This window comes from Micromonospora chalcea (genome assembly GCF_002926165.1).
In the GTDB taxonomy this organism is placed as follows: domain Bacteria; phylum Actinomycetota; class Actinomycetes; order Mycobacteriales; family Micromonosporaceae; genus Micromonospora; species Micromonospora chalcea.
The window spans coordinates 1-51,753 of sequence record NZ_MAGP01000126.1; the positions used below are offsets into that span (position 1 = coordinate 1).

34 protein-coding genes and 2 pseudogenes are annotated in these 51,753 nt (G+C 74.9%); 26 read left to right on the top strand and 10 right to left on the bottom strand.

Features of this window, described 5'->3' with window-relative positions; translation table 11 throughout:
• From BAW75_RS20170 to BAW75_RS20220, 11 genes are all read left to right on the top strand, one after another.
• Positions 1–490 (top strand): DUF2267 domain-containing protein (locus BAW75_RS20170; protein WP_244206184.1); only part of this gene is annotated, 490 nt, incomplete at its 5' end.
• A gap of 340 nt (positions 491–830) precedes the next feature.
• On the top strand, positions 831–4,280 hold the full coding sequence (locus tag BAW75_RS20175; RefSeq protein ID WP_244206185.1) for a beta-ketoacyl synthase N-terminal-like domain-containing protein: 3,450 nt from the start codon (positions 831–833) through the stop codon (positions 4,278–4,280).
• On the top strand, positions 4,277–7,387 hold the full coding sequence (locus tag BAW75_RS20180; RefSeq protein ID WP_104114541.1) for a thioesterase domain-containing protein: 3,111 nt from the start codon (positions 4,277–4,279) through the stop codon (positions 7,385–7,387). The genes BAW75_RS20175 and BAW75_RS20180 overlap by 4 nt, the downstream gene beginning before the upstream one ends.
• Positions 7,384–9,687, top strand: a complete 2,304-nt coding sequence (locus BAW75_RS20185) for a lantibiotic dehydratase (protein WP_104114542.1) — start codon at positions 7,384–7,386, stop codon at positions 9,685–9,687. Before BAW75_RS20180 ends, BAW75_RS20185 begins: the two co-directional genes overlap by 4 nt.
• A complete protein-coding gene (locus tag BAW75_RS20190) occupies positions 9,684–13,187 on the top strand; it encodes a non-ribosomal peptide synthetase (protein ID WP_104114543.1) in 3,504 nt (1,167 codons plus the stop codon). The genes BAW75_RS20185 and BAW75_RS20190 overlap by 4 nt, the downstream gene beginning before the upstream one ends.
• Positions 13,188–13,216: 29 nt before the next feature.
• Positions 13,217–18,664: a type I polyketide synthase gene (locus BAW75_RS20195; protein ID WP_104114544.1), complete on the top strand. Its 5,448-nt coding sequence runs from the start codon at positions 13,217–13,219 to the stop codon at positions 18,662–18,664.
• Positions 18,665–18,693: 29 nt separating this feature from the next.
• On the top strand, positions 18,694–19,647 hold the full coding sequence (locus tag BAW75_RS20200) for a TauD/TfdA family dioxygenase (protein WP_104114545.1): 954 nt from the start codon (positions 18,694–18,696) through the stop codon (positions 19,645–19,647).
• Between the two features lies 1 nt (position 19,648).
• Entirely contained in the window at positions 19,649–19,837 is a 189-nt protein-coding gene (locus BAW75_RS20205) for an MbtH family protein (protein ID WP_104114546.1), read from the top strand.
• Positions 19,834–22,953, top strand: coding sequence for a non-ribosomal peptide synthetase (locus tag BAW75_RS20210; protein ID WP_104114547.1), 3,120 nt, complete (start codon positions 19,834–19,836; stop codon positions 22,951–22,953). The genes BAW75_RS20205 and BAW75_RS20210 overlap by 4 nt, the downstream gene beginning before the upstream one ends.
• Positions 22,953–28,439: a non-ribosomal peptide synthetase/MFS transporter gene (locus BAW75_RS20215; protein WP_104114548.1), complete on the top strand. Its 5,487-nt coding sequence runs from the start codon at positions 22,953–22,955 to the stop codon at positions 28,437–28,439. Before BAW75_RS20210 ends, BAW75_RS20215 begins: the two co-directional genes overlap by 1 nt.
• 95 nt (positions 28,440–28,534) lie before the next feature.
• On the top strand, positions 28,535–30,184 hold the full coding sequence (locus tag BAW75_RS20220) for a DUF885 domain-containing protein (protein WP_104114549.1): 1,650 nt from the start codon (positions 28,535–28,537) through the stop codon (positions 30,182–30,184).
• Here the strand turns inward: BAW75_RS20220 and BAW75_RS20225 are convergent.
• Together BAW75_RS20225 and BAW75_RS20230 are read right to left on the bottom strand one after the other, a co-directional pair.
• Entirely contained in the window at positions 30,130–31,344 is a 1,215-nt protein-coding gene (locus BAW75_RS20225; protein ID WP_104114550.1) for a hypothetical protein, read from the bottom strand. The genes BAW75_RS20220 and BAW75_RS20225 overlap by 55 nt on opposite strands.
• Positions 31,345–31,387: 43 nt before the next feature.
• Positions 31,388–31,900, bottom strand: coding sequence for an NUDIX hydrolase (locus BAW75_RS20230; protein WP_104114551.1), 513 nt, complete (start codon positions 31,898–31,900; stop codon positions 31,388–31,390).
• 147 nt (positions 31,901–32,047) lie between these two features.
• Here BAW75_RS20230 and BAW75_RS20235 point away from each other — a divergent pair, with 147 nt between their 5' ends.
• Positions 32,048–32,542, top strand: a complete 495-nt coding sequence (locus BAW75_RS20235; protein ID WP_069088202.1) for a type II toxin-antitoxin system PemK/MazF family toxin — start codon at positions 32,048–32,050, stop codon at positions 32,540–32,542.
• 9 nt (positions 32,543–32,551) lie between these two features.
• On the opposite strand, the gene BAW75_RS20240 is transcribed toward BAW75_RS20235, so the two are convergent.
• A complete protein-coding gene (locus BAW75_RS20240; protein ID WP_043324610.1) occupies positions 32,552–33,187 on the bottom strand; it encodes a GGDEF domain-containing protein in 636 nt (211 codons plus the stop codon).
• A gap of 227 nt (positions 33,188–33,414) precedes the next feature.
• On the opposite strand from BAW75_RS20240, the gene BAW75_RS20245 reads away from it, so the two are divergent.
• From BAW75_RS20245 to BAW75_RS20260, 4 genes are all read left to right on the top strand, one after another.
• Positions 33,415–33,672 (top strand): DUF397 domain-containing protein, encoded by a 258-nt coding sequence (locus tag BAW75_RS20245; RefSeq protein ID WP_030502645.1) that lies wholly within the window; start codon positions 33,415–33,417, stop codon positions 33,670–33,672.
• A 102-nt stretch (positions 33,673–33,774) separates the two neighbouring features.
• Positions 33,775–34,662, top strand: coding sequence for a helix-turn-helix domain-containing protein (locus tag BAW75_RS20250; protein WP_043324606.1), 888 nt, complete (start codon positions 33,775–33,777; stop codon positions 34,660–34,662).
• A gap of 75 nt (positions 34,663–34,737) precedes the next feature.
• On the top strand, positions 34,738–35,586 hold the full coding sequence (locus tag BAW75_RS20255; RefSeq protein ID WP_104114560.1) for an SAM-dependent methyltransferase: 849 nt from the start codon (positions 34,738–34,740) through the stop codon (positions 35,584–35,586).
• Positions 35,587–35,670: 84 nt separating this feature from the next.
• Positions 35,671–37,110: a serine/threonine-protein kinase gene (locus BAW75_RS20260; RefSeq protein WP_104114552.1), complete on the top strand. Its 1,440-nt coding sequence runs from the start codon at positions 35,671–35,673 to the stop codon at positions 37,108–37,110.
• A gap of 3 nt (positions 37,111–37,113) precedes the next feature.
• Here BAW75_RS20260 and BAW75_RS20265 read toward each other — a convergent pair whose 3' ends face one another.
• On the bottom strand, positions 37,114–37,806 hold the full coding sequence (locus BAW75_RS20265; protein WP_104114561.1) for a carbon-nitrogen hydrolase family protein: 693 nt from the start codon (positions 37,804–37,806) through the stop codon (positions 37,114–37,116).
• 66 nt (positions 37,807–37,872) lie between these two features.
• Here BAW75_RS20265 and BAW75_RS20270 point away from each other — a divergent pair, with 66 nt between their 5' ends.
• Complete coding sequence (locus BAW75_RS20270) at positions 37,873–38,649, top strand: DedA family protein (RefSeq protein WP_104114553.1); 777 nt, start codon at positions 37,873–37,875, stop codon at positions 38,647–38,649.
• On the opposite strand, the gene BAW75_RS20275 is transcribed toward BAW75_RS20270, so the two are convergent.
• Together BAW75_RS20275 and gdhA are read right to left on the bottom strand one after the other, a co-directional pair.
• The gene (locus BAW75_RS20275; protein ID WP_104114554.1) at positions 38,613–40,010 is read right to left on the bottom strand and encodes an alpha/beta hydrolase family protein; all 1,398 of its coding nucleotides are present in this window, start codon (positions 40,008–40,010) and stop codon (positions 38,613–38,615) included. The genes BAW75_RS20270 and BAW75_RS20275 overlap by 37 nt on opposite strands.
• Positions 40,011–40,162: 152 nt before the next feature.
• Positions 40,163–41,494 carry an NADP-specific glutamate dehydrogenase gene (gdhA, locus tag BAW75_RS20280; RefSeq protein ID WP_043330196.1) on the bottom strand — a complete coding sequence of 444 codons (1,332 nt, stop codon included), beginning with the start codon at positions 41,492–41,494 and terminating at the stop codon, positions 40,163–40,165.
• 92 nt (positions 41,495–41,586) lie between these two features.
• Here gdhA and BAW75_RS20285 point away from each other — a divergent pair, with 92 nt between their 5' ends.
• The 4 genes from BAW75_RS20285 to BAW75_RS20300 are packed head-to-tail and all read left to right on the top strand — an operon-like array spanning position 41,587 to position 44,495.
• Positions 41,587–41,910, top strand: a complete 324-nt coding sequence (locus BAW75_RS20285) for a MazG-like family protein (protein ID WP_043324595.1) — start codon at positions 41,587–41,589, stop codon at positions 41,908–41,910.
• A gap of 56 nt (positions 41,911–41,966) precedes the next feature.
• Positions 41,967–42,794, top strand: coding sequence for a hypothetical protein (locus tag BAW75_RS20290; protein ID WP_104114562.1), 828 nt, complete (start codon positions 41,967–41,969; stop codon positions 42,792–42,794).
• A gap of 16 nt (positions 42,795–42,810) precedes the next feature.
• Complete coding sequence (locus tag BAW75_RS20295; protein WP_104114555.1) at positions 42,811–43,782, top strand: pirin family protein; 972 nt, start codon at positions 42,811–42,813, stop codon at positions 43,780–43,782.
• A 44-nt stretch (positions 43,783–43,826) separates the two neighbouring features.
• Positions 43,827–44,495 (top strand): hypothetical protein, encoded by a 669-nt coding sequence (locus tag BAW75_RS20300; RefSeq protein WP_104114556.1) that lies wholly within the window; start codon positions 43,827–43,829, stop codon positions 44,493–44,495.
• Positions 44,496–44,792: 297 nt separating this feature from the next.
• Here the strand turns inward: BAW75_RS20300 and BAW75_RS20305 are convergent, their stop codons facing one another.
• The gene (locus BAW75_RS20305) at positions 44,793–45,062 is read right to left on the bottom strand and encodes a DUF2795 domain-containing protein (RefSeq protein WP_030502657.1); all 270 of its coding nucleotides are present in this window, start codon (positions 45,060–45,062) and stop codon (positions 44,793–44,795) included.
• Between the two features lie 166 nt (positions 45,063–45,228).
• Here BAW75_RS20305 and BAW75_RS20310 point away from each other — a divergent pair, with 166 nt between their 5' ends.
• The gene (locus BAW75_RS20310; RefSeq protein ID WP_030502658.1) at positions 45,229–45,636 is read left to right on the top strand and encodes a DUF2267 domain-containing protein; all 408 of its coding nucleotides are present in this window, start codon (positions 45,229–45,231) and stop codon (positions 45,634–45,636) included.
• 10 nt (positions 45,637–45,646) lie between these two features.
• On the opposite strand, the gene BAW75_RS20315 is transcribed toward BAW75_RS20310, so the two are convergent.
• Positions 45,647–46,825 (bottom strand): CaiB/BaiF CoA transferase family protein, encoded by a 1,179-nt coding sequence (locus tag BAW75_RS20315; protein ID WP_104114557.1) that lies wholly within the window; start codon positions 46,823–46,825, stop codon positions 45,647–45,649.
• Positions 46,826–47,068: 243 nt separating this feature from the next.
• On the opposite strand from BAW75_RS20315, the gene BAW75_RS20320 reads away from it, so the two are divergent.
• The 4 genes and pseudogenes from BAW75_RS20320 to BAW75_RS33000 form a co-directional block, all read left to right on the top strand.
• Entirely contained in the window at positions 47,069–48,103 is a 1,035-nt protein-coding gene (locus tag BAW75_RS20320; protein ID WP_104114558.1) for a TerC/Alx family metal homeostasis membrane protein, read from the top strand.
• A 50-nt stretch (positions 48,104–48,153) separates the two neighbouring features.
• On the top strand, positions 48,154–48,753 hold the full coding sequence (locus BAW75_RS20325; RefSeq protein WP_043324587.1) for a sulfite oxidase-like oxidoreductase: 600 nt from the start codon (positions 48,154–48,156) through the stop codon (positions 48,751–48,753).
• Between the two features lie 40 nt (positions 48,754–48,793).
• Positions 48,794–49,513, top strand: coding sequence for a ferredoxin reductase (locus BAW75_RS20330; protein ID WP_176722796.1), 720 nt, complete (start codon positions 48,794–48,796; stop codon positions 49,511–49,513).
• A 47-nt stretch (positions 49,514–49,560) separates the two neighbouring features.
• Positions 49,561–49,731, top strand: a pseudogene (locus BAW75_RS33000) (DUF6510 family protein); the annotation flags it as partial.
• Here the strand turns inward: BAW75_RS33000 and BAW75_RS20335 are convergent.
• Positions 49,657–51,417 carry a glycosyltransferase family 2 protein gene (locus BAW75_RS20335; protein ID WP_104114559.1) on the bottom strand — a complete coding sequence of 587 codons (1,761 nt, stop codon included), beginning with the start codon at positions 51,415–51,417 and terminating at the stop codon, positions 49,657–49,659. The pseudogene BAW75_RS33000 and the gene BAW75_RS20335 overlap by 75 nt on opposite strands.
• Before the next feature lie 163 nt (positions 51,418–51,580).
• Positions 51,581–51,753, bottom strand: a pseudogene (locus BAW75_RS33005) (C39 family peptidase); the annotation flags it as partial.

Sequence of the window (51,753 nt, forward strand, 5' to 3'; positions counted from 1 at the left end):
GGCGGGCACCACGCCTGCACCAGTCGGCCCCGGCGGGTACCCGCCGGGGCCGACCGGTGCGGGCGTGGTGCCCGCCGGCGGCGAGGGGAGGGGTGGGATGCGGTTCCCCCTGTTCGTCGAGGCGGTGGCGCGGCGGTCCGAGTTGCCGTCCGACGAGGCCGCGACCATCTCCCGGGCGGTGTTGCAGACCCTCGCCGAGCGGGTCACCGCGGACGAGACGGCCGACCTGGCGGCGCAGTTGCCGGACGACGTCGGCGGCTATCTGGAGCCGGGTGGGATCGCCGTGACCGGCGGCGCGGTGGACTTCCTGTACCGGGTGGCCGAGCGTGCGGCGGTGGATCCGGCGGTCGCCGAGGTGGGCGCGGTGGCGGTGCTCGCCACGCTGCGCGACACGGTGACGGTGGGGGAGTTCCAGGACCTCGTCGCGCAGCTTCCGAAGGGCTTCGACGCGATGGTGGACCCGATCCCGCGGCCACCCTACGATGTCTGAGCAGGCTCCCCGCGATCCGGGTTGAGCTGCGGCACCGGGGCCGCTCCGACGAAGATTCGACTGCCAGAAAGTATTTTCACCGTAAAATAACTCGTCGGCGTTCGCGTACGCTGTAAAACGTCTACGCGCTAGAGGGATGATCGGACGGATTCCTCCGTCCGAGGTTCCAGGACGTCTTCCTCCCTTCGGCTCAAGCCGCATCGATGCTCTTCCGGCGCGGTGATTGAGCAATATTCTGCTTCCAATGTGAAGTCCTGGGGGGGATCAATGATCACATTCGTCGATTGCCGCGTGCCTGTCCTCTGTGGAGCGTATCCCGCTTCCTGACATGGCGGAGCCGATGATTATCAATCGTTTCGGCGCGATCACGGCAGTACACGGCGGACGTCCGGCACTTCTCGGTGAGACCCACGAGGTCACCTACACCGAACTGGCCGGGGCGGCCGGCGGGCACATGGCCGTGTTCGCCGCCGCGGGCCTGCGTCCCGGAGACCGGATCGCGCTGCTCACCGCGCACGGCGCACCGACCGTCGCGGCGCTGCTCGGCGCCCTGGCCGCCGGGTGCGCGTACGTGCCACTGGACCCGGGCTTCCCGGTCGCCCGGCTGCGCCACATGGTCGACGCCGCCGGCGTCACCGCCGTCGCGTGCGCCGCCGAGCACCGCGACCTGGCCTCGGCGCTGGCCGGCGAGCGTCCGGTCGTGCCGCTGGACGAGGTGCCGCCGGCGCCGCTGCGCCCGGTTCCGGCCGAGCCGGACGCGCTGGCGTACGTGCTGTTCACCTCCGGCTCCACCGGCGTGCCCAAGGCGGTCGGGCAGACCCACCGCAACCTGGCCCACGTCGTCGACAACCAGATCGCCGCGCTCGGCGTCGGACCGGACGACCGGCTCAGCCTGCTCGCGTCGTTCAGCTTCGACGCCGCCATCCCCGACCTCTACCCGGCGCTGCTCACCGGCGCCGCCGTCGTCCCGGTCGACCTGCGCCGCCAGGGACTCGCGTACGCCGTCGAGCAGCTCGACCGGCACCGCGCCACGGTGCTGCACTGCACGCCCACCGTCTACCGCTTCCTGCTCGACACGCTCGGCGCGCGCCGGCTGGCCACGGTGCGGGCGGTGCTGCTCGGCGGCGAACAGGCCACCTGGACCGACGCGGCCCGCGGCCGGGACCGGTTCACCCCCGAGTGCGTGCTGGTCAACGGCTACGGCGCCACCGAGATGACGTTCGCCGCCCGGCACGTGCAGCCGCTGTCCGAGGTGGACCCGGACGCCCGCGGGCCGCTGCCGGTCGGCACCGCGTTCCCCGGCTACCGGCTCGACCTCGCCCCGGACACCGGCGAGATCGTCGTCCACAGCCGGCACCTCGCCCCCGGCTACCTCAACCAGGACAGCGACCGGTTCGGCGTCGACGCCGACGGGGTGCCGTCGTACCGCACCGGTGACCTCGGCCGGCTGCTGCCCGGCGGGGAACTGGTCTGCCTCGGCCGGCTGGACCGGCAGGTCAAGGTGCGCGGGCACCGGGTCGAGCTGACCGAGATCGAAGCGGTGCTGTCCGCCCAGCCCGGCGTCGCCGGCGTCCGCGCCATCGTGCGCGACGGCGAACTGCTCGCGTACGCCCGCCCGGCCGGCGCCCGCCCCGACCCGGCGGCGTTGCGCGCCGCCCTGACCGCGGAGCTGCCCGACTACGCGGTGCCCCGCGCGGTGGTGGTGGTCGACGAGTTCCCGCTCACCGTCACCGGCAAGGTCGACGAGCGGGCGCTGCCCGACCCGGTGACCGAGGTGCCCGCCGACGCGGCGCCGGCCACCGAGACCGAGCGCGCCGTGCACGACATCTGGTGCGCGGTGCTCGGCCGCGACGCGGTCGGCCGCACCGACAGCTTCTTCGACGTGGGCGGGCAGTCGCTGCTGCTGGGCCAGGTTCAGCAGCGCCTCGCCGAGCGGTTCGGCGTCCGCCTGCCGATGCTGCGCCTGTTCGACCACCCGACCGTCGCCACCCAGGCGGCGCTGCTCGACGCCCCGCCCGAGGCGGTCCGCGCCCCGGTGCTGCCCGCGCCCGCCGCGCCGGTACGCGCCGCCCGCGAGTACACCGGCGACGAGATCGCCGTGGTCGGCCTCGCCGGCCGGTTCCCCGGCGCGCCCGACGTGGCCACGTACTGGTGGAACCTGTGCACCGGGGTCGACTCGGTGCACGACCACACCGACGAGGAACTGGCCGCGCTCGGCGTCGGGCCCGGCCTGCTCGCCGACCCCCGGCACGTGCGCGCCACCGGCCGGCTCGACGGGGTGGCCGACTTCGACGCCGAGTTCTTCGGCTTCGGCGCCGACGAGGCCGCCCGTACCGACCCGCAGCACCGGCTGTTCCTGGAGACCGCCTGGGAGGCGCTGGAGGACGCCGGGCACGACCCGGCCCGCTTCCCCGGGCTGGTCGGCGTCTACGCCGCCACCTCGGCAAACCGCTACTTCCTGTTCCACCTGATGGACAACCCGGCGGTGGTCGGCGACGTCGACCCGGACGACTGGGAGGCCCGGCTCGTCGGCCGCCAGCTCACCGACCACCTGCCCGGGCAGGTGGCCTACCGGCTCGGCCTGACCGGCCCGGCGATGGCCGTGCAGTCCGCCTGCTCCAGCTCGCTCGTCGCGGTGTGCGTGGCCGCGCAGAGCCTCGCCGACTACCAGTGCGACCTGGCCCTGGCCGGCGGCTCCACCGTGATGTGGCCCCGGCACCGGGCGGGCGGGCTCGTCTCGCCCGACGGCCGGTGCCGCGCCTTCGACGAGGCCGCCGCCGGCTCCGGCTTCGGCTCCGGCGCCGGCGTGGTCGCCCTGCGCCGGCTCGCCGACGCGCAGGCCGACGGCGACCGCATCTACGCGATCCTGCCCGGCTGGGCGGTCACCAACGACGGCCCGGACCGGGCCGGCTTCGCGGTGCCCGGCCCGGCCGGGCAGGCCGCCGCCGTCGCCGGCGCGCTCGCCACCGCCGAGGTCGCGCCGGGCGAGGTCCGCTTCGTCGAGGGCCACGGCAGCGGCACGCCGCTCGGTGACGCCATCGAGGTCGCGGCGCTGCACGAGGTGTACGCGGGCGCCGCGCCCGCCGAGTCCACGGCGCTCGGCTCGGTCAAGACGAACATCGGTCACCTCGACGCCGCCGCCGGCATCGCCGGGCTGATCAAGACGGTGCTCGCCGTCCGGCACGGGGTGATCCCGCCGAACCTGCACTTCACCCGCCCGCACCCGGAGATCGACCTGACGGCCGGACCGTTCTACGTGCCCACCAAGGCGCGGGACTGGCCGGACGGCGCGCGCCGGGTCGCGGGGGTCAGCGCGTTCGGCCTCGGCGGCACCAACGCGCACGTGGTGGTGGAACAGCCGCCACCGGCCGAGCCGGCCGACCCGCCCGGCGAGGGGCCGTGGCTGCTGCCGGTCTCCGCGCGTACCCCGGCGGCGCTGCGGGCCGCGCTGACCCGCCTGCGGACCCACCTGGCCGGCGCCGCCCCGGCACTGTCCGACGTGGCCGCCACGCTGGCGCTGGGCCGGCGGGCGTTCGCGCACCGGGCGGCGGTGGTCGCCGCCGACCTGCCGGCCGCACTGTCCGCCCTGGACGTGTTGCTGGACACCGACGCCCGGATCGGCGGCCTCGGCGGTCCGCTGCGCGAGACGGCCGCCGACTGGGTCGCCGGGCGTGACGTCGACTGGCACGAGCTGCACCCCGACGGCACGGTGCGTCGCACCGGACTGCCCACCTACCCGTTCCAGCGCCGCCGGCACTGGATCGACCCCGTGCAGAAAGGTCCGCGGTGAACTGGTTCGTCTCCGCCGGAAGCCGACCCGAGGCCCCGGTGCGATTGTTCTGCCTGCCCTACGCCGGTGCGGGCGCCAGCGCGTTCCGGCGCTGGGCGTCCGAGTTCGGCGAGAGCGTCGACGTGACGCCGGTGCAACTGCCCGGCCGGGAGAACCGGATCACCGAGGACCCGCGCTTCAGCGTCGCCGAGGTGGCCGACGCCATCGCCTCCCGGGCCGACCGCCCGTACGCGATCTACGGCCACTCGATGGGCGGACGGCTCGGCTTCGACGTGGTCCGCGAGCTGCGCCGCACTGGCCGCCCGCTGCCGCTGCGGCTCTACGTCGGCGGTGCCCGCGCCCCGCACGTACGCACCCCCGGCCCGTTCGACGGGCTGTCCCGGGCGAGCGACGACGAGCTGCTGCGCCGCCTCGGCGAGGGCGGCGGCCTCCCCGCCGAACTGCTCGACCACCCGGAGCTGGTGGAACTGCTGCTGCCGCTGCTGCGCGCCGACTTCGGCCGGGTCGACGACTACCGCCACGTGCCCGGCGAGCCGCTGCCGGTGCCGATCGTCGCGTTCGCCGGCCGCACCGACCGGGCGGTCACCCGGGACCAGAACGCGGCCTGGGCCGAGCACACCGCGGCCGGGTTCACCCTGCACGAGCTGGACGGCGGGCACTTCTTCCTGCACGACCGGCTGCCCGAGCTGGCCGCGCTGATCCGCGCCGACCTGACCGCCGCGCTCTCGGACCCCCGCGCCGGCACGCCGGACGCGGGTCCGGACCCGGTGCGCGCCGCCGGCCGCGGGACCGCCGGCGCCGCGCACCGGGTCCCCCTCGGCGACACCGGCTGGTCGGTGTGGCGCGACGCGGTGCTGCGTACCACCGGGTTCCCGGCCGACGGGCTGGAGCTGTTCAGCGCGCCCCGGGCCGCCACCGCCGCCGACGAGCTGCTCGCCACCGGCGCGGGCACGGACCGGTTCGACAAGGAGTTCGAGGAGGCGCTGCGCTCCGGCGCGCAGCGGTTCACCGCGCTGGCCGCCGATCCGCTGCTTCGCGAGGCGGTCACCTGGCAGAACCGGGGCGCGCTCGTCGCGTTCGACGGGCTGGTGCGCGGCGGCGCCGACGCGGCCCGCAACGTACGCCGCCGCGACCGGGAACGGGCGCTGCTGAAGTACTGGCAGCGCTACTGCGGCAAGAACGAGACGGTCGGCTTCTTCGGGCCCAGCTGCTGGGTCACAGTCGATCCGGCACAGCCGGAAGTTGCCCGGGTCAACCCCGGCGACCGGTTGACCCGCCGACGCTGGGTGTGGTTCGAGTCGTGGGCGCTGACCGCGTACGCCGACCGGATCGGCGCGGACCTGGCGGTCCGCCGCTGGTGGCCACCGATGCTCCGGCCACACCTGGCGGTCCGGGACCGGGCCGTGCTGCGCCCCGGACGTCCGCCGCTGACGCTGACCCCGGTCGAGGCCGGGCTGCTGCGCGCGGCCGACGGGCGGCGCCCCGCCGCCGACCTGGTCGCCGACCCGGCGATCGGGCTGCGCCGCCCCGAGGACGGCTACGCGCTGCTCGACCGCCTGGTGGAGCGCGAACTGATCACCTGGGACGCGGCCCTGCCGGTGAGCCCGGACGCCGAACGGGTGCTGGCCGACCGGATCGAGGCGATCGGTGACGAGCAGGCCCGCGCCGCCGCCCGCGCCGGGTTTGACCGGCTGCGCGCCGCGCGCGACGAGGTGGCCGCGGCGGCCGGGGACGCGGAGCGGCTGCGCGCCGCGCTGGACGCGCTCGACGCCACGTTCACCGAGCTGACCGGCGTGCCCGCGGTACGCCGGGCCGGACAGATGTACGCCGGGCGCACGGTCTGCTACGAGGACAGCGCCCGGGACCTGGACGTGGTCTTCGGCGCGCCGCTGCTGGCCGAGCTGGCCGCCCCGCTGGACGTGCTGCTGCGCGCCGCCCGCTGGCTGGCCAACGCGCTCGCCCGCGCCTACCTCGACGTGCTGCGCGGCCTGTACGAGGAACTGCGCGCCGAGTCCGGCGGCCCGGTGCCGCTGGCCGACCTGTGGTTCCTGGCCCAGGGCATGTTCTGGGGCGACGGCGAGCGGCCCGTCGACGCGGTGGCGGCGGAGTTCGCCGCCCGCTGGTCCGGGCTGTTCGGCCTGGACACGCTGCCCGCCGACACCACCGACGTACGGCTGCGCGCGGCCGACCTCGCCGACCGGATCGACGCGGAGTTCCCCGGCGCCGACCCGGAGTGGTCCAACGCCGCCATCCACAGCCCCGACCTGCAGATCTGCGCCACCGACGCGGACGCGCTGCGGCGCGGCGACTACACGGTGGTGCTCGGCGAGCTGCACGCCGCCTGGTCGTCGTTCGACTGCGCCGTGTTCACCCCGTCGCACCCGGACGTGGAGCGGCTGCGCGACGCGCTGGCGGCGGACCTCGGGCAGCGGCGCGTCCGGCTGCTGTTCCCGGCCGACTGGCCGCGCCGGACCAGCCGTACCGCCGAGTCGCTGACCGGCCCGACCGACCGGCACCTGGCGTTCCTCGACGCGCCCGGCGCCGACCCGGCCCGCGTGCTGCCCACAGTGGACCTGGTCGTCGACGACGTCGACGGCGAGCTGGTGGCGACCGCCTCGGACGGGCAGCGCTGGCCGCTCACCGAGATCTTCGCCGAGCCGTTCAGCGCGCACGCCGTGGACGGCTTCAAGCTGGTCGCCGCCGCGCCGTACACGCCCCGGATCACCGTGGACCGGCTGGTGCTGGCCCGGCAGACGTGGCGGACCACAGTGGGCGACAGCGGCCTGGCCGTCCCGAACGGGGAGCGCGAGCGCTTCCTCGCCGTCCGGGACTGGCGCCGCCGCCTCGGCCTGCCCGAACAGGTGTACGTCAAGTTCGGCACCGAGACCAAGCCCTGCTTCGTCGACCTGTCCGCGCCGGCGTTCGGGACCACGCTCTGCGCGATGGCGCGCGCCGCCCGGGTCGACGGCGGCGACGACGTCTCGTTCACGGTCAGCGAGATGCTGCCCGCCCCGGAGCAGGCGTGGGTGCCCGACGGACAGGGCCGCCGCTACTTCAGCGAGCTGCGCCTGCACATCACCGACGCCCGGCGGGAGGACCACCGGTGAGCCATCTGGTGCCCCTGGGCGACACCGGCTGGTCGGTGTGGCGTGACGTGGTCCTGCGGACCGCCGGTTTCCCGGCCGCCGGGCTGGACCGGTTCGCCGCGCCGGACTGCGCCGCCGTCGCGGACGCGCTGCTCGCCGGCGACACCGGCGCCGAGGTGTTCGACAAGACGCTGCGCGAGGCGTTCGCCGAGTCCTCCGCGGTGGCCGGCGAGCTGGCCGCCGACCCGCTGCTGCGCGAGGCGGTGACCTGGCAGAACCCGGACATGCTGATCGCGCTGGACGGGCTGCTGCGCACCGACCCGCAGGTCCGCAACGTGCGCCGCCGCAAGCGCGAGCTGAGCCTGCTGCGCTACTGGCAGCGCTACTGCGGCAAGGCCGAGACCATCGGCTTCTTCGGCCCGGTCTGCTGGGGCACGTTCGACACCACCCGGCCCGGCGTGCACACCGTGCCCGGTGCCGCGCTGGTGCACCGGCGGCGGGTGTACTTCGAGGCGTGGGCGCTCATCGCGAAGGCCGACCGGCTCGCCGACGACCTGGCGGTGCGCCGCTGGTGGGCGCCGGCCCTGCAACCGCACCTGACCGTCGCCGGCCGGGAGCTGCGCTGGCCGCTGCACCCGCCGATCGCGCTGACCCCGGTCGAGGCGCTGGTGCTCGGCGCCTGCGACGGGCGTACCCCCGCGGTGGAGCTGGCGCAGCGGCTGTGCGACGCCGGTGACGTGCACAGCGCCGACGACGTCTACCTGCTGCTGGACCGGTGGGTCGAGCGCGGCCAGCTCAGCTGGGGCGCGAACCTGCCGATCGCGCCCGACGCCGAACTGGTGCTCGAAGCGCGGATCGCCGCGATCGGCGACGAGCCGGTCCGCGCCGCCACAGCGGCCGAGTTCGGCCGGCTGCGCGCCGCCCGCGACGAGGTGGCCGCGTCGGCCGGCGACCCGGACCGGCTCGGCGCCGCGCTCGCCGCGCTCAACGCCGAGTTCACCGCCGTCACCGGCCGCCCGGCCACCCGGCACAGCGGGCAGATGTACGCCGCCCGCACCGTCTGCTACGAGGAGACCGCCCGCGACCTGGAGTTCCGCATCGGGTCGGCGGTCATCGACGCGCTCGCCGAGCCCCTCGCCGTGGTGCTGCGTACCGCCCGCTGGTTCACCGGCGAGGTGGCCGCCCGCTGCGGTGAGGTCTTCACCGAACTGCACGAGGAACTGGCCGCCGACGGCCCCGTGCGGCTGGCCGACCTGTGGCTGCTGGCCCAGGGCACGCTCGTCTCCCCGGACGGCCCGATCGGCCGGGCCGGCGCCACGCTCACCGCACGCTGGGCCGAGCTGTTCGGCCTGGCCGACCTGCCCGAGGGGCAGCCGGAGCTGCGGCTGCGCGCCGCGGACCTGACCGACCGGGTCCGGGAACTGTTCCCGGCGACCCGGCCCGGCTGGCCGTCGGCCCGGCTGCACAACCCGGACGTGCAGCTGTGCGCCGCCTCGCCGGAGGCCGTCGAACGCGGCGACTTCCTGCTCGTGCTCGGCGAGCTGCACCCGGCGTCGGTCGCGTTCGACAGCGCGGTGCTCAGCCCGTTCCACCCCGACCCGGCGGCGCTGCGCGCCGACCTCGACGCCGACCTGGGCCCGGTCCGGCTGCGGGTGCTGTGGCCGGACAGCTTCCCCCGCCGCACCACCCGCACCACGTACGCGCTGACCGGCCCGGCGGACCGCCAGCTCGGCATCGACACCGCGCACGGCGCCGACGTGGACCGCCTGGTCCCGGCCACCGCCGTGCTGGTCGAACGCACCGGCGACACGCTCACCGCGGTCTTCCCCGACGGCGCCCGCTGGCCGCTGATGGAGGTCTTCGCCACGCTGCTCGGCTCGCTGCTGCTCGACGCGTTCAAGCTGCTCGGCGCCGCGGCGTACACGCCCCGGATCACCATCGACCGGCTGGTGGTGGCACGGCGCACCTGGCGCACCACGGCCGGGGCGTGCGGGCTGGGCGGCCACCCCGACGAGACCTCCCGCTACCTGGCGGTACGCCGCTGGCGCGCCGAGACCGGCCTGCCCGAGCGGGTCTTCGTCAAGGTCGGCACCGAGATCAAACCCTGCTACGTGGACCTGACCGGGCCGCTGTACGCGCAGTCCCTGTGCGCCATGGTCGACGCCGCGCTGCGGACCGGCCCGGACGTGCCGGTGGTGGTCTCCGAACTGCTGCCCGCCCCCGCCGAGGCCTGGGTGCCCGACGCCCAGGGCCGCGGCTACGTCAGCGAACTGCGCCTCCAGATCACCGACCCGGCCGAGCACCTTGGAGCACTCCGGTGACCGACACCCTGACCGTCAGCGCCGTCCACGGCACCGACCTGCCCTGGCCGGACGCCACCCTCGCCGACCTGATCACCGCGCAGGCGGCCCGCACCCCGGACGCGGTGGCGGTGCGCCAGTGGGACACCCGGCTCACCTACCGGCAGCTCGTCGACCGGGCCGCCGGGGTGGCCGCCGCGCTGCGTGAGCACGGCGTCGGCCGGGGCGACCGGGTCGGCGTGTGCGGCGCGCGTACCCCCGACCTGGTGACGACTGTGGTCGGCGTGCTGCTCGCCGGCGCCGCGTACGTGCCGCTGGAGCCGGGCGGCCCCCGGGCCCGGCTGCGCGGCATCGTCCGCGACGCGGGCGTCCGGGTCGTCGTCGGCGACGCGGCGGCGGCCGAGTTCGGCGACGAACCCGGCGTGACGGCGCTCGGCCTGCCCGGCCCGGCCCCGCTCGCGCCCTGCCCGGCCCGCCCCGGCGACCCGGCGTACGTGCTGTTCACCTCCGGCTCCACCGGCCGCCCGAAGGGCGTGCTGACCACCCACCGCAACGCCGTCGAGTTCGTCACCGGAGTGAGCGCGCTGACCGGCGCCGACGCCTCGGTGCGCAGCCTCGGCATCGCCTCGCTCGGCTTCGACGCCGCCACCATGGACCTGTTCGTGCCGCTGACGCTCGGCGGCGCGGTGCAGCTGCTCGGCGCCGACGACCGGGCCGACCCGGTCCGGCTCGCCCGGTTCGTCGCCGAGCACGAGGTCACCTGGGGCTTCATCACCCCGACCGTGCTGTCGCTGCTGGACCCGGCCGGGTTCCCGTCATGGCGGGTGCTGCTCTGCGGCGGCGAGGCGGTCCCGGCCGAGCTGGTCGCCCGCTGGGCGCCGGGCCGCCGGTTCCTCAACGGCTACGGCCCCACCGAGACCACGGTGCTGGCCGTCACCTGCGACCTCACCCCGGCCGACACCGACCCGATGCCGATCGGCCGGCCGCTGCCCAACCACCGGGCGTACGTGGTCGACGCCGGACTGCGGCCGGTGCCGGCGGGCGAGACCGGCGAGCTGCTGATCGGCGGGCCCGGCCTGGCCGACGGCTACCTGAACCGGCCCGGCCTGACCGCCGAGCGGTTCGTGCCCGACCCGTTCGGCGACGTCCCCGGCGAGCGGCTCTACCGCACCGGCGACCTGGTCCGGCAGGGCCCGGACGGCCGGATCGTCTACCTGGGCCGCGCCGACCGGCAGGTCAAGGTGCGCGGCCAGCGCATCGAGCTGGGCGAGATCGAGGCGGTGCTGGCCGCCTGCCCCGGCGTCGAGCGCGTCGCGGTGGAGGCGGTGCCCGGCCCGGCCGGCGCCGAGCTGGTCGCGTTCCTCACCCCGGCCGGCGCGCCCGGCGACGACGAGCTGCGGGCGTACGCGCAGACGCGGCTGACCACCGCGATGCTGCCGGCCCGGACGGTGCGGCTGGACGCGCTGCCGGTCAGCCTGGTCACCGGCAAGCTGGACCGGCCGGCGCTGCGCGAACTGGCCGCGGCGACCCCGGCCGCAGTCGCCGACGCGTCCGCCGACGACGACCCGGTGACGGCGGCGGTCCGGCACGTCTGGACCCGGCTGCTCGGCGCCGCGCCCGCCCCGGACAGCGACTTCCTCGCCGCCGGCGGCAACTCCATCGCCGCGATGCGGCTGGTCGCCGCGCTGCGCGCGGAGCTGGGCCGGCAGGTGGACACCCGGGTGCTGTTCGCCGACCGCACGTTCGCCGCGCTGGTGGACCGGGTCCGCGCCGCCGACCCGGCCGACGCCGACGGGCTGACCACCGGCAACCCGCCGACGCTGTCCCCGCCGCAGCGGCGGCTGTGGTTCATGGACCAGCTCGCCCCGTCCAGCGCGCCGTACAACATCGCCGTCGCGCACCGGCTGCGCGGGCCGCTGGACGTCGCCGCGCTCGGCGCCGCGCTGCGCGCCGTCGCCGAACGGCACGACGTGCTGCGCTGGCGGATCCCGCAGAACGGCGGCGTGCCGTACGCGGTCCGCGAGGAACCCACCGACGTGGCGGTGCCGGTGGTCGACCTGACCGCCGCCGCCGACCCGGACACCGAACTGGCCGGCATGCTCGCGGCCGGCGCCGGGCACGCGTTCGACCTGGCCACCGGCCCGCCCTGGCAGGTGACCGTGTACCGGCTCGCCGCGCAGGAGCACGTGCTCGCGGTCACCGTGCACCACGCGGTCTTCGACGGCTGGTCCGAGGCGCTGCTCTACGACGAGCTGGCGCTCGCGTACGCCCGCGCGCTCGGCCGGTCCGTGCCGGGCCGCCCGCCGCTGCCCGCCACGTACGCCGACTACGCCGTGTGGCGCGCCGCCCGGGACCGGCGCCGCGGCGAGACCGACCTGGCCTGGTGGACCGCGCACCTGGCCGGCGCGCCGACGGTGCTGGACCTGCCCCGCGACCGGCCCCGCCCGGCCGCGCAGACGTACGCCGGCGCGGAGGCCGCGGTACGGCTGGACGAGGCCGCCGACCGGGACGTGCGCGACCTGGCCGCCCGGCGCGGCACCACAGTCGCCGCGGTGCTGCTGGCCGCGTTCGGCGAGCTGCTGCGCCGGGTCACCGGCGGCGACGAGCACGTGCTCGGCGCGATCGTCGCCGACCGGCGGCTGGCCGCGTTCGACGAGGTGATCGGCTTCTTCATCGACACCGTGCCGGTGCGGGTCCGCTCCGGTGGCGCGAGCTTCGCCGAGAAGGTCGACCGGGCCGCCGCCGAGCTGCACGAGGTCACCGCCCACCCGGGCGCGCCGCTGGAACGCATCGTGGAGGCGCTCGGCGTGGGCCGGGACACCTCCCGCGCCCCGCTGGTGCAGGTGCTGTTCAACGTGCTCAACTTCGCCCCGCCCCGGCTGGCGCTGACCGGCCTGGCGGCCGAGCCGGTGGCGGTGCCCAAGCCCGGCTCACCGTTCGACCTGACCGTCTACGTGGTGGAGCGTGACGGGCGGGCCGGCGTCGAGGTGGTGCACAACCCGGACCTGTTCACCGCCGAGCGGATCAGCGCGCTCCTGGCCGACCTGGCCGCCCTGGTCGGCGCGCTCGCCGCCGACCCGGACACGCCGGCCGCCGAGGTGGCGCCCGAGCTGCCCCGCCCGGCGGTGCGTGTGGCCGCGCTCGGCGCGATGACCGTCGCCACCGCCGAACCGGCCCGCGCGCCGCTGCCCACCGGCTCGGACGCGCTCACCGGCACCGAGGAGCTGATCGCCGGCATCTGGCGCGACGTGCTCGGCCGGGACACCGTCGGCGTCACCGACAACTTCTTCGACATCGGCGGCCACTCGATGGCCCTGGCCGCCGTGTACGCCCGGCTCACCGAGGCCACCGGCCGCTCGATCACCATGCTCGACCTGTTCCGCCATCCGACCGTGCGGGCGCTTGCCGCCAGCCTGGACGGGGCCGCCGACCGGCCGGAACTGGCCCGCGCCGCGCTGCGTGCCGCCGCCCGGCGGGGCCGCGCCCGCCGAACCCCGCCGCCACGCCGACCTCACCCGTGACGCGATCCCTTGTGAATGAAGGAACCCCCATGCAGAACGACATTCCCGCCGACGACGGCGTCGAGCCCATCGCCATCGTCGGGCTCGCCGCCCGCCTGCCCGGCGCGGCCGACGTCGACGAGTTCTGGCGCAACCTGGTCGACGGCGTGGAGTCGACGACCGAGCTGACCCGCGAGGAGCAGCTCGCCCGCGGCGCGCAGCCGCAGGAGGTCGACGACCCGGGCTGGGTCAACCGCGCGCCGCTGGTGGACGGCTACGACGAGTTCGACGCCGGCCTGTTCGGGATGACCGCCCGCGAGGCCGAGATCACCGACCCGCAGCACCGGCTGTTCCTGGAGACCTGCTACACCGCGCTGCAGGACGCCGGCTACGACCCGGGCCGCTACGACGGCGCGGTGGGCGTGTACGCCGGCACCGGCGGCAACACGTACCTGCACCGCAACGTGTACCGCAACAAGCGGGTCGGCGGGAACCCGCACGGCGCGGTGTCGCTGGCCACCGGAAACTCGCCGAACTACGTGGCCACTAACGTGTCGTACCGGCTGGACCTGCGCGGCCCGAGCATGACCGTGCACACCGCCTGCTCCACCTCGCTGGTCGCGTTCCACCTGGCCTGCGAGGCGCTGCGCAACGGCGAGTGCGACATGGCCCTGGCCGGCGGTGTCAACATCGAACTGCCGCACGTCGGCTACCTCGGCATGGACGGTTTCACCTCGCCGGACGGGCGGTGCCGGCCGTTCGACGCCGCAGCGAACGGCACGGTGTGGGGCAGCGGCGTCGGCGTGACGCTGCTCAAGCGGCTCTCCGACGCGATCGCCGACGGCGACCACATCCGCGCGGTCGTGCTCGGCAACGCCATCAACAACGACGGCGCCGGGAAGGTCGGCTTCACCGCCCCCAGCATCGACGGGCAGACCGAGGCCGTCGCCCAGGCCGTCGCGCTCGCCGGCGTCGACCCGCGCAGCATCAGCTACGTCGAGGCGCACGGCACCGGCACCGCGCTCGGCGACCCGATCGAGGTCGCCGCGCTGTCCGCCGTCTACGCCAAGGACACCGACGAGCGCGGCTGGTGCGGCATCGGGTCGGTGAAGTCGAACATCGGCCACCTGAGCCAGCCCTCCGGCATCGTCAGCGTGATCAAGACGGTGCTGGCGATGGAGCACGGGCTGATCCCGCCGACCATCAACTACGAGGCGCCGAACCCGGCCATCGACTTCGCCGACACCCCGTTCTACGTGGCGAACACGCTGACCAAGTGGGACACCGACGGCGGGCCGCGCCGGGCCGGGGTCAGCTCCTTCGGCATCGGCGGCACCAACGCGCACGTCGTGCTCCAGGAGGCGCCGGCGGCGGAGCGGGACGAGCCGCCGGCCCGCCCGGCGCACCTGCTCCAGGTGTCGGCGAAGACCCCGACCGCGCTGGACGTCGCCGTGCGCCGGCTCGCCGAGCACCTGGAGGGCGGCAGCGACGTGGCGCTCGCCGACGTGGCGCACACGCTGCGCGTCGGCCGCCAGACGTACGCCCACCGCGCCGCCGTCGTGGCCGGTGACCCGGCGTCCGCCGCCGCCGCGCTGCGCGAGCGGCGCAAGGGCCACCGGGGCGTCGCCGACGGACCCGCCCCCCGGGTGGCGTTCCTGTTCAGCGGCCAGGGCTCGCAGTACGCCGGGATGGGCGCCGAACTGTACGCCCAGGACCGGGCGTTCGCCGCCGCCGTGGACGAGTGCGCCGACCTGCTCCGCCCCGAGCTGGGCCTGGACATCCGGGACCTGATCCTCGGCCGCGACCCGGACGCGGCGGACAAGCTCACCGAGACCCGGTGGACCCAGCCCGCGCTGTTCACCGTCGAGTACGCCCTCGCCGTCGCGTGGCGGGCCGCCGGGGTCGTCCCGGCCGCGATGATCGGCCACTCCATCGGCGAGTACGTGGCCGCCACGCTCGCCGGCGTGCTCGACCTCGCGGACGCGCTGCGCGTGGTGGCCGCCCGGGGCCGGCTCATGCACTCCCTGCCCGCCGGCTCGATGCTGGCGGTCACGCTCGACGAGTCGGCGGTGGCCGACCGGCTGCCTCAGGGCCTGTCGGTGGCCACCGTGAACGGCCCCGGCACCTGCGTGGTGGCCGGCGAGACCGCGCTCGTGGAGGAGTTCGCCGCGAGCCTGGGCGGCAAGAACAAGTCGAAGCTGCTGCGCACCTCGCACGCGTTCCACTCGCCGATGATGGACCCGATCCTGGACGAGTTCACCGCGCTGATGGCCACCGTGCCGCTGCGCGCCCCGGCGGTGCCGTTCCTGTCGAACGTGACCGGCACCTGGATCACCGAGGCGCAGGCCACCGACCCGGCGTACTGGGCCGCGCACCTGCGCCGCCCGGTCCGCTTCGGCGCGTGCGTGGCCACGCTGCTCGCCGAGGGCACCTGGGCGCTCGTCGAGTGCGGCCCCGGCCGGCAACTGGCCAACCTGGCCCGGATGCAGGTCGCCAAGGCCGGCGAGGCGCAGCGCGCGCTGACCCCGCTGGGCAGCCTGCCCGGCGCGGGCGAGCAGACCGGTGACCTGGCCGCGCTGCTCGGCACGGCCGGCGCGCTCTGGTGCGCCGGGGTGCCGGTGCGCCTTGCGGCCGACCCGGCGGCGCGGCGGGTGCCGCTGCCCACGTACCCGTTCGAGCGGCGCCGCTACTGGATCGACCCGGACCCGGAGCAGGAACTGGCCGCGGCGCCCGTCGAGACCGGCCCCCGGCCGCTGCCGGAGTGGTTCGCGGTGCCGGTGTGGCGCCAGGCCGCCCCGGCGCGCGCCGTGGAGCCGCTGGGCCGCTGCCTGGTGCTGGCCGACGGTCCGCGCGGCGAGGCGCTCGTGGCCGCGTTGCGCGCCGCCGGCGACGACCCGGTCGAGGTACGCGCCGGCGAGGCGTTCGCCGCCACCGCGAGCGGTTTCCGGCTGCGCCCCGGCGTACGCGCCGACGCCGAGGAGCTTCTGGCCGCGCTCGGCGCCGACGTGCCCCGGCGGATCGTGCACGCGTTCGCGCTCGACGGCGAGCCGGCCGGCACCGACCCGGCGGCCGCCTGGGCGGCGCAGGAGCGCGGCTTCTTCGGCGCGCTGCACCTGGTGCAGGCGCTCGCGGGCACCGGTGTGACCGCCGACGAGGCGGGCGTACGCCTGGACCTGGTCACCGCCGGCATCGGCGACGTACGCGGCGACGACCTCGTCCGCCCCGAGCACGCCACGCTCGCCGGCCTGGCCCGGGTGCTCCCGGCCGAGCTGCCCGGCCTGACCGTGCGGCTGCTGGACACCGACCCGGCCGCGCGCGGCGTGGCCGCCCTGGTGGCCGAGCTGCGCAGCCCGGTCGACGCCGAGCACCCGGAGGTGGCGCTGCGCGGCGACCGCCGCTGGCTCGGCGGCTACGAGCAGGTGAGCGTCGCGGCCGAGGCGGAGCCGGGCGTGCTGCGCGAGGAGGGCCGCTACCTGATCACCGGCGGTCTCGGCGGCATCGGCGTCACCCTGGCCGAGGACTTCGCCCGCCGGGCCCGCGCCAAGCTGGTGCTGCTGGCCCGCTCCGGGCTGCCCGGGCGCGACGAGTGGGACGCGCACCTGGCGGTGCACGGCGGCGCCGACCGGGCCGGACGCGCCATCGCGGCGATCCGCCGGATGGAGGCCGCGGGCGCCGAGGTGCTGGTGCTCGCCGCCGACGTCACCGACGCGGACGACCTGCGCCGGGTCCGCGACGAGGCCGAGCGGCGGTTCGGCGGGCTCGACGGCATCGTGCACGCCGCCGGCCTGCCCGGCGGTGGCATGGCCGAGATCAAGGAGCGCGACGAGGCGCAGCGTGTGCTGGCCCCGAAGCTGGCCGGCACGCTCGCGCTGGCCCAGGTCTTCGGCGACCTGCCGCTGGACTTCGTCGTGCTGTGCTCCTCGATCACCGCGGTGATCGGCGGGTTCGGCCAGGTCGACTACTGCGCCGCGAACAACTTCCTGGACGCCTTCGCGCGCTCCGGCACCGGGTTCCGCGCCCCGGTCGTGTCGCAGAACTGGGGCGGTTGGGCCGAGGTCGGCATGGCGGTGGAGACCGCCGCGCCGGCCGCGTTCCGGGCCGCCGGGCGGGACACCGTGACCACCGCGGTCACGCACCCGGTGCTGACCACGATGGTCGCCGGGCCGGACGGCACGGTGCTGCACGGCCTGGTCGCGGCCGACACCCACTGGCTGCTCGACGAGCACCGGATCGGCGGCGTGCCGGTGGTGCCGGGCACCGCCCACCTGGAGTCGGTACGCGCGGCGGTGGCCGCCGCGCTGCCCGCGCCGGGGCCTGACGCCGCGGTCGAGCTGCGTGACGTGGTGTTCCTGGAGCCGTTCTCGGTGCCGGACGGCACCGTGGCCCAGTACCGGGTCGAGCTGACCCCGACCGAGGACGGCACCGACTTCACCGTGGCCAGCCTCGCCGCCGGCCAGGCGCGCGCCCACGTACGCGGCAGCGCCGGGTGGACCACCGAGGCGGCCCCGCCGGCCGCCGTGCCCGCCGTGGCCGGACGGCGGGTCGACGACGACGCCTCGTTCGGCCGGGGACGCACCAGCATGCTGACGTTCGGCCCGCGCTGGGCGGCGCTGGCCGAGCACCACCTCGCCGACGGCGAGGAACTCGCCCGCGTGCAGGCGCCCGCCGCCGCGCTCGGCGACCTGCCCTCGTGGGGGCTGCACCCGGCGCTGCTGGACGTGGCCACCGCGTTCGGCCGCGGCCAGGGCTCCGGCACCTACCTGCCGTTGTCGTACGGCCGGATCGTGGTGCGCGGCGCGCTGCCGGCGACGTTCCACAGTCACCTGCGGCACCGGCCCGCCGCCACCGACGAGGTGGTCGCCGCCGACCTGTCGCTGCGCGACCCGGACGGGCGGGAACTGGTCGCGATCAGCGACTTCGTGCTGCGCCGGGTCGACCAGGACGCGGTCACCGGCAACCTGGCCGAAGCCCCGGCGGACGCCGACGCCCCGGCGCCGGTGACCGAGGACATCCGCCCGGTCGACGGCGCGGAGGCGTTCCGGCGCAGCCTCGCCGCCGGGCTCGGCGCCCAGGTGGTGATCGCCACCCGCACCGTCGCCGACATCCGTCGCCGGGCCGCCCGGGTCACCACCGACAGCATCGCCGAGGAGACCGACGCGGCGGCCGGCGCGACCGCGGCCACCGGCGGCGGCTCGGCCGCACCGGGCACCGAGCTGGAGAAGACCATCGCCCAGGTGTGGCGCGACGGTCTCGGCGTCACCGACATCGGCGTGGACGACGACTTCTTCGCCCTCGGCGGCAACTCGCTGGTCGCCGTGCAGCTGATCGCCGCCATGCGCAAGGCGACCGGGGTGCGGCTGCCGATGCGCAGCCTCTTCGAGACCCCCACGGTGGCCGGCCTGGCCGCCCGGATCGAGGAGCTGCGCGCCGAGGCGCCCGCCGACCAACCGGCCGCCCCGGCGGCGATCCCGGCCATCCCGCGGCTGCCCCGCGGCTGACATCCGACGGAACAAGGAGACACCGCACCATGAGCGAGACAACCGCGACGCTGCCGGTGGTCGTCGAGAACGACGGCCGGCCGCTGACCGACCTCATCGCCGCCCGGCGCGCCGAGCTGCGGGACACCCTCGTCGCCAGCGGAGGGCTGCTGTTCCGCGGCTTCGACGTGGGTGGCGTGGACGGCTTCGACCAGGCCGTACGGGCGCTGGCCGGCGAGCCGCTGACCTACACCGAGCGCTCCTCGCCCCGGCACTCCATCAAGGGCCGGGTCTACACCTCGACCGACTACCCGCCGGACGAGGAGATCTTCCTGCACAACGAGAACTCGTACCAGGCGCGCTGGCCGCTGACGCTGTTCTTCTACTGCGTCACGCCGCCGGACAGCCAGGGCGCCACGCCGCTGGCCGACGTGCGCCGGGTGTACGAGCTGATCGACCCGGCGGTACGCGAGGAGTTCGTCCGCCGCCGCTGGATGCTGGTGCGCAACTTCCACGGCGACTTCGGCACCCGCTGGCAGGAGGTGTTCAACACCGAGAGCCGCGCCGAGGTGGAGGCGTACGCGGCGGACAACGGGATCACCGTGGAATGGGTCGGCAAGGACGGCCTGCGTACCCGCGCGGTCCGGGACGTGGTGCACCACCGGCCGGGCTCGGACACCCCGCGCTGGTTCAACCACGCCACCTTCTTCCACCTCAGCACGCTGCCGGCCGACTACCAGGAAGGGCTGCTGGCCATGTTCGGCGCCGACGGGCTGCCGTCGAACACCTACTACGGCGACGGCGGCGAGATCCCCGCCGACGTGATGGACCACCTGCGCGCCGCCTACCGGGCGGCCACGGTCCGCTTCGACTACCAGCGCGACGACGTGCTGGTGGTGGACAACATGACCGCCGCGCACGGCCGGGAGCCGTTCACCGGCCCCCGCAAGATCGCCGTGGCGATGGCCGAGCCGCACACCCCCGACACCGCAGGAGCGAACTGACATGGCCGAATCCCGATTCCTGGTCGTCCGCAACGACGAGGAGCAGTACTCGATCTGGTCGGCCGACCGCGAGCTGCCCGCCGGCTGGCACGACACCGGCTTCGCCGGCAGCCGCGAGCAGTGCCTGGCCCACGTGGACGAGGTCTGGACCGACATGCGTCCCCGCTCGGTGCGCGAGGCCCTCTCATGACCCAGGAGTGGACGTTCCCGGCCTCCTACGCCCAGGAGCGGGTGTGGATGGCCAACCAGCTCGACGCCGGGTCGCCGGTGTTCAACGTCTCCTTCCCGTGGATGTTCCCCGCCGACGTGGACGCCGAGACGGCCGGCGACGTGGTCAACCGGGTGATCGCCCGGCACGAGGCGCTGCGTACCCACCTGCGGGTCGACGACGGCGCGCTGGTGCAGGTCGTGCGCGCCCACGAACCGGCGCCGCTGCCCGTCACCGACGTCACCCATCTGCCCGCCGGTGAGCAGCGCGGCGAGTTCGAGCGGATCCGCGGCGAGATGGCGCGCGCCCCGATCCCGATGGACGCCGCGCCGCTGTGGCGGGCCCGGCTGATCCGCATGGAGGACGGGCTCGCGCTGGCGTTCGTGGCGCACCACGCCGTCTTCGACAGCCACTCGGCGGTGCTGTTCCACCACGAACTGGTCGCGTTCTGCGAGGCCGCGCGCACCGGCGCCGAGCCCGCCGTGCCCGAGCTGCCCATCCAGTACGCCGACTTCGCGGTCTGGCAGCGCCAGCAGCTCACCGGCGAGGAACTGGACCGGCAGCTCGCCTTCTGGACCGGCCACCTGGCCGGAGCGCCGCCGGTGATCGGCCTGCCGCTGGACCGGCCCCGTCCGGGCCAGCTCGGGTTCGCCGGTGACGAGGTGCGCTTCACGCTGCCCGACGGGCTGCTGGACCGGATCGGCACGCTGGCCACCGGGGCGCAGGCCACCCCGTACATGGTGCTGCTGGCCGGTTTCGCGGCGCTGCTGTCGCGGATCTCCGGCGACACCGACGTGGTGGTGGGGGTGGCCACCGCGGGCCGCGACAACCCGGAGCTGGCGCCGCTGATCGGCATGTTCGTCAACCCGGTGGCGCTGCGCTGCGACGTCTCCGGCGACCCGGCGTTCGCGGCGCTGCTCGGCCGGATCCGCAACGGCCTGATCGACGCCATGGAGCACGGCCAGGCGCCGTTCCAGAAGATCGTCGAGGCGGTCGACCCGCAGCGGGACCCGTCGGTGCAGCCGATCTTCCAGACTGCCCTGAACTGGATCCCGGACTCCGGCCTCGACCCGGTGGAGCTGGGCACCACGAAGGACGACCTGGCCTTCGACATCACCACCGGGGAGTGCCGCCTGGTCTACCGGACCGAGCTGTTCGACCGGGAGACCGCCGAGGCGGTGGTGCGCCGCTACGTGCGGCTGCTCGCCGCCGCCGGCGCCGAGCCGCAGCGCACCGTCGCCGCGCTGCCGCTGCTCACCGACGACGAACATGACCTGGTGCTGGGCGCCTGGAACGACACCGCCCACGACGTGCCGGCGACCACTGTGGTCGACGAGGTGCAGCGGCAGGCCGCCGCCACCCCGGACGCGCCGGCGCTGGTCTGCGACGGCGCGACGCTGCGCTACGCCGAGCTGAACACCGCCGCGAACCGGCTGGCCCGGCTGCTGGTGGCGCGCGGGGCCGGCCCGGAGACCCGGGTCGCGCTGGCCCTGCCCCGCTCCTGCGACCTCGTCGTGGCGATGCTCGCCGTGCTGAAGGCCGGCGCCGCGTACGTGCCGGTGGACACCACGTACCCGGCCGGGCGGATCGCGTACCTGCTCACCGACGCCGCGCCCGCGCTGGTGGTGGCCGACCCGGACACCGCCGCCCTGGTGCCCGGCGACGCGCTGGTGCTCGACGGCGAGGTCGGCTCCGACCAGCCCGGCGACGACCTCACCGACGCCGACCGGGTCGCCCCGCTGCGCCCCGAACATCCCGCGTACGTGCTCTACACCTCCGGCTCCACCGGCCGGCCCAAGGGCGTGGTGGTCGAGCACCGGGCGGTGACCGCGTACCTGGCCTGGGCCCGGGCCACCTACCCGGGGCTTTCCGGGGTGGCGCTGCTGCACTCGCCGGTCTCGTTCGACCTCACCGTCACCGGCCTGCTCGGCACGCTCACCGCCGGCGGCACGGTACGGCTCGCCGCGATCGACGAGCCCGCCGCCCGCGCCGGTGGGCGGCCGACCTTCCTCAAGGTCACGCCGAGCCACCTGCCGCTGCTCGACGGCGAGCTGTCACCGACGACCGACCTGGTCATCGGCGGCGAGGCGCTGACCGGTGAGCAGCTCGCCGCCTGGCGGGCCGCGCACCCCGACGTGGCGGTGATCAACGAGTACGGCCCGACCGAGGCCACTGTGGGCTGCGTCGCGGCCCGCATCGCCCCCGGCGAGCCGGTCCCGGCCGGCCCGGTGCCGATCGGCACGCCCACCTGGAACACCCGGGCACTGCTGCTCGACACCGCGCTGCGCCCGGTGCCGCCGGGCGTGGTGGGGGAGCTGTACGTCACCGGCACGCAGCTCGCCCGCGGCTACCACGAGCGGCCCGGCCTGACCGCCGAGCGGTTCCTGCCCTGCCCGTACGGGCCGCCCGGCGCCCGGATGTACGCCACCGGCGACCTGGCCCGCTGGCGCGCCGACGGCACGCTGGACTACCTGGGCCGCCGCGACGACCAGGTCAAGGTGCGCGGCATGCGGATCGAGCTGGGCGAGGTCGAGGCGGCGCTGCTGGCTCACCCGGACGTACGGGCCGCCGCCGCGGCGGTCCGCGCCGACGGCGGCGAGCCGATGCTCGTCGGCTACCTGGTGGGCCCGGCCCACGAGGACTCGGTCCGCGCCGAGCTGGCCCGCGAGCTGCCGGCGCACCTGGTGCCGGCCGCCCTGGTCCGGCTGGACGCGCTGCCGCTGACCCCGAACGGCAGGCTGGACCGCGCCGCGCTGCCCGCCCCGGCGACGGCCGAGACGGCGCAGGACAGCTACGTCGCGCCCCGCACCGAGGCCGAGGCCCTGGTCGCCGAGGTGTACGCCGACATCCTCCAGGTGGAGAAGGTCGGCGCGCACGACGACTTCTTCGCCCTCGGTGGCAACTCGCTGCGCGGCATGCGGGCGATGGCCCGCATCCGCGCCGAGGTGGACGTGGAGCTGCCCATGCGGGCGCTGTTCAGCAGCCCCGTGGTGGCGGACCTGGCCGCCCAGATCGAACAGCGGATCGCCGCCGAGCTCGACGGTCTCTCCGACACCGAGGTCGCCGCGCTGCTCGCGGCGGAAGAGGGAACCAACTGATGACCGACCTGAAGGATCCGGCCCGCGAGGCGGCCCGGCAGGCGCTGATCGCCCGACGGCTACGCGCCCGCCAGACCGCAACCGCGGCCCGGATCGCCCCCCGCCCGGCCGGCGCCGAGGTGCCGCTGTCCTACGCCCAGGAGCGGGTCTGGTTCATGGACCAGCTCGCCCCGGGCGAGGCGGCGTACCACATCGCGGTGCCGCTGCGGGTGCGCGGACCGCTCGACGTGGACGCGCTGCGCGCCGCCCTGACCGCGCTCGCGGACCGGCACGAGTCGCAGCGCACCCGCTTCCCGGCCGACTCCGACGGCCGCCCCACGGTGGTGATCGCGGACACCGCGGACGTGCCGCTGACGGTGGTGGACGCGCCCGACGAGGCCGCCGCGCAGGTGCTGGTCGAGGCGGCGGCGGCCGAGCCGTTCGACCTCGCCGAGGGGCCGCTGCTGCGGGCCCTGCTGATCCGGCTCGCCGCCGACGACCACGTGCTGTTCCTGGCCCAGCACCACATCGTCGGCGACGGCTGGTCGGTGGACGTGCTGCTGCGTGACCTGATCACGCTCTACCGGGGCGGCGAGCCGCCCGCCCTGCCGATCCAGTACGGCGACTTCGCCGTCTGGGAGGCCCAGGAGCTGGACGGCCCGCAGGCGCGGGCGCACGTCGACTACTGGAAGCAGCGGCTGGCCGGCATCACCCCGCTGGAACTGCCGCTGGACCGGCCCCGCCCGGCCACCCAGACCTACCGGGGCGACTTCGTCGAGTTCCAGCTCGACCCGGCCGCCACCGAGGCGCTCAACACGCTCACCCGCGACAGCGGCGGCACGCTGTTCATGACGTTGCTCGCCGCGTACCAGGTGCTGCTGGCCCGGCACTCCGGCCAGGACGACTTCGCCATCGGCGCCTCGGTCGCCGGACGGTCCGCGCCGGAGCTGGAGAACCTCGTCGGCATGTTCATCAACATGCTGCCGCTGCGCGCCGACCTGGGCGACGACCCGACCTTCGCCGAGCTGCTGGAGCGCACCCGCCGCACCGTGCTGGACGGGTTCGAGCACGCCGAGGTGCCGTTCGCCAAGGTCGTGCACGAGCTGGGCCTGCCGCGCGATGTCAGCCGCTCCCCGGTGTTCCAGGCCATGTTCGTGCTGCAGAACTACGAGATGGGCCGGTTCACCGGCGTGTCCCGTACCGACGAGGTCACGTTCACCTGGACCCCGATGGAGTTGCGGGCCACCCGGTTCGACTTCGAGCTGCACGCGGTCGAGACCGTCGACGGGCTCTGGGGCAAGCTGGTCTTCAACACCGACCTGTTCGACCGGGCCACCGTGGAGCGGATGGCGCAGCGGTGGACCGCTCTGCTGGACGCGGTCGTCGCCGCGCCGGACACCCCGGTCTCCCGGCTGCCGCTGCTGCCCGCCGCCGAGCGGGAGCTGCTGGCCGCCTGGAACGACACCAGCGCGGACTTCCCGCGCGCCGAGACGCTGCACGGCCCGATCGAGGAGCGCGCCGCGGCCACCCCGGACGCGGTGGCGGTCACCATCGACGGGCACAGCCGCACGTACGCCGAGCTGAACGCGCAGGCCAACCGCGTCGCGCACCGGCTGCGCGCGGCCGGCGTCGGCCCGGAGACCCTGGTCGGGGTCTGCGCGGAACGCTCGGTGGAACTGGTCGCCGGGCTGCTCGGCGTGCTCAAGGCCGGCGGCGCGTACCTGCCGCTGGACCCGGAGTACCCGGCCGACCGGCTCGCGTTCATGGTCGGCGACGCGGACGCGCCGGTGGTGCTGGTCCAGTCGCACCTGCGCGACGTGCTGCCCGACACCGGCGCCACGGTGCTCGAACTGGACGACGCCACCGTGTGGAGCGGTCAGCCCGACACCGACCCGGCGCCGGCCGCCGGGCCGGAGCACCTGGCGTACGTCATCTACACCTCCGGCTCCACCGGCCGCCCGAAGGGCGTGCCGAACACGCACCGGGGCATCGTCAACCGGCTCGACTGGATGCAGAAGACGTACCGCCTCGGCGCCGACGACGCGGTGCTCCAGAAGACCCCGGCGAGCTTCGACGTGTCGGTGTGGGAGTTCTTCTGGCCGCTGCGCACCGGCGCGCGCCTGGTGCTGGCCAAGCCGGGCGGTCACAAGGACGCCGGCTACCTGCGTGACCTGCTGGTGTCCGAGCGGATCACCACCGCCCACTTCGTCCCGTCGATGCTCACCGTCTTCCTCGCCGAGGACGGCGTGGAGGCGGCCACCGCGCTGCGCCGGGTGATCTGCTCCGGCGAGGAGCTGCCGCTGGCCTCGGCGGCCGACTTCACCGCCCGGCTGCCCTGGTGCGGCCTGCACAACCTGTACGGCCCGACCGAGGCGGCAATCGACGTGACCGCCTGGGCGTGCGAGCCGGACCGGCTGGCGCAGGTGACCAGCGTGCCGATCGGCGCGCCGATCGCCAACCTGCGGCTGCACGTGCTCGACCCGTCCGGCGCCCAGTGCCCGGTCGGGGTGGCCGGTGAGCTGCACATCGGCGGTGTCGGGCTGGCCCGCGGCTACCACCGCCGGCCGGCGCTGACCGCGGAGAAGTTCGTCCCCGACCCGAACTCCTTCGAGCCGGGCGCCCGCCTCTACCGCACCGGTGACCTGGCCCGCTGGGTCGTCGGCCCGGACGGCGCCGGGGTGATCGAGTTCCTGGGCCGCATCGACCACCAGGTCAAGCTGCGCGGCCTGCGCATCGAGCTGGGCGAGATCGAGAGCGCGCTGCGCGAGCAGCCGGACGTCACCGAAGCCACGGTGATCGTCCGGGAGGACAGCCCGGGCGACAAGCGGCTGACCGCGTACCTGGTGGGGGCGGCCGAGCACACCGCGTTGAAGGCGGCGCTGAAGGACACGCTGCCCGAGTACATGGTGCCGGCCGCGTTCGTCACGCTCGACACGCTGCCGCTGACCCCGAACGGCAAGCTGGACCGCAAGGCGCTGCCCGCGCCGGTGGTCACCCGCGAGGCGTCGGTGGCGCTGGTCGAGCCGCGCGACGACACCGAGCGGGCGCTGGCCGCGATCTGGTCCGAGGTGCTCGGCGTGGACACGCTCGGCATCGACGACGACTTCTTCGACCTGGGCGGGCACTCGATGCTCGCCACCCAGGTGGTCGCGAAGATCCGCAAGGCGGAGCTGGGCGGCCGGGCGGTCGGCGTGATGGACCTGTTCCAGCAGCGCACCATCCGCGACCTGGCCGCGTTCATCTCCGGCGACGCCGCCCAGGAGGGGCCGCGCCGGCTGCTCTACGAGCTGACCAAGCCGATCCCGGCGGGCAAGCGGGTGCTGACGTACGTCTGCGTGCCGTACGGCGGCGGCAGCGCCATCGTCTACCAGCCGCTGGCCGACGCGCTGCCGGCCGGGTACGGGCTGTGGTCGCTGGCCATCCCCGGCCACGACGTCGGCCTCACCGAGGACGCGCTGCCGTTCGAGGAGCTGACCAGCCGGGTCGCCGACGAGATCCTGGAGCGGGTCGAGGGACCGATCGCCCTGTACGGCCACTGCGGCGTGGGCAGCGCGATCGTCGCCGAGGTGGCCCGCAAGGTCGAGGCGTCCGGCCGGGACCTGGAGGCCGTCTACATCGGCGCGATGTTCCCGTTCGCCCGCCCCAAGGGCGTCTTCTCGGCGGCCCGCAACAAGCTGGAGCAACTGCGCAGCAACAAGCACTACGCGAGCTGGCTCAAGTCGATGGGCGTGGACACCGACGAGCTGGACCCGGAGCAGGCGGACCGGATCATCAGCAACATGCGGGCCGACTCCCGCGCCTCGGAGGAGTACTTCACCCGGCTGCTGGACAAGCAGGCGACGAAGCTGCGCGCGCCGATCATCTCGGTGGTCGGCTCCGAGGACCCGGTCACCGACTACTACCGCGAGCGGTACACCGAGTGGCAGTTCCTCAGCGACACGCTCGGGCTGGTCGTGCTCGACCAAGCAGGTCACTTCTTCCTCAAGTACCGCGCCGAGGAATTGGCCGAGATCGTCACGCAGACGCACCCGGCGGTGGTCGCCGGTGACATCGGCGCGCTGAGCCCGCAGGCACGGGGTGAGGACGCCGGCTGGGCGGTGGCGGACACGCTGCGCGTGGGCGTGGCCCGCAAGGCCAGCACCGCGGTCAAGCCGAGCATGGGCCGCTTCCTGGCCATCACGGTCGGGCAGCTCGTCTCCAGCACCGGCTCCGCGCTGACCGCGTTCGCGCTGCCGATCTGGCTGTTCAACCGCACCGGCTCGGTGGCCGACCTCGGTCTGCTGTGGGCGCTGGCGCTGATCTGCGGCGTGCTCATGCTGCCGGTGGCCGGCGCGCTGGTGGACCGGGTCAGCCGCCGCCGGATCATGATGACGGCCAGCTGCTTCGCCGGCTCCATCCAGCTGGTGCTGGCCAGCCTGCTGTGGACCGACAACCTGGTGCTCTGGCACATCTACCTGCTGGTGGCACTGAGTTCGGTGGCCGGGTCGTTCCAGCGGATCGCGTTCCAGTCGGCGGTGCCGCAGCTGGTGCCCAAGCGCTACCTCGGGCACGCCATGGGCATCACCCAGCTGTCCACCGGTGTGGCCACGCTGCTCATGCCGGCGTTCGCGGCCGGCCTGCTCGCCACCATCGACCTGAAGGGCATCCTGCTCGTCGACGTGGCCAGCTACGTGCTCGCGGTGCTCACGCTCGCCGTGGTCCGCTTCCCGGACGCGCTCGGCTGGCGGCCCCGGGAGCGGCTGCTGGTGGCCATCGCCAACGGCATGCGCTACTCCTGGCGGCACCGCGGATTCCGGCTGATGCTCGGCTACTTCGCGCTGGGCAACATCTTCCTGGCGCCCGCGCTGGTGCTGATCACCCCGCTGGTGCTGTCGTTCGGCAGCCCCACCCAGGTCGCCCAGGTCGCGCTGGCCGAGGCGGTCGGCGCGGTGCTCGGCGGCATCCTCATGTCGCTGTGGGGCGGGCCGCGCAAGCGCCGCATGATCGGCGTGCTGATCGGCAACCTGGGCACCGCGATCGGCTGCATGCTGATCGGCCTGGACGCCTCGGTGGCGATGATCTGCGTCGGCTTCTGCTGGCTGGCCATGTCGATGACCACCGCGCAGTCGATCTACGCGACGATCGTCCAGGTGAAGGTGCCGCAGCGCTTCCACGGCCGGGTGTTCAGCCTCAACCAGACCATCTCCTGGTCCACGCTGCCGATCGGGTTCGCGCTGCTCGCGCCGGGCGCCACCGCGCTGTTCGAGCCGATGCTCGCGCCGGGCGGAGCGCTGGCCGGCACGGTGGGCGCGGTGATCGGCACCGGACCGGGCCGGGGCATCGGGTTCGCGTACATCTGTTTCGGCGCGGCGCTGGTCCTGGTCACGCTCGGCGGGTTCGCCATCCGGCTGCTGCGCCGCTTCGACATCGAGGTGGAGGATTCCCTGCCGGACGACCTGATCGGCGCCCAGGAGCGTGAGAAGCGCCTGGCCGCCAAGGCCGAGAAGAAGGAGCTCGTCTCGGTCTGACCCCGCCTCCCATCCGGTTGATCAAGGAGTTCGTGTCCTTTCCGGGCCTTCCGGCCGGCACGAACTCCTTGATCACCGGGGGTAGCATCGGTGCGATGGGCGAGGACGTCACCGACACGCTGCTGCGGGAGATGGGGCGCCTCGATCCGTGTGTGGCGGTGGTCGAGGCCGGTGAGCAGGACGTCGACGGGCTCACCGACTACAGCCCGGAGGGTCACCAGGCCCGCGCCGATCTCGCCGCGCGCGCCCTGCGCCGGATCGAGGCGCTGCCCGCCCCGAGCCCGCTGCACGAGCACCTCGCCGAACGGCTGCGCGCCCGGATCGCCTTCCACGACGCCGGGGAGGACCTGCGGGAACTGCACGTCGCGGCCACCGGCCCGCTCCAGCTCATCCGCCAGTGCGTCGAATCAGCGGTCCCGGGCCGCGACGCCGGGGACGCGGCCTACGAGGACGGCTGGGCCCGCGTCGGCGCGCGCCAGGCCGCGATCCCGGCATCCCTGGACGGGTACGCCGCCAGCCTGCTGGTCGCCGCCGAACGCGGTCACCTGCCCACACGACGCCAGGTGGACCTGGTGACGCAGCGCTGCCGCACCTGGATCGACGAGGACACGGCGCTCGTGCAGCGCTACGGCGACGGGCCGCAGCGCGCGTCGTTGCAGGCGGCGGCGCGGGACGCGCGGGAGGCGTACCGGAGGTTCGCCACGACGCTCACCGCGGACCTCGCGCCGCTCGCGCGCGACGACGAGGCGTTCGGCCCGGCGCGGTACGCCCGCTGGGTGCGGACCTTCCTCGGCACGGAACCGGACCTGCGTGAGCTGTACGAGTGGGGCTGGGACGAGTTCACCGCCATCGAGGCGGACCTGGTCGCGGAGGCGAGAGCCCTGGGTGGCACCGTGCCCGAGGTGCTTCAACGGCTCGACCGCCCCGACGCGCCAGGTGTGCTGGGCAGCCGGGACGAGTTCGCCGCCTGGCTGCAGGAGCTGCTGGAGGCCACCACCGAGCGGATGCACGGTACGCACTTCGACATCCCCGCGCCGCTGCGCCGCATCGAGTCCCGGGTCACCACGTCGGGCGGCACCGCCTACATCGCGCCGTCGCGGGACCTGACCCGGCCGGGCCGGGTCTCGTGGCTGCTGCCCGACGGTCAGGAGCGCTTCCCGACCTGGTGGGCGTACAGCACCGCGTACCACGAGGGCGTTCCCGGCCACCACCTGCACCTCGGATCGGAGGCGTGCCGGGGCGGCCCCGGGCAGCGGCTGAACCTGCTCGGCGGGCTCTCCGGCGCCCAGGAGGGCTGGGCCCTGTACGCCGAAGGGCTGATGGACGAACTCGGACTCTACGAGCAGCCGGGCGCCCGGCTGGGCCACCTGTTCATGCAGTTGCTGCGGGCGGCCCGGGTGGTGCTCGACATCGGCCTGCACCTGCGGCTGCCGATGCCGTCGGGCAGCGCGCCGTGGACGCCGCAGGCCGCGCTGGACCTGCTGCGCGACCGCTGCCACCAGGGCCCGTACGCGCCACTGGAAGTGGCCCGGTACCTGGGCCGGCCCGGGCAGGCGCTCACCTACAAGGTGGGGGAGCGGGTGTGGCGCGACGGACGCGCGGCGTTCCCCGGCGACCGGCGCGCGTTCCACAACCGGGCGCTGGAACTCGGCTCGCTGGGACTGGACCAGCTCGCGAGCGCGCTTCCCGCCTATCCGGCCTCGTCGGCGGGCAACTCCTCCGGGTCGGCCACCCAGGCGGAGTAGACAGGCAGCGCGTGCCACGGGCCGCCGGCCGGGTCGGTGGTCACCGCGACCACCGCGTACGGGTGACCGAAGCGCAGCTCCGCGACGCGGGCGACCCCCTCCGGCGGCAGCGCTGTCGCCCGGCCGAACGCGGTCACCGCGGCGGCCTCGAAGCCGTAGCGGCCGAACCGGGCCACCGCGGACTGCGCGGCGTCGAACCCCGGCCCGGTCAGGCCCAGCAGCTCGCCGAGTGCCTGCGCCGCCGCGTCGAAGCCGAACCCGGGCCTGGCCAGGTCGTGGCGGCTCTGCGCCGACCAGCAGGGCAGCACCGCGGTGGCGCGTTCCTCCCGGCCGTCGTCCGCGTACGTCCGGGTCGGCTCCTCCCGCAGCGTCCACAGCGGCGTCTCGCCCAGCGGCAGGTCGAACAGCGATTGGCGGCCCGGCATGGAGTCCGGCAGGAGCGCGGCGGCGCTCGCCAGCTCCGGCGCGGCGGCCAGCACGTCGACGGCCGGCACGTCGGGCGCGGCGGCCACCGACACCACGAGCATTCCGGCGCCGTCGTCGCCGGTGCGGGCCGGCACCGCGTGCGCCGCCACGTCACCGGCCCGGTCGGTGGCCGCCACCCAGCACCGGTGCCCGAACGGCGGCGTACGCAGCACCCGGCTCAGCCGGCCCGACCAGGCGCTGTCCGCACCCAGTTCGGCGCCCGGGACGGTGTCGAACGGGTCGGCCCACGACACGCGGGTGGCCAGCGCGTTGGCCAGGAGCAGCAGCGTGTCCGGGGTGACGTCGACGGGGAAGCTGTCGATCAGCCCGCCGGTACGCTCCCGGGCCCAGCCGTCCAGCGTGGCCTGGTCGGGCAGCGGGCCGCGTTCGGTGTTCTCCGGCAGCGCGGCCCGCCACGCGGCCAGCTCCGGCGCCGGAGCGCGCTCCCACAGCCCGGTGGCCGCGGCGACCATCGGGTGCGGCGCGCCGAGCAGCGCCCGGGCCTCCGCGGCGGCGTCGTCCGGGTCGGCGTCGAGCGCCTCGGCCAGCGCCGCCCGGGTCTCGCCGGTGGCGGCCGGGCCGGTCAGCGCCAGCAGCAGCCACGCGCCCAGCGGCGAGGCGACGTGGTGGGTGTCACCGGCGGCGCGGTGCAGCCGCTCGGCGTAACGGGCCAGGGGTGCGTGCAGGGGAGTCACGGCTCCACTCTGCCCGCTCACGCGCCGGGTGGCACGCCCGCGCTCAGGACCACAGCTCGAACGGCTCGTCGATCTCCTCGCCGGCCAGGAACGCGGGCAGCAGTTCGGGCAGCCGCCCGGGATAACAGCGCGGCCGCTCGGCGAGCACCTCGGCCAGCGGCCACCAGCGGAACCCGAAGTAGTCCTCCACCTCGTAGTCCAGCCGCAGCGCCTCGTCCACGTCCGGTCCGGGGCCGGGCAGCCGTACCGCCACGATCACCTCGTCCTGGAGGTGGCGGCGCTGCCGGTGCCGGAAGCTGGCCCGCCGCCGCCACGTCGGCGCGCCCACCTCGTCCGGGCCGATCGCGATGCCGGTCTCCTCGCGCAGTTCGCGGACCGCCGCCTCCCGGTACGTCTCGCCCGGGTCCAGCCCGCCGCCGGGTAGCTCCCACCACACGCCGAGGTCGGGGTGGTCCGGGTCGCGGGTGTGGAACAGCAGCAGGTGGTTGGTGGCGTCGAGCACCACCAGCCGTACCGCGCTGCGCTCGAACACCGGCAGATCATCGGGTAGCCGCACGCCCCCAGCGTAAGGAAGGGCCCCTTATTAACGCCTCCGGTAGTAGAGGGGCCCCCTATTAACAGGGGGCATCCCGCACGGCGCCGTCCACCCGACCGGGCGACCCGATTCCCGGGCGGTCGCACCCCGGCCGATAGGCTGCCCGCCGTGGCAGGTCTGTTGAAGAACGTGGCGTCGCGGCTCGGCCGGATCACCCGGGCCGTGCCCGCCCCGCCCCGCACGGGCGCGCCGATCCCGGCTCAGGTCGCGCGCCGCCGCCAGGTCAACGCGCTGCAGCGCCGCGAGTTGTCGTACGCGCCGGAGCCGGACGGCCAGGCCGACCCGGGCGAGATCGTCTGGACGTGGGTGCCCTACGAGGACGACCCCCGCCAGGGCAAGGACCGCCCGGTGCTGGTGGTCGGACGGCACAGCCGCACCTTGTTCGGGCTGATGCTGTCCAGCCAGAGCGACCGGGACGGCCAGCGGCACTGGCTGGCGCTCGGCCCGGGGGAGTGGGACCGGGACAACCGGCCCTCCTGGGTGCGCCTGGACCGGGTGCTCACCATGCGCGAGGACAGCATCCGCCGCGAGGGCGCGGTGCTGGACCGGCCACGGTTCGACCGGGTCGGGCAGGCGCTGCGCGCCGGCTACGGCTGGCGCTGACCGGGCCGGTCAGTACTCCGCGACGAGCTGCCGGGTCGGGCGGGCCGCGCCGAGCGTCTTCGCCTCGTACATGGCGGCGTCGGCGCGGCACAGCGCGTCGGTGAGCTGCGTCGGGCAGTGCACCGGCGCGAGCCCGACCGAGGCGGTGACCTGGATGCTGCGCGCGCCCAGCGGGATGGGCGCGGCGAGCGCCTCGCAGAGCCGCCGCGTGGCGTGCTCGATCCACCGGCGGTCGGCCGTGGGGCTGGCCAGCAGGCCGGCGAACTCGTCGCCGCCGAGGCGGGCCACCAGGTTGTTGCCGGCGAACGCGGCGAGCCGCTGCGCGACGCTGATCAGCACCTGGTCGCCGGCGGCGTGCCCGTAGCGGTCGTTCACCTGCTTGAAGTTGTCCAGGTCGAGCACGACCGCTACCAGTGGCTGGCCGGCCGGGTCGGTGAGCAGGGTGGCGGCGAGCCGGAAGAACGCGCGGCGGTTGGGCAGGCCGGTGAGCGGGTCGTGGCTGGCCGCGTGCCGTTCGGCGGCCAGTTCGGCCTGGAGCAGCTCGATCTCGGCCTCGGCGCGTACGGCGCGGCGGCGCAACTGCCAGGCCGAGATGAGGGCCCCCGCGGCGGATATGCCGGAGGCGACGGTCATCGGATCCGGCACGCGCGTCCTCCTCACCGCAGTCCCCTAGCCGCGCGCGGCGGCATCCGGAGGCCGGGTTCGGGTCACCGAATGTGAGCGACCCGGCACACCGTACGTTTCGGCTATCATGCTCTCCGTCCATTGCAGATGCAATAGCAGATGCACGTGCATCTCACTCCTCAGTCGACAGACGTCGCCACCCACCGCTCCTCCCCGCGGCCTCGGCTGGCTCATCCCGAAGGACGCCCATGCAACAACCGCCGAACGGTGTGCCCGTGCCCGAGCTGCCCCCGATGCGCTGGTCGAAGAGTCGTCGCAGCAACCCCAGCGGCAACTGCGTCGAGTTGGCCGAGCTGCCCGGTGGCACCGGGATCGCGGTCCGAAACTCCCGGCACCCGGAGGGCCCGGCGCTGATCTACACAGTGGACGAGATCGCCGCCTTCGTGCTCGGCGCGCGCGACGGCGACTTCGACCACCTGATCCCGCCGTCCCGCACACGGGACTGATTAACCGCTCCGGAGGAGTTCACCTCACTGTCGGTTCATGGCATGCTTACTCGTCGGCCGGGGGGCGCCCGGCCGGGGCAGTCGGGATGCGAGGGCGGTCAGGTGGCGACGGTGCCCGTCGAGGGTGGTCCGACAAGCGGGCCCACCGTGCTGCGCATGTTGCTCGGTGGGCAGCTGCGGCGACTCCGTGAGAGGGCCGGGGTCAGCCGGGAGACGGCCGGCTGGGAGATCCGCTCCTCCGAGTCGAAGATCAGCCGGATGGAGCTGGGCCGGGTCGGCTTCAAGGAGCGCGACGTGGCCGACCTGCTCACGCTCTACGGCGTGACCGACGCCGGCGAGCGCGAGTCGCTGCTCAAGCTCGCCCGGGACGCGAACAGCCCGGGCTGGTGGCACCGCTACGGTGACGTGCTCCCCGCGTGGTTCCAGGCGTACCTGGGCCTGGAGGCCGCCGCCGCGCTGATCCGCACGTACGAGGTGCAGTTCGTGCCCGGGCTGCTGCAGACCGCCGCGTACGCCCGGCAGGTGATCCTGCTCGGGCACCGCGGCGCGTCGGCGGCGGAGCTGGACCGGCGGGTGGAGCTGCGGATGCAGCGCAAGGAGCTGCTGCGCCGCAGCAACCCGCCGCAGTTGTGGGCGGTGCTCGACGAGGCGGCGCTGCGCCGCCCGATCGGCGGGGCCGCGGTGATGCGCGAGCAGCTGGACGCGCTGATCGAGGCGACCGCCGCGCCGCACGTACGGCTGCAGATCGTCCCGTTCTCCGCCGGCGGGCACGCCGCGGCCAGCGGGGCCTTCAGCATCCTGCGCTTCGGCGACGCGGACCTGCCGGACATCGTCTACATCGAGCAGCTGACCAGCGCGATCTACCTGGACAAGCGCGACGACCTCGAGTTCTACGCCGAGGCGATGGAACGGCTGTGCGTGGAGGCCGCGCCGCCGGAGCGCACCCGTGAGCTGCTGGCCCGCCTCCGCGACGAGCTGTACCCGGCCTGACCGGGCCGGCGCCGGGCAGTACCATGATCCGCACCGGAGACAGTGGACGGTGGGACCCGAGTCGTGGAGGTGGCCTTGACCAGCGACGCAGCAGGGACGGCGCCCGTTTCCGGGCCGCCCGGCGACCGGATCGACACGACAGTGGCGCACCCCGCCCGCCGGTACAACTACTGGCTCGGCGGCAAGGACAACTTCCAGGCCGACCGGGACTCCGGCGACGCGATGGCCGCCCGGTTCCCGACCATCCGGATCAGCGCGCTGGAGAACCGGCGGTTCCTGCGCCGCGCGGTGCGTCACCTGGCCGGTGAGGCGGGCATCCGGCAGTTCCTGGACATCGGCACCGGCATACCCACCGCCGACAACACCCACGAGGTGGCGCAGGCGATCGACCCGCGCGCCCGGGTGGTGTACGTCGACAACGACCCGATCGTGCTGGCCCACGCCCGCGCGTTGCTGACCAGTTCGGCCGACGGCGTCACCGCCTACCTCGACGCGGACCTGCGCGACCCGGAGCGGATCCTGGCCCACCCGGACCTGCGCCGCACGCTCGACCTGTCCCAGCCGGTGGCGTTGATGCTGCTGGCGGTGCTGCACTTCGTGCCCGACGGCGAAGACCCGTACGCGCTGGTCGACACGCTTCTCGACGCGCTGCCCGCCGGCAGTTACCTGGCCGCCTCGCACGCCACCCACGACTACCTTCCGGCGGAGGTGGCCGCCGAGGCGAAGGCGGCGGCCCGGGGCGGTGGCCCGCACGGCGTGATCAACCTGCGCAGCCGGGAGGAGGTCGTACGCTTCTTCGACGGCCTCGAACTGGTCGAGCCGGGCATCTGTTCGGTGGCCGAGTGGCGCGCCGACGGCGAGCCGGAGCCGCGGCCGTCCGTGGTCGACGTCAGCATGTACGGCGGGGTCGCCCGCAAGCCCTGACTCGGGCGGAAGAACGCCGGAACACGGACGAAACGGGGGCGCGGGTTGGTGCGGCCGGTGCCGCGCATGGCAGCCTGGTGAATTATGTCGCCGTTCACGCCCGCCCTGCGCCTGCACGACCGCTACGTCCTGCGTGAGCGCATCGGCCTCGGCGGGATGTCCGAGGTGTGGCGCGCCGACGACGAGGTGCTGCACCGGCCCGTCGCGGTCAAGGTCCTCGCCGGGCAGCTCGCCGCCGACCCGCAACTGCGCGCGGTCATCCAGCGCGAGGCCCGCGCGGCGGCGCGGCTGACCCACCCGCACGTGACCCAGGTGTACGACTACGCCGAGGCGACGCTGGACAGCGGTGTCGTGGTCCCGTACCTGGTGATGGAGCTGGTGGAGGGGCAGACGCTCGCCGACCGGCTGGCCGGCGGGCCGCTGGCCTGGCCGGACGCGGTCCGCACGGCCGGGCAGGTCGCCGGGGCGCTGGCCGCGGCGCACCGCATCGGCGTGGTGCACCGCGACATCAAACCGGCGAACGTGATGCTCACCGAGACCGGCGCGAAGGTGCTCGACTTCGGCATCGCCGCGCCCGCCGGCCCGCACCCGGTCACCGGGCAGACCGGCGTGCTGCTGATGGGCACCCCCGCCTACTTCGCCCCGGAACGCCTCGACCCGGGCCCGGCGCATCCGGCCGGTGACGTGTACGCGCTCGGCGTGCTGCTGTACCGCAGCCTCACCGGCCGGGCCCCGCTGCCGGTGCGCAGCTGGGACGACGTGCTGGAGGTGCGGCGCAACCGGCCGCCGGTGCCGCCGCCGCGGGTGCCCGGCCTGCCGCCGGAGATCGCCGACCTGGTGCTGGCCTGCCTGGACGTGGACCCGGCGCGGCGGCCGAGCGCGGCCCGGCTCGCCGAGCGGCTCGGCGCGGGCCGCCCGGTGGATCCGCCGACCGCGATCCTGCCCACCGTGGCGCCGGTGACGCATTCGCCCACCCTGGTCGAGCGGGTTCCGGCCGCCACGGCCCGCCCGGTCGCGCCGGGGCGTCCCGGCGCGCCGCCGCGTCCGGCGGTCTCCTCGAACCGGCTGTTCGGGCTGCTGGTCGCCGGCGCCGTGGTGCTGCTGCTCGCGGTGGTCGGCTCGCTGGTGTGGGGTGACGGCTCCGGCGCCCCGCCGGCCGCCGCGCCCACGACTGGCCCCACGACCGGCGCCGCCGAGCCGCCTGCGCCCGAGCCGAGCAGCGCGGCGCCGCCGTCGACGGCGGCCGAACCGGTGACGCTGCGGCAGCTCGGCGACCGGTTCGACGAGTTGCTCGACCGGGCCGAGTCGATCGGGCTGATCGAGCGCAAGGTCGCCGACGACCTGCGCAAGAAGGTCGCCGAGCTGGACCGGGGCAAGCCGAAGGACCGGGAGAAGCGGGTCGAGGACCTGCGCGAGAAGATCGACGACGCGGCCGAGGACGACAAGATCGACCCGGTCACCGCCGCCGGGCTGCGCAAGCTGCTCGACGGCTACGAGCGGCTGCGCGGCGGCGACGAGGGCTGAGTGTCACCGCAGCGTGGCGGTGACCACCTCGCCGGTGTCCGTGCAGGCCCGGGCCACCGGCTCACCCGCCGGTGACCAGATCCCCGAACCACCCGCGGCGCGCGCGTACCCGCCCCCGGTCGAGCCGGCGAAACTCGCCATGACCACCCACACGCCGTGCGCGGCGGCGACCCGGCGGGCGCGTTCGTCGGGCACCGCCGCGTCGTCGGCCGACTCCAGCACCCCGGCCAGGTAGGCGTCCGCGCCGAGCGCCACCGTCGCCGCCGCGTGCTCCGGCGTGCCGGTGTCCTTGCAGACCGCCAGGCCCAGCCGCCAGCCGTCCACATCGAGCACCGCCGGCTCCCGGCCCGGCCGCATGTGCTGCGGCTCCGCGCCACCCAGGCACATCTTCCGGTACGCCACCCGCACGCCCTCGGCGTCGATCGCGAGCACCCCGATGTGCGGTCCGGGCACCGGCGCGCCGGCCAGCGCCAGCGTCCCGGTCTCGGCGCACGCCGCGCGCAGCGGCGCGAGCCGGGGATCGTCCGGGTCCAGCGGCGCGGCGTCCAGTTCGTACCCGGTCAGTGACATCTCCGGGAAGAGCACCACGCGGGCCGCGGCGGCGCGCACGGCGTCGGCGTGCCGTGCCGCGTTGCCCGCGACGTCGCCGGAGCGGGTGAGCGGCTGGGCGACGGCGATCCGCAACGGCGTACGCATGGCGTACACGATAATGGTTTCCATGACGCGTGGTCGTCCGCAGCTTCGCCCCGTAACGTTGGTCGGATGATCGGAAACGCACAGCTGCTCGCCGGCCCCCGGGTGAGCGCCGCGCGGGCGGCAGAGCCGTCCGGTGACGGAGTGACCGGCTGGGTCACCGGCCTGATGGAACGGCTCGGCGGTCCCGGCGCCGGCCTCGCGGTGGCGCTGGAGAACCTGTTCCCGCCCATCCCCAGCGAGGTGATCCTGCCGCTGGCCGGCTTCACCGCGAGCCAGGGCAAGATGAGCCTGGTCGGTGCGATCGTCTGGACCACGATCGGGTCGATCGTGGGCGCGCTGGCGCTCTACTACATCGGCGCGGCCCTCGGGCGGGACCGGATGCGCGCCCTGGCCGAGCGGCTGCCGCTGATCAAGCTGGAGGACGTGGACCGCACCGAGGCGTGGTTCCTGCGCCACGGCGTCAAGGCGGTGTTCTTCGGCCGGATGATTCCGATCTTCCGCAGTCTCATCTCCATTCCGGCCGGGGTGGAACGCATGCCGGTGCCGGTGTTCCTGCTCTACACCGCGCTGGGCAGCCTGATCTGGAACACCACGTTCGTGCTCGCCGGGTACTTCCTCGGCGAGCAGTGGCACGTGGTCGAGGCGTACGCGGGCACGTTCCAGAAGATCGTGATCGTGGCCGTGATCGCCGGGTTCTGCTGGTTCGTGGTCAGCCGGGTCCGCCGCTCGCGCCGGAGCGCCCTCGCGGCGGAGGCGGCGCCGACGCCGGAATCGGCGCCGCCGGAGTCGGCCCGGCAGGGCACCGTCTACCGCGGCGGCTGGTACGGCCGCGAGGAGGACTGAGCCGGGCAGGGCGGATAGAGCGGGCGGGTGCCGGCCCCGGCGGCCCGGGCGGCCTGGTCGCTGAACCGGCAGCCGAAGTCCGGCGCCGCCACCGCGCGCCGGTCGGTGACCGCGTCGCCGGCCGGGCGCTTGCCGGTGCGGACCCAGCGGGTCAGGTCGTCCCAGGCGGCGCCGGCCTCGGCCGGGCTGAACTCGCAGTGCTGCGCGGTACGCACGGCCCGCTGCACCAGCAGCCGGGACCGGCCGTGCCGGGCCACCTCCCGGGCGTACGCCTGCTCCATGCCGAACGGCACGAACAGGTCACCGAGGCCGTGCAGGCTCAGCACCGGCGCGGTGGGCCGCCCGGCGATCCGGGGCACCTCGGTCAGACTCGGCGAGAGCCGCTGGCGCAGGTTCTCCGGCGCGACCCGCTGCACCGTCGCGTCGAGGTTGACCGGCTGGTTCGGCGCGTACCTGGTGAACAGGTTCGTGGCGAGCTGACCGGGCCGCCGGGCGGGGGAGCCGTCCGCCTCGCTGACCGCGATGCCGAACAGGAAGTCCTTCCAGACCGCGAACGCGGCGTCGGCGCCCGGCCGCGGCCCGCCGGAGCGCTCCACGGTGACCGCGCGCAGCTGCTTGCCCAGGTCGTTGGTGGTGTCCGGGCCGCCCGGGGCCAGCCCGGCCAGGCCGAGCGTGACCTGGATCCGGGGCACCGCCGAGGTCAGATAGTCGGGCGGCGTCGGGTACGCGCGCACCCCCGCGAGGGCCTGCGCGACCAGGTTGTAGTCCAGGAAGAAGTCGAACAGCTCCTGGTCGCCGAGCACCCCGCACATCGGCAGCGCCCCGGCGTAGAAGCCCGGGTACTGTTCCAGCGAACGGCCGATGACGTGACCGCCCATCGACACCCCGGCGATCAGCACCCGGTGCGGGCGCCGGACGGTACGGCTGAACAGGTCGGCCAGGGCGCGGGTGCTGCGCACGCCGGAGCGCACGTCGTAGCCGTTGCGGTCGTACGACGACGACGCCCACGCGTACCCCTGGGTCACCAGGCGCTGCCGCAGGTCGAAGCCGGGCGGCTCCGGCGACAGCTCGGTGCCCTGGCCGCGGTAGCCGTGCGCCCACATCACGAGCTCGCCGTTCCAGCGCCTGGGGATCTCGATGACGTACCCGGCGTTGGCGTGCACGCCCTGCCGCACGGTGGTGGCGGCGCCGCCGACGACAAGTGGCGGCAGCGGCGGGTTGACGATGGTGTAGCCGGGCAGCGGGCCGCTGCCGTCGTCGCGGCCGGTGGCGGCGGCGGGGGCCTCGCCGGTGAGGCCGAGCGTCAACGTGAGGGCCACGCCGACGGCGAGCAGCCGGCGGCGCACGGGTGAGGGCTGCATCGCTGCTCCCCGGGGGGACGGTGCCACCCCGGGACGGGGGTGACGACGCGGGACGGATGCCTACCGGCCGGTAGCGCCCTGAACCTAGGCCGGGCGTCGAGAGCTGTCAATCACTGACCGACCGCTCGGTCAGCGCCCGTCCCGCGTGCCGCTCACACCACGCCGTGCGCCAGCATCGCCTCGGCCACCCGCCGGAACCCCTGGATGTTCGCCCCGGCCACGTAGTCGCCCGGCAGGCCGAACTCCTCGGCGGTCGCCCAGCACCTGTCGTGCACGTCCCGCATGATCTCGCGTAGCCGCTGCTCCGACTCGCCGAACGTCCACGTGTCGCGGCTGGCGTTCTGCTGCATCTCCAGCCCGCTGACCGCCACGCCGCCGGCGTTGGCCGCCTTGCCCGGCGCGAACCGCACCCCGGCCCGGCCGAGGATCCGCACCGCCTCCGGCGTGGTGGGCATGTTCGCCCCCTCCACCACGGCGACGCAGCCGCCGGCGACCAGCGCGGCGGCCTCCGCGCCGCCGATCTCGTTCTGCGTGGCGCAGGGCAGCGCCAGGTCGCAGGGCACCTCCCAGACGTTGCGGTCCGGGACCGCAGCCGCGTTGCGCGCGTGCTCGGCGTACTCGGCCAGCCGTCCCCGGCGCTGCTCCTTCAGCTCCCGCAGCAACGCCAGGTCGATGCCCTTCTCGTCGACCACGTAGCCGCCGGAGTCGGAGCACGCCACCACCGTGCCGCCGAGCTGGTGCACCTTCTCGATCGCGTAGATGGCCACGTTGCCGGAGCCGGACACCACCACCCGCTTGCCCTCCAGGCTGTCCCCGGCCTGGCGGAGCATCTCGTCGGCGAAGAACACCGCGCCGTACCCGGTCGCCTCCCGGCGCACCTGCGCGCCCCCGTACGCCAGGCCCTTGCCGGTGAGCACGCCCGCGTCGTACCGGTTGGTGATCCGCTTGTACTGCCCGAACAGGTAGCCGATCTCCCGGCCGCCCACCCCGATGTCCCCGGCCGGCACGTCGGTCTGCGGGCCGATGTGCCGGTACAGCTCGGTCATGAAGCTCTGGCAGAACCGCATCACCTCGCGGTCGGAGCGACCCTTCGGGTCGAAGTCCGCGCCGCCCTTGCCGCCGCCGATCGCCAGGCCGGTCAGCGCGTTCTTGAAGATCTGCTCGAAGCCGAGGAACTTCACGATGCCCAGGTAGACCGACGGGTGGAAGCGCAGCCCGCCCTTGAACGGGCCGAGCGCGCTGTTGAACTCCACCCGGAAGCCGCGGTTCACCCGTACCCGGCCCTGGTCGTCCTCCCACGGCACCCGGAAGATGACCTGCCGCTCGGGCTCGCAGATCCGCTCGACCACCTCGGCGTACTCGGGATGCCGGGCCAGGGCCGGACCGATGCTCTCCAGTACCTCGCGGACCGCCTGGTGGAACTCGGGCTCTCCCGGGTTCCGGGCGACCACGCCGGCGAACACCGACTCGACGGTCTCCGGCATCACGGGCACCTCCTCTCGCCTGGGCCGCAGACCTGCTGGCCTGCGTCGCCCCAGGATACGAACGGTCTGCGCGATCAGGTTCACTGGTCGCCGTGGACGCCACCATCTGGACAACGGCGCGGGACGCGCGCGCCTGGCTGGACGCCGCGAACGGCCGCGGCGACACCGAGCTGACCTGTCGCATCCTCAAGATCGGCGAGGAGGCCGGCGAGGTCGCCGCCGCCTGGATCGGGATGCTCGGGCAGAACCCGCGCAAGGGGGTGACGCACACCCGCGAGGAGGTCGCCGCCGAACTCGCCGACGTGGCGTTCACCGCGCTCGTCGCCATCGAGAGCCTCGGCCTGGACGCCCACGCCGTGCTGACCACGTGCGCCGACAAGGTGCGCTCCCGTACCGCTGCCACGGAAAAGGAGTGAACCGACCGGGAAACGGACACGTATGACCCGTTGGGGACCGGCGAGAGGGGATGACCATGACCACATCCGAGGATGAGCCCGGCCTGACCCGACCCCGCTGGTCCGGCGCGGCCCGCCTGCTGGCCGCCGCCGCCGCGCTGGTGGTCGTGCTCGGCGGGGTGGCCGTGGCGGTGACGCTGTCCAACCCGGGCCGCCTCGGCGTGGTCTTCTCCGGCGGCGCGCCGCCGTCGCCCGCCACCGGCGCCGGAGGTGTCGGCGCGGCCGAGGCCGCCGGAGCGCAGACGCTCGCCGAGCCCCGGGGCGGCCGGCAGCGCGCCGAGTTCGAGCTGGCCGACGGTCTGACCAGGTTCACCCTGCGGGCCGCCGACCTCGGCGACGACCTCTACCGCATCGACGTGCCGGAGGACGGCGGCGTCACGCCGCGCCCGCAGATGGTCGGCGACCGGGTCCGCCTGCGGGTCGAGGAGAACGGCCGTCGCGGTCCGGCCGCCGTGGACGTCGTGCTCAACTCCCGGGTCACCTGGCGGCTACGGCTCGTCGGCGGCGTCAGCGAGCAGCGGCTCGACCTGGGCGACGCCCGGCTCGACGGCGCCGACCTGGTCGGCGGCGCGTCGCGGACCCGGCTGCTGCTGCCCCGGCTGAACGGGTCGCTCACCGTCCGGATGACCGGCGGGGTCAGCGAGCTGACCGTCACCGTGCCCGGCGGGCCGCCGGTGCGGGTGCGCGTCGCCGCCGGGGCCGGCTCGCTGACCGTCTACGACGAGCGGCACGGCGGGATCGCCGCCGGTGACCTGGTCAGCTCACCGGGCTGGGACCGGGCGGCCGAACGGCTCTACCTCGATCTGGCGGCGGGCGCGAACGCGGTGAGCGTCACGGCGGACTGAGCGTACAGTCGGGGCGGTGGACCGCACCGAATCCCTGCCCGCGCAGACGCTCCCGCCCGGCGTCGGCCCGACCGACCCGGGCAGCGTGCTGCTGCCCGGGCACGACGTCCCCCTCGGCCGCTACACCACGGTGCGCCGGCTGCTGCCCCAGCGGCAGCGCCGGATGGTCGGCGCGTGGTGCTTCGTCGACCACTTCGGGCCCGACGACGTCGCCGACCGGCCTGGCATGGAGGTGCCGCCGCACCCGCACACCGGCCTGCAGACCGTCACCTGGCTGCTCGACGGGGAGATCCTGCACCGCGACAGCCTCGGCAACGTCCAGCCCATCCGCCCCGGCCAGCTCAACGTGATGACCTCCGGGCGCGGCATCGCCCACTCCGAGCGCTCCCCGCTGGTGCACCCGCCGCTCATGCACGGCGTACAACTCTGGGTGGCGCTGCCCGACCCGGCGCGCGCCGGCGACCCGGACTTCGCCCACCACGCCGACCTGCCCCGCCTGCGCGACGGCGACCTGGACGTCACGGTGCTCGTCGGTGAGTTCGGCGGGCAACGCTCGCCCGCCGTCGTGCACACCCCGCTCGTCGGCGCGCAGCTCGAGGCCCGCGGCGCGGCGCCGGCCACGCTGCCGCTGCGCCCCGACTTCGAGTACGCGCTGCTGGCCATGTCCGGCGCCGCCGACTGCGACGGCGTGGCGCTGGCCCCCGGCGCGCTGCTGTACCTGGGCCTCGGGCGAAGCGCGCTGACCCTGAGCGCCGAACCGGGCACCCGGCTGCTGCTGCTCGGCGGCACCCCGTTCGACGAGCCGCTGGTGATGTGGTGGAACTTCGTCGGCCGTTCACACGAGGAGGTGGTGGCCGCCCGCGAGGACTGGATGGCCGGCCGCCGCTTCGGCGTCGTCGCCGACGACGCGGCGCCGCCGCTGCCCGCGCCCGCGCTGCCCACCACCCGGCTCAAGGCCCGCGACCGCAGCGGCGGCGTGTCCCGCTGACCGTCGTACCCGAATGCCGGGCCGTCGCCTGGGTAGTCGGCGGCATGCCGACACACACCGCCACGCGCAGCGTCGAGGAGAAGAAGCGGCTGGCCCGCCGGCTCGCCGGGGACGGCCGCGGCTTCGCCGAGTGCTTCGGGTTCCGGGTGACGAACAACCCGGCCCAGCTGTTCCAGGTCCTCTACCTGTCCGTCCTGCTGGCCCGCCGGGGCGACTTCCACCGCGCGGTCGACGCGGCCACGGCGCTGCGGGACGCCGGCTGGGACACGGCGGCGCGGATGGCCCGCTCGCGCCACGAGGACCGGGTACGCGTGCTGCGCGCCGCCGGGCTGCGCGGCGACCTGGCCGGGCTCGCCGACACGCTCGGCGACCTGGCCCGCACGGTCGTCGACACGTACCGGGGCGACCTGCGCCGGCTGCGCACCGCGGCGCGTCAGGACCCGGCGGGGGAGCGGCGGCTGCTGACCGCACTGCCCGGAGTGGACGACGAGGTGTGCGACCTGTTCCTGCGTGAGGCGCAGGCGTTGTGGCGCGAGGCGGCGCCGGTGGCCGACCGTCGAGCGCTCGCGGCGGCCCGCCGGCTCGGCCTGGGCCGTACCGCCGGTGACCTCGCCGGGCTGGCCGGCAGTGGTGAGTCGGAACGACTGTCGTGGCTGGTCGGAGCGCTGGCGCGAGTGGAGCTGGAACGCCGGTACGCCGAGGTGACCGCCTGAGCGCGTACGTGCGCCCGGACACAGTTCCGCGATTCTCACCCGTTCGGCTGATGTTGCGTCGTATGATGATCGTGGCAGCGATGCCCGCCCGGTTCGGGCGAACATCTCACCGCCTCGCGGTCGCGACCCGGTTCGGGCGTGAACCGCGGGGGACAGGTGCTGCGTGGCGCCCCAGGTCGCGGTTCGTGACCCGGGGCGCTCGCCTGTCCGGGCTGCGCGACCGGCCACAGAGGAGCCCAGCTTTTCCGCACGCGCAGAGGCCGGCGGCCGTGTCGCCCGCCGGCTCTCCCGCCGTGCTCAGATGCCGCGCAGGTGCTGCGACACGCGCGGGTGGTTGTCCCGGGCCTGCGCCGCGCGCTGCGAGCGGCTCACCTCCGGGGCCGCGTCGATGCCGGCCGAGCGGGCCACCTCGGTGCCGTTGGCGTAGTCCACCGGGGGCAGCGCGCGCAACGCCCGCAACACGTCCGGCGGCGCGCCCTCCCGCTCCGCCTCGCGGATGACGTCGTCCTTCCCGGCCGGGTAGTCCAGCGCGGACAGGTACTCCAGGACATCCGAGTAACTCGCCATCAGTCGGGCTCCTCGCGGCAGTAGTTGGGGTCACGACCGGGCGGCGGTTACCCGCCGCGCCGCCGCTCACGCCCGCCGCCACCGGAAAACCTGCCGCCCCGTCGCAACCGTTTCCGCCGCGCCGGGGCGGGTAGCCGCGCTGGGCGCACCGAAGGGGGTACCACCGATGCACTACCTGACGTTCGTGGGCCGGGTCGCCCGGCTCACCGGCACCAGCGAGGACCGCGCCGCCACGCTCACCGCGGCCACCCTGGAGACGTTCGCGCAGCGGCTGACCGGTGGCGAGGTGCTGGACCTGGCCGCGCAACTGCCGAAGCCGCTGCAGGGGCTGCTCAGCCCGTACCCGCGGGACGAGGCGGCCGAGCGGTTCGGCGCGGCGGAGTTCGTGGCCCGGGTCGCCCGCCGGGCGGACTGCGACGAGAACACCGCCCGCGACGCCGTACGCGCGGTGTTCACCACGCTGCGCGAGGCGATCGGCGGCGGCGAGTTCCAGGACGTCGTGGTCCAGTTCCCGCGCGACTACCGCGACATGGTGGAACCGGCGCTCGCCCCGGCCGCCGCGCGCCGACGCTGACCGCCCACGATCAGGCGATCACACCGGCCGCCCGCAGCGCGGCGATCCGGGCGGCGTCCACCCCCGCCTCGGCGAGGACCTCGTCGGTGTGCTCGCCCGGCCCCGGCGGCGGGCGCCGCACACTTGTCGGGGTGGCCGAGAAACGCGGCGCGGGCGCGGGCTGGGTGACCCCGTCCGGCGCGACGAAGGTGTCCCGGGCGCGCAGGTGCGGGTGCTCGGGCGCCTCGGCCCAGTCGAGCACCGGCGCCACGCAGGCGTCAGTGCCGGCCAGCAGCTGCGTCCACTCGTCCCGGGTGCGGGTGCGGAACAGCCGCGCCCAGGCGGCCCGCAACGCCGGCCAGTTCGCCGGGTCGTCCCGGTCCAGCGCGTCGCCGCTGTCCGGGGCGTCGTCGCCGTCCAACGGGAAACCGGTGAGCCGGACCAGTTCGGCGTAGAACTGCGGCTCCAGCGCGCCGACCGCCACGTACCGCCCGTCGGCGCACTCGTACGTGTCGTAGAAGGGCGCGCCGCCGTCGAGCAGGTTCACGCCGCGCGGGTCCTGCCACAGCCCGATGCCGCGCAGCGCGTGGATCTGGGTGGCCAGCACCGAGACGCCGTCCACGATGGCGGCGTCGACCACCTGGCCGGGCGCGCCGCCGCGTACCGCGTACAGCGCCGCGACCACGCCCAGGGCCAGCATCATGCCCCCGCCACCGAAGTCGCCGAGCAGGTTCATCGGCGGCACCGGACGCTCACCGGCCCGGCCCACCCCGTGCAGCGCCCCGGTCAGCGCCAGATAGTCGATGTCGTGTCCGGCGCTGTGCGCGAGCGGGCCGTCCTGCCCCCAGCCGGTCATCCGCCCGTACACCAGGCGCGGGTTGGCGGTGAGGCAGTCGTCCGGGCCGAGGCAGAGCCGCTCGGTCACCCCGGGCCGGAAGCCCTCCACCAGCGCGTCGGCCCGGGCGGCGAGCGCCAGCACCAGGTCACGGCCCGCGGGCTGCTTCAGGTCCACCGCGATCGAGCGGCGGTTGCGGTTCAGCAGGTCGCCCGGGAACGCGCCGAACCCGCCGCCGCCGGGCCGGTCGATGCGCACCACGTCGGCGCCGAGGTCGGCCAGCATCATCGCCGCGAACGGCCCGGGGCCGATCCCGGCCAGCTCGATCACCCGTACGCCGGTCAGCGGTCCCTGGACTGTCACCTGCGTCACCATAGGGGCCGCGGTGACCAGGCGCCATGCCCTGAACCGCCGCCCAGTCTGTTGACCAGGGCAAGCATCCGTGTCCCGACTTGGCGTCCGGTCCGGCGGTGACCTAGCCTTGTCCAGGCGAGGGGAGTACTTCCCAAAAATCATTCCGGTCAGTACGGCAAGCCGCCGAGGCGAGCCCCGGGTGGTTGCCCACGGAAACGTGGGTGAAGGAGACCTCGAACATGACACGGTGTTCGAGGAGGTTCCATGCCCGAATTGTCCCCGCTGGCTGCGGCCGAACTGTCGTCGGTCGGCACGCCCACGCTGTGGGCGGTGACGATCGTCGGCGTGCTCGTCCTGCTGGTGCTCGACTTCCTGGTCACCCGCAAGCCGCACGAGGTCTCCATCCGTGAGGCCCTGGGCTGGTCGGCCTTCTACATCGCGCTGCCGTTGGCGTTCGGCGCCTGGATCTGGTCCCGCTGGGGCAGCCAGCAGGGCATCGAGTACCTCACCGGCTACCTGGTCGAGAAGTCGCTGTCGGTCGACAACCTGTTCGTCTTCATGCTGCTGCTCGCCGCGTTCGCGGTGCCCTCCGTGCTGGCCCAGCGGGTGCTGCTCTACGGCATCGCGGGCGCCCTGGTGCTGCGCGGTGTGTTCATCGCGCTCGGCGCCGCCGCGCTCAAGACGCTCGACTTCGCCTTCCTGCTCTTCGCGCTCATCCTCGTCGCCACCGCGGTGAAGCTGCTGCGCGACGCCCTCAACGGGCACGAGCAGGAGGTCGACATCAACAAGATGCGGTCGGTGCGGCTGCTGCGCAAGGTCATGCCGGTGGTCGACGAATACCACGGCACCCGGATGACCATCCGGCAGAACGGCCGCCGGGCGCTCACCCCGTTCGCGCTCGTCGTGGTCGCGGTGCTGGCCACCGACATCGTGTTCGCCGTCGACTCGGTGCCCGCCGTCTACGGCATCACCGAGGACCCGTACCTGGTCTTCGCCACCAACGCCTTCGCGCTGCTGGGCCTGCGGGCGCTCTACTTCGTGCTGCACGCCGCGCTGAGCCGGCTCGTGCACCTCAGCTACGGCCTGGCCGTCATCCTGGCGTTCATCGGCCTCAAGCTGGGCCTGCACTGGGCGCACGGCATCTGGGAGGGCGTGCCGGAGATTCCGACGCTGGCCTCGCTCGGCGTGATCATCGGCGTCCTGGTGATCGTCACCATCACCAGCCTCCGGGCCACCCGCAACAGCGGCGACGGCCAGCGCACCGTCGTGCACGAGGTGCAGGGCGGAGGCGGCGCCTGACTCGGTGGGAACCGCTGCCCCGGCACGGCCGGCGGTGGTACGACTGACGGGTGGGAATCGTCTCGCCGGGCTTCCAGGGCCGGCCCCGTTCGTCCGCGACCGACCTGCCGCCGGGGCAGTACCTCACCGAGGACTTTCCGGTGCTCTCCGCCGGCCCGACGCCGCGGGTGCCGCTCGACACCTGGGAGTTCGTGCTGACCAGCGAGACCGGCGCGGAGTACCGCTGGTCCTGGGACGAGATGATGGGCCTGCCGCAGGACACGCCGACGGTGGACCTGCACTGCGTCACCCGCTGGTCCAAGCTCGGCACCACCTGGCAGGGCGTCTCCCTGGACACGCTGCTCGACGGCGTCGACACCACCGCCCGGTACGCGCTGGCGCACTCCTACGGCGGCTACACCACCAACCTGCCGCTTGACGACCTGCGCGGCGGGCGGGCCTGGGTGGTGCACACGTACGACGGAGGGCCGCTGCCGGCCGAACACGGCGGCCCGGCGCGGCTGCTCGTGCCGCACCTGTACCTGTGGAAGTCGGCGAAGTGGGTGCACGGCATCCGGCTGCTCGTCGACGACCGGCCCGGCTTCTGGGAGACCGCCGGCTACCACGACTACGGCGACCCGTGGCGCGAGCAGCGCTACCAGGGCGACTGAGGTGACGGCCCAGGCACAGGGCCGCCGCGTCGCGCCGCTGATGTGGCGGGTGGCCCGGCTGGTCGAGCGGCGGATCGAGACGCCCACCGCGCAGACGCTGGTGCTGGACGTGCCCGGCTGGCCCGGCCACCTGCCCGGGCAGCACGTCGACCTGCGCCTGACCGCCGAGGACGGCTACCAGGCCGCCCGGTCGTACTCGCTGGCCGGCCCGGCCGACGGTGAGCGGATCGAGGTGACGGTGCAGCGGGTGCCCGACGGCGAGGTGTCGCCGTACCTGACCGACACCTACGCCGAGGGCGACCCGATCGAGGTGCGCGGGCCGGTCGGCGGCTGGTTCGTCTGGCGTACCGACGAGACCGCGCCGGTGCTGCTGGTGGGCGGCGGATCCGGAGTGGTGCCGCTGATGGCGATGATCCGCGCGCGCCGGGCCGCCGGCAGCCGCACCCCGTTCCGGCTCGTCTACTCGGTGCGCACCCCGGACGACGTGATCTACGCCGACGAGCTGCGCCGCCGCGCCCGCGACGACCAGGGCCTGGACGTCGCGTACGTCTACACCCGCGCGGCGCCCGACGGCTGGCGCGGCGAGCCGCACCGGATCGGCCTCGCCGACGTGAACAGCCACGGCTGGCCGCCGGACCTGGAGCCGCTCTGCTACGTCTGCGGCCCCACCGGATTCGTGGAGACAGTGGCCGACCTGCTGGTGGGGCTGGGCCACCCGACCCGGCGCGTGCGGACCGAACGGTTCGGCCCGACCGGCTGACGACCCGAGGAGAGCGGATGACCGACCTGTCCTACCTGGATGGCAACATGCTCGACGGGCCGTTGCGCGAGGTGTTCGCCGTCGACCTGAGCGCCACCACCGGGCGCTGCGACACCTGCGGGATGACCGGCCCGATGGCCGGGCTACACGTCTACTCGCACGCCCCGGGCCTGGTCGGGCGATGTCCCGCCTGTTCCGGAGTGATGGTGCGCCTGGTCCGCGCGCCGCAGCGGGCCTGGCTGGACCTGCGCGGCACCACGTACCTCCAGGTGCCCATGCCGGCCGAGCCGGCCTTCCGCGCCGCGCCCTGACGTCTGCGCGGGGCCGTGCCCCGCTGTCTGCGCCGCGGCTGGACCGCGCCGGCCGCGCCGGCGCAGCCGCCCGACGAGCTGCCCGACGGTCACCGGCACCACGGACAGGACGAGCTGACCGTTGCGCCCGTCGACGGTGGCCGCGACCGCGTACAGCCGGGCGCCGTGCCGCAGCAGGCGGGGCCGCCCGGCGGCGAGCCGGGGCGCGCGCACCGCGGCCCCGCCGCGCCCGTGGCCGCCGTCCACCTCGGCGCGTACCGGATGCCGCCGGCCGCCCGCGCGGCTCGCGGCCAGGAGCCGGTCGAGGGGGAACTCCGTGCGGACCGTGCGGCCGGTCGGGTCGCCGGCGTCGACCCGGGTGGCGCCCACGACCGCACCGGCCAGCAGCCGCACCGGTCCCGCCTGCGCGGCGAACCGGGGGTACGGGCTGCGCGCGGTCACCGTGAGCGTGTCCCCGTCGGCCCAGCTCACGTCGACGGCGTCCAGCCGCGCCAGCCAGCCGGCGCGTACGTCGGTGACGTCCGTCCAGCCGGCCGGGGCGCCCGGATAGCCCGCGTGCCACCGGTCCCCGGCGAACACCGTCGCCGGCACCCCCCGGCCGGTGTCCTGCTCGATGACCGCCAGCAGCTCGTCGACCCCGCCCGCGGTCACCGCGCCCAGCCGCAGCCGGGCCTCGATGCCGAGCCGGTCCCGCAGGCCGTCAGTCACGTGCCGCCGCACCAGCCGGGCGACGCTGCTGTGCACCAGTTCCTGCGTGGCCCGGTCCAGGTGCCGGAAGTCGTCGCCGACCAGGTTCGCCAGCTCCAGCCCGACGTGGCGGCACAGCACCGCGTCCCGGCGCGGTCCCGCGGGGATCAGGCCGGCGACGAACGCGAACAGCCGCTCCACGCTGACCAGGCGCTGCTCGACCCGGCTGTGGTAGGTGATGTTGCGGGCGTCCAGGCGGCGCACCGCGTGGTAGTAGTCGTAGTCGCCCAGCACCGAGATCCGCCGGGCGTGGTAGCAGGCGGCCAGCGTGAACGGCTGGTCGCTGAGGACCGGCATGTCCTCCGGGAAGCGCAGCCCCAGCCGGTCGACCAGTTCGCGCCGGAACAGCTTCGTGTTCGCCAGCGACCAGGGCAGCGCCGAGTCGAACAGGCTCACGTCGACCACGTTGCCGTCGGCGAACACGTCGGAGAAGACGTGCCGGCCGTTGACGCCCACCACCCTGCCGAGCACCACGTCCGAGCCGTACCGGTCGGCGGCGGCGACCAGGCGTTCGAGGGCCTCCGGGCCGAGCCGGTCGTCGGAACCGAGGAAGAACACGTACCGGCCGGTGGCCAGGTCCAGTCCCCGGTTGCACGGCGCGGCCGGGCCACCGGAGTTGGGCTGGTGCGCCACCCGTACGGTGCCCGGGTACCGCGCGGCGTACCGGTCCAGCAGGCGGCCGCTGCCGTCGGTGGACCCGTCGTCCACCGCCACGATCTCCATCCGGTCCGGCCCGATCGTCTGCCGCAGCAGCGAGTCGAGGCACTGCCGCAGGTAGCGCAGCGTGTTGTAGACCGGTACGACGACACTCACGTCGGGGCGGTTCGTCGCCTCCTCGGCTGTCACTGCTGCTCCTTCACGGTCGCCCGGACGGTCCGGCGCGACCCAGCGTGGTGGAGCGAGCCGTCCGGGTGACGACGCCGGCGTGACGACGAGGTGACCGGACGGCAGCCGTTGGATACGCCGAAGGGCCCGACCCCGTGGTGGGGGTCGGGCCCTTCGTCATCGGTCAGGAGCTGTAGCCGCGGCTGGCGATCCAGCGGGCGAGCTCGTCCACGTCCATCCGGTAGGAGGCCTGGTTCGGGTTCGCCGAGTCGGCGATCGTCACGACCTTCCCGCCGTCGCGGTAGCCCACCACGCTGATGTAGTGGCCACCCTCGAAGGAGTGGGCGTTGCCGTCGG

Excerpts from the sequence above, each read along its gene's own strand:
- BAW75_RS20175 (WP_244206185.1), top strand. The coding sequence starts at position 831 with ATGATTATCAATCGTTTCGGCGCGATCACGGCAGTACACGGCGGACGT.
- BAW75_RS20195 (WP_104114544.1), top strand. The coding sequence starts at position 13,217 with ATGCAGAACGACATTCCCGCCGACGACGGCGTCGAGCCCATCGCCATC.
- BAW75_RS20200 (WP_104114545.1), top strand. The coding sequence starts at position 18,694 with ATGAGCGAGACAACCGCGACGCTGCCGGTGGTCGTCGAGAACGACGGC.
- BAW75_RS20205 (WP_104114546.1), top strand. The coding sequence starts at position 19,649 with ATGGCCGAATCCCGATTCCTGGTCGTCCGCAACGACGAGGAGCAGTAC.
- BAW75_RS20210 (WP_104114547.1), top strand. The coding sequence starts at position 19,834 with ATGACCCAGGAGTGGACGTTCCCGGCCTCCTACGCCCAGGAGCGGGTG.
- BAW75_RS20215 (WP_104114548.1), top strand. The coding sequence starts at position 22,953 with ATGACCGACCTGAAGGATCCGGCCCGCGAGGCGGCCCGGCAGGCGCTG.
- BAW75_RS20220 (WP_104114549.1), top strand. The coding sequence starts at position 28,535 with ATGGGCGAGGACGTCACCGACACGCTGCTGCGGGAGATGGGGCGCCTC.
- BAW75_RS20245 (WP_030502645.1), top strand. The coding sequence starts at position 33,415 with ATGCAACAACCGCCGAACGGTGTGCCCGTGCCCGAGCTGCCCCCGATG.
- BAW75_RS20260 (WP_104114552.1), top strand. The coding sequence starts at position 35,671 with ATGTCGCCGTTCACGCCCGCCCTGCGCCTGCACGACCGCTACGTCCTG.
- BAW75_RS20265 (WP_104114561.1), bottom strand. The coding sequence starts at position 37,806 with ATGCGTACGCCGTTGCGGATCGCCGTCGCCCAGCCGCTCACCCGCTCC.
- BAW75_RS20270 (WP_104114553.1), top strand. The coding sequence starts at position 37,873 with ATGATCGGAAACGCACAGCTGCTCGCCGGCCCCCGGGTGAGCGCCGCG.
- BAW75_RS20275 (WP_104114554.1), bottom strand. The coding sequence starts at position 40,010 with ATGCAGCCCTCACCCGTGCGCCGCCGGCTGCTCGCCGTCGGCGTGGCC.
- gdhA (WP_043330196.1), bottom strand. The coding sequence starts at position 41,494 with ATGCCGGAGACCGTCGAGTCGGTGTTCGCCGGCGTGGTCGCCCGGAAC.
- BAW75_RS20290 (WP_104114562.1), top strand. The coding sequence starts at position 41,967 with ATGACCACATCCGAGGATGAGCCCGGCCTGACCCGACCCCGCTGGTCC.
- BAW75_RS20300 (WP_104114556.1), top strand. The coding sequence starts at position 43,827 with ATGCCGACACACACCGCCACGCGCAGCGTCGAGGAGAAGAAGCGGCTG.
- BAW75_RS20305 (WP_030502657.1), bottom strand. The coding sequence starts at position 45,062 with ATGGCGAGTTACTCGGATGTCCTGGAGTACCTGTCCGCGCTGGACTAC.
- BAW75_RS20310 (WP_030502658.1), top strand. The coding sequence starts at position 45,229 with ATGCACTACCTGACGTTCGTGGGCCGGGTCGCCCGGCTCACCGGCACC.
- BAW75_RS20315 (WP_104114557.1), bottom strand. The coding sequence starts at position 46,825 with ATGGTGACGCAGGTGACAGTCCAGGGACCGCTGACCGGCGTACGGGTG.
- BAW75_RS20320 (WP_104114558.1), top strand. The coding sequence starts at position 47,069 with ATGCCCGAATTGTCCCCGCTGGCTGCGGCCGAACTGTCGTCGGTCGGC.
- BAW75_RS20330 (WP_176722796.1), top strand. The coding sequence starts at position 48,794 with ATGTGGCGGGTGGCCCGGCTGGTCGAGCGGCGGATCGAGACGCCCACC.